42 protein-coding genes and 2 tRNA genes (1 of these 44 running past the window's edge) are annotated in these 57,671 nt (G+C 50.3%); 20 read left to right on the top strand and 24 right to left on the bottom strand.

Going from position 1 to position 57,671, the window contains the following annotated elements; translation table 11 throughout:
• From DZK30_RS00225 to DZK30_RS00215, 3 genes are all read left to right on the top strand, one after another.
• Positions 1 to 472, top strand: the 3' portion of a protein-coding gene (locus DZK30_RS00225; protein ID WP_118972083.1) for an NAD(P)-dependent oxidoreductase. Its footprint begins 485 nt before the window's first position; only the last 472 of its 957 coding nucleotides appear in the window; its start codon lies off the left edge, out of view; the stop codon is at positions 470 to 472.
• A 94-nt stretch (positions 473 to 566) separates the two neighbouring features.
• A complete protein-coding gene (gene greA, locus DZK30_RS00220) occupies positions 567 to 1,040 on the top strand; it encodes a transcription elongation factor GreA (RefSeq protein WP_118972082.1) in 474 nt (157 codons plus the stop codon).
• Positions 1,041 to 1,188: 148 nt separating this feature from the next.
• On the top strand, positions 1,189 to 1,581 hold the full coding sequence (locus tag DZK30_RS00215; RefSeq protein ID WP_118973346.1) for an HIT family protein: 393 nt from the start codon (positions 1,189 to 1,191) through the stop codon (positions 1,579 to 1,581).
• Here the strand turns inward: DZK30_RS00215 and pnuC are convergent.
• A complete protein-coding gene (gene pnuC, locus DZK30_RS00210; RefSeq protein WP_118972081.1) occupies positions 1,541 to 2,239 on the bottom strand; it encodes a nicotinamide riboside transporter PnuC in 699 nt (232 codons plus the stop codon). The genes DZK30_RS00215 and pnuC overlap by 41 nt on opposite strands.
• 114 nt (positions 2,240 to 2,353) lie before the next feature.
• Here pnuC and clpX point away from each other — a divergent pair, with 114 nt between their 5' ends.
• Both clpX and DZK30_RS00200 read left to right on the top strand, forming a co-directional pair.
• A complete protein-coding gene (clpX, locus tag DZK30_RS00205; RefSeq protein WP_118972080.1) occupies positions 2,354 to 3,598 on the top strand; it encodes an ATP-dependent Clp protease ATP-binding subunit ClpX in 1,245 nt (414 codons plus the stop codon).
• Positions 3,599 to 3,637: 39 nt separating this feature from the next.
• A complete protein-coding gene (locus tag DZK30_RS00200) occupies positions 3,638 to 3,880 on the top strand; it encodes a hypothetical protein (RefSeq protein WP_118972079.1) in 243 nt (80 codons plus the stop codon).
• Positions 3,881 to 3,995: 115 nt separating this feature from the next.
• On the opposite strand, the gene cls is transcribed toward DZK30_RS00200, so the two are convergent.
• The gene (cls, locus tag DZK30_RS00195) at positions 3,996 to 5,465 is read right to left on the bottom strand and encodes a cardiolipin synthase (protein WP_118972078.1); all 1,470 of its coding nucleotides are present in this window, start codon (positions 5,463 to 5,465) and stop codon (positions 3,996 to 3,998) included.
• A 109-nt stretch (positions 5,466 to 5,574) separates the two neighbouring features.
• Between cls and DZK30_RS00190 the strand changes: the two genes are divergently transcribed.
• Positions 5,575 to 6,936 carry a PQQ-dependent sugar dehydrogenase gene (locus DZK30_RS00190; protein WP_118972077.1) on the top strand — a complete coding sequence of 454 codons (1,362 nt, stop codon included), beginning with the start codon at positions 5,575 to 5,577 and terminating at the stop codon, positions 6,934 to 6,936.
• A 1-nt stretch (position 6,937) separates the two neighbouring features.
• Here the strand turns inward: DZK30_RS00190 and DZK30_RS00185 are convergent, their stop codons facing one another.
• The 5 genes from DZK30_RS00185 to DZK30_RS00165 form a co-directional block, all read right to left on the bottom strand.
• Positions 6,938 to 8,743, bottom strand: a complete 1,806-nt coding sequence (locus tag DZK30_RS00185; RefSeq protein ID WP_118972076.1) for an ABC transporter ATP-binding protein — start codon at positions 8,741 to 8,743, stop codon at positions 6,938 to 6,940.
• Between the two features lie 91 nt (positions 8,744 to 8,834).
• Positions 8,835 to 9,878, bottom strand: a complete 1,044-nt coding sequence (locus DZK30_RS00180) for an acyltransferase family protein (RefSeq protein WP_162902716.1) — start codon at positions 9,876 to 9,878, stop codon at positions 8,835 to 8,837.
• 258 nt (positions 9,879 to 10,136) lie between these two features.
• Complete coding sequence (locus DZK30_RS00175) at positions 10,137 to 10,922, bottom strand: C40 family peptidase (protein ID WP_118972074.1); 786 nt, start codon at positions 10,920 to 10,922, stop codon at positions 10,137 to 10,139.
• A 141-nt stretch (positions 10,923 to 11,063) separates the two neighbouring features.
• On the bottom strand, positions 11,064 to 11,861 hold the full coding sequence (locus tag DZK30_RS00170) for a uroporphyrinogen-III synthase (RefSeq protein ID WP_118972073.1): 798 nt from the start codon (positions 11,859 to 11,861) through the stop codon (positions 11,064 to 11,066).
• A 60-nt stretch (positions 11,862 to 11,921) separates the two neighbouring features.
• The gene (locus tag DZK30_RS00165) at positions 11,922 to 12,848 is read right to left on the bottom strand and encodes a DUF4271 domain-containing protein (protein ID WP_118972072.1); all 927 of its coding nucleotides are present in this window, start codon (positions 12,846 to 12,848) and stop codon (positions 11,922 to 11,924) included.
• A gap of 90 nt (positions 12,849 to 12,938) precedes the next feature.
• Here DZK30_RS00165 and alaS point away from each other — a divergent pair, with 90 nt between their 5' ends.
• Positions 12,939 to 15,581, top strand: coding sequence for an alanine--tRNA ligase (alaS, locus tag DZK30_RS00160; RefSeq protein ID WP_118972071.1), 2,643 nt, complete (start codon positions 12,939 to 12,941; stop codon positions 15,579 to 15,581).
• 269 nt (positions 15,582 to 15,850) lie between these two features.
• On the opposite strand, the gene DZK30_RS00155 is transcribed toward alaS, so the two are convergent.
• From DZK30_RS00155 to DZK30_RS00140, 4 genes are all read right to left on the bottom strand, one after another.
• A complete protein-coding gene (locus tag DZK30_RS00155; RefSeq protein ID WP_118972070.1) occupies positions 15,851 to 16,354 on the bottom strand; it encodes a SecDF P1 head subdomain-containing protein in 504 nt (167 codons plus the stop codon).
• A gap of 124 nt (positions 16,355 to 16,478) precedes the next feature.
• Entirely contained in the window at positions 16,479 to 17,480 is a 1,002-nt protein-coding gene (locus tag DZK30_RS00150; protein WP_118972069.1) for a BtrH N-terminal domain-containing protein, read from the bottom strand.
• A 37-nt stretch (positions 17,481 to 17,517) separates the two neighbouring features.
• The gene (locus tag DZK30_RS00145; RefSeq protein ID WP_118972068.1) at positions 17,518 to 17,922 is read right to left on the bottom strand and encodes a hypothetical protein; all 405 of its coding nucleotides are present in this window, start codon (positions 17,920 to 17,922) and stop codon (positions 17,518 to 17,520) included.
• A gap of 135 nt (positions 17,923 to 18,057) precedes the next feature.
• Positions 18,058 to 18,636, bottom strand: a complete 579-nt coding sequence (locus DZK30_RS00140) for a TraR/DksA family transcriptional regulator (protein ID WP_240432824.1) — start codon at positions 18,634 to 18,636, stop codon at positions 18,058 to 18,060.
• A 289-nt stretch (positions 18,637 to 18,925) separates the two neighbouring features.
• Between DZK30_RS00140 and DZK30_RS26195 the strand changes: the two genes are divergently transcribed.
• On the top strand, positions 18,926 to 19,240 hold the full coding sequence (locus tag DZK30_RS26195) for a hypothetical protein (RefSeq protein ID WP_205529334.1): 315 nt from the start codon (positions 18,926 to 18,928) through the stop codon (positions 19,238 to 19,240).
• On the opposite strand, the gene DZK30_RS00130 is transcribed toward DZK30_RS26195, so the two are convergent.
• From DZK30_RS00130 to DZK30_RS00120, 3 genes are all read right to left on the bottom strand, one after another.
• Positions 19,227 to 22,994, bottom strand: coding sequence for a class I tRNA ligase family protein (locus DZK30_RS00130; protein ID WP_118972067.1), 3,768 nt, complete (start codon positions 22,992 to 22,994; stop codon positions 19,227 to 19,229). The two genes, DZK30_RS26195 and DZK30_RS00130, sit on opposite strands and share 14 nt — an antisense overlap.
• A gap of 496 nt (positions 22,995 to 23,490) precedes the next feature.
• Positions 23,491 to 24,888 carry a histidine--tRNA ligase gene (gene hisS / locus DZK30_RS00125; protein WP_118972066.1) on the bottom strand — a complete coding sequence of 466 codons (1,398 nt, stop codon included), beginning with the start codon at positions 24,886 to 24,888 and terminating at the stop codon, positions 23,491 to 23,493.
• A gap of 8 nt (positions 24,889 to 24,896) precedes the next feature.
• The gene (locus tag DZK30_RS00120) at positions 24,897 to 25,379 is read right to left on the bottom strand and encodes a low molecular weight protein-tyrosine-phosphatase (RefSeq protein ID WP_240432823.1); all 483 of its coding nucleotides are present in this window, start codon (positions 25,377 to 25,379) and stop codon (positions 24,897 to 24,899) included.
• Positions 25,380 to 25,652: 273 nt separating this feature from the next.
• Here DZK30_RS00120 and DZK30_RS00115 point away from each other — a divergent pair, with 273 nt between their 5' ends.
• A complete protein-coding gene (locus tag DZK30_RS00115) occupies positions 25,653 to 27,593 on the top strand; it encodes a nucleoside-diphosphate sugar epimerase/dehydratase (protein WP_118972064.1) in 1,941 nt (646 codons plus the stop codon).
• Positions 27,594 to 28,011: 418 nt separating this feature from the next.
• Here the strand turns inward: DZK30_RS00115 and DZK30_RS00110 are convergent, their stop codons facing one another.
• Positions 28,012 to 28,443, bottom strand: coding sequence for a hypothetical protein (locus DZK30_RS00110; protein ID WP_162902714.1), 432 nt, complete (start codon positions 28,441 to 28,443; stop codon positions 28,012 to 28,014).
• Positions 28,444 to 28,711: 268 nt separating this feature from the next.
• Here DZK30_RS00110 and DZK30_RS00105 point away from each other — a divergent pair, with 268 nt between their 5' ends.
• From DZK30_RS00105 to DZK30_RS00095, 3 genes are all read left to right on the top strand, one after another.
• Entirely contained in the window at positions 28,712 to 31,072 is a 2,361-nt protein-coding gene (locus tag DZK30_RS00105) for a GAF domain-containing protein (RefSeq protein ID WP_118973344.1), read from the top strand.
• Positions 31,073 to 31,266: 194 nt separating this feature from the next.
• Positions 31,267 to 33,360, top strand: a complete 2,094-nt coding sequence (locus tag DZK30_RS00100; protein WP_118972062.1) for a T9SS type A sorting domain-containing protein — start codon at positions 31,267 to 31,269, stop codon at positions 33,358 to 33,360.
• A gap of 77 nt (positions 33,361 to 33,437) precedes the next feature.
• Positions 33,438 to 33,872, top strand: a complete 435-nt coding sequence (locus DZK30_RS00095) for a GNAT family N-acetyltransferase (protein WP_118972061.1) — start codon at positions 33,438 to 33,440, stop codon at positions 33,870 to 33,872.
• A 4-nt stretch (positions 33,873 to 33,876) separates the two neighbouring features.
• Here DZK30_RS00095 and DZK30_RS00090 read toward each other — a convergent pair whose 3' ends face one another.
• Positions 33,877 to 34,407: an AAA family ATPase gene (locus DZK30_RS00090; RefSeq protein WP_205529333.1), complete on the bottom strand. Its 531-nt coding sequence runs from the start codon at positions 34,405 to 34,407 to the stop codon at positions 33,877 to 33,879.
• Positions 34,408 to 34,640: 233 nt separating this feature from the next.
• On the opposite strand from DZK30_RS00090, the gene DZK30_RS00085 reads away from it, so the two are divergent.
• On the top strand, positions 34,641 to 36,326 hold the full coding sequence (locus DZK30_RS00085) for a S41 family peptidase (protein ID WP_118972060.1): 1,686 nt from the start codon (positions 34,641 to 34,643) through the stop codon (positions 36,324 to 36,326).
• A 52-nt stretch (positions 36,327 to 36,378) separates the two neighbouring features.
• A complete protein-coding gene (locus DZK30_RS00080) occupies positions 36,379 to 38,409 on the top strand; it encodes a gliding motility-associated C-terminal domain-containing protein (RefSeq protein ID WP_118972059.1) in 2,031 nt (676 codons plus the stop codon).
• Between the two features lie 73 nt (positions 38,410 to 38,482).
• Here the strand turns inward: DZK30_RS00080 and mdh are convergent, their stop codons facing one another.
• From mdh to DZK30_RS00060, 4 genes are all read right to left on the bottom strand, one after another.
• Positions 38,483 to 39,421, bottom strand: a complete 939-nt coding sequence (gene mdh / locus DZK30_RS00075; protein ID WP_118972058.1) for a malate dehydrogenase — start codon at positions 39,419 to 39,421, stop codon at positions 38,483 to 38,485.
• Positions 39,422 to 39,539: 118 nt separating this feature from the next.
• Complete coding sequence (locus DZK30_RS00070; protein ID WP_118972057.1) at positions 39,540 to 40,235, bottom strand: YdcF family protein; 696 nt, start codon at positions 40,233 to 40,235, stop codon at positions 39,540 to 39,542.
• Positions 40,236 to 40,267: 32 nt separating this feature from the next.
• The gene (locus tag DZK30_RS00065) at positions 40,268 to 41,611 is read right to left on the bottom strand and encodes an MFS transporter (RefSeq protein ID WP_118972056.1); all 1,344 of its coding nucleotides are present in this window, start codon (positions 41,609 to 41,611) and stop codon (positions 40,268 to 40,270) included.
• Positions 41,612 to 41,635: 24 nt separating this feature from the next.
• Positions 41,636 to 42,799: a sigma-54-dependent transcriptional regulator gene (locus tag DZK30_RS00060; protein WP_118973342.1), complete on the bottom strand. Its 1,164-nt coding sequence runs from the start codon at positions 42,797 to 42,799 to the stop codon at positions 41,636 to 41,638.
• A 154-nt stretch (positions 42,800 to 42,953) separates the two neighbouring features.
• Between DZK30_RS00060 and DZK30_RS00055 the strand changes: the two genes are divergently transcribed.
• Positions 42,954 to 45,185, top strand: a complete 2,232-nt coding sequence (locus DZK30_RS00055) for a hypothetical protein (RefSeq protein ID WP_118972055.1) — start codon at positions 42,954 to 42,956, stop codon at positions 45,183 to 45,185.
• Between the two features lie 20 nt (positions 45,186 to 45,205).
• Here DZK30_RS00055 and DZK30_RS00050 read toward each other — a convergent pair whose 3' ends face one another.
• Genes DZK30_RS00050 through DZK30_RS00040 form a run of 3 tightly spaced genes read right to left on the bottom strand, consistent with a single transcriptional unit; the run spans position 45,206 to position 50,311 of the window.
• Positions 45,206 to 45,730 (bottom strand): hypothetical protein, encoded by a 525-nt coding sequence (locus tag DZK30_RS00050; RefSeq protein ID WP_118972054.1) that lies wholly within the window; start codon positions 45,728 to 45,730, stop codon positions 45,206 to 45,208.
• 37 nt (positions 45,731 to 45,767) lie between these two features.
• Positions 45,768 to 46,907, bottom strand: coding sequence for a DNA polymerase III subunit (locus tag DZK30_RS00045; protein WP_118972053.1), 1,140 nt, complete (start codon positions 46,905 to 46,907; stop codon positions 45,768 to 45,770).
• A gap of 35 nt (positions 46,908 to 46,942) precedes the next feature.
• Positions 46,943 to 50,311, bottom strand: a complete 3,369-nt coding sequence (locus DZK30_RS00040) for a DUF7948 domain-containing protein (protein WP_118972052.1) — start codon at positions 50,309 to 50,311, stop codon at positions 46,943 to 46,945.
• 169 nt (positions 50,312 to 50,480) lie between these two features.
• Between DZK30_RS00040 and DZK30_RS00035 the strand changes: the two genes are divergently transcribed.
• Positions 50,481 to 50,567 (top strand) — tRNA-Leu (locus tag DZK30_RS00035).
• 566 nt (positions 50,568 to 51,133) lie between these two features.
• Here the strand turns inward: DZK30_RS00035 and DZK30_RS00030 are convergent.
• Positions 51,134 to 52,729, bottom strand: a complete 1,596-nt coding sequence (locus DZK30_RS00030) for an OmpA family protein (RefSeq protein ID WP_162902713.1) — start codon at positions 52,727 to 52,729, stop codon at positions 51,134 to 51,136.
• Positions 52,730 to 53,248: 519 nt separating this feature from the next.
• On the opposite strand from DZK30_RS00030, the gene DZK30_RS00025 reads away from it, so the two are divergent.
• The 4 genes from DZK30_RS00025 to DZK30_RS00010 all read left to right on the top strand — a co-directional run bounded on the left by DZK30_RS00025 (position 53,249) and on the right by DZK30_RS00010 (position 57,339).
• Entirely contained in the window at positions 53,249 to 54,211 is a 963-nt protein-coding gene (locus tag DZK30_RS00025; RefSeq protein WP_240432821.1) for a polyprenyl synthetase family protein, read from the top strand.
• Positions 54,212 to 54,310: 99 nt separating this feature from the next.
• Complete coding sequence (gene phbB / locus DZK30_RS00020) at positions 54,311 to 55,054, top strand: acetoacetyl-CoA reductase (protein WP_118973340.1); 744 nt, start codon at positions 54,311 to 54,313, stop codon at positions 55,052 to 55,054.
• Positions 55,055 to 55,208: 154 nt separating this feature from the next.
• Positions 55,209 to 57,188: a glycosyltransferase family 2 protein gene (locus DZK30_RS00015; protein WP_118972050.1), complete on the top strand. Its 1,980-nt coding sequence runs from the start codon at positions 55,209 to 55,211 to the stop codon at positions 57,186 to 57,188.
• 77 nt (positions 57,189 to 57,265) lie between these two features.
• A tRNA-Asn gene (locus DZK30_RS00010) sits at positions 57,266 to 57,339 on the top strand.
• Positions 57,340 to 57,671 lie beyond the last annotated feature (332 nt).

The raw sequence follows: 57,671 nt of genomic DNA, 5'->3' as shown, positions 1-57,671 counted from the left end.
TATGGATGTGCGCGTGCTGGCGCTGGATAAATACAAAAAGGGTTTTGCCGGACCAGGTATAGAAGAATGCAGGGATATCGACCGTATCGTAGAAGAAGCCGATATTCTTAGCTTTCACCTGCCGCTCAGCAGCGAAACCCGCCACTATTTCAACGATGTGCTCCTGGACCGTATGAAGAAGCCCTTTGTGCTCCTGAACCTGTCGCGGGGAACCATCGTATCGCAGCAGAGCCTGCACCGGGGTTTGAAAAACGGGAAAATAAAAGCAGCCGCCCTGGATGTATGGGAAAAAGAGCCGGTAAGCAAAATGACCGACTCCGAAAAAGTGATTTTTGACGAGCTCATCGCCATGCCCAACTTTATCGGAACGCCGCATATTGGCGGGTATACAGTGCAGGCACTGTACAAAATGAGCGCATTCCTGGCGCAAAAAATCGTCGAAGCGGTCGGCAATCCGGCTTTTGGAAATTAAAAGGGAATTGTTTACCTTTGAAATGCACATGCAACGCATCCCGTCCGGGTGCGTTGCATGTTTTCTTATACTATCCACTAAATTACTGTTTTATATGGCAGATGTAAATTATGTTACGAAGGAAACCCTGGAGCAAATGAGGGACGAGCTAACCCAGCTGAAGACAGCAGGGCGTGCTGAGATCGCCCGGGCTATCGCCGATGCAAGAGAAAAAGGAGATCTTAAGGAAAATGCAGAGTATGATGCCGCAAAGGAAGCGCAGGGCTACCACGAAGCAAAAATCGCCCAGCTGGAAACTGCCGTGATCAATTCCCGCGTCATTGATATAAAGGATATCGATACCAGCAAGGTGTCTATCCTAAGCAAAGTGAAGATCACCAATACAAAGACCAAAAAATCATTCGAATACCAGATCGTGTCCGAGACTGAAGCCGATCTGAAATCAGGTAAAATATCTGTAGGCTCTCCCATTGCCAAAGGGTTGTTGGGTAAAACGGTAGGCGAGACTGCTGAAGTAGACGCGCCCTCCGGCAAAATGAAATTCAAGATCGACGCCATTAGCATTTGATCACCGGTCAAACACATAGCTTGAAGAAAGGAGGCTGTGAGGCCTCTTTTCTTTTTGAATACTTCTTGTGTGACCTGTTAGCCGTACAATTGCTTAATTTGCGTCAGCTACCCGGCCCCGCCGGATGGTGCAGCACAAACGAACGGCTATGACCATTTTTTCCAAAATCATCGCAGGGGAGACCCCCTCTTACAAGATCGCCGAAAACGATCGCTTTTTTGCTTTCCTGGATATTTTTCCCCTCGCCAAGGGGCATACCCTCGTCGTACCTAAAGTGGAGATCGACAAGATATTCGATCTCGACGACGCGCTGCTGGCCGAAGGTATTCTCTTTGCCAAGAAAATCGGCAAAGCCATCGAGAAAGCCTTCGATTGCAACCGTTGCGGCATCAGCGTGATAGGCCTGGAAGTACCTCATGCCCATATCCACCTTATCCCTATCACGGGCGTAGGCGATATGAACTTTTCCCGTCCCAAGCTGCAGCTGAGCGAAGAAGAATTCAGGGCCGTTCAGCAGCAGCTGATCGCTGCCCTGGTTTAAGGCCTGTATTGGCCGGCAAAGACAGGGTCCGGAGCTCGTCTTCCCGCATAGCCTCTTCCTTCATGATCCGTTTCCAGCGGAAATAGCCCAGCACCGCTACCGTAAACAGAAAGGCGGTAAGCAGCGCCATCAACGGCAGGTGCTTGTAGAATAACAGGGGAATGGCCACTATATTGGATATATTGAGCAGGATCCAGTTTTCGACCTTGCGGCGGGCCAGCAGCCACATACCTGCCCATGCTGTGGCCGAAACAAAGGCATCCATATAAGGAACGCTGGAATCGGTAAACGTTTTCAGTGTAAAAAAGAGGAGTACGAACGAGACCACGCAGATGCCGGCAACAATACGCCAGTCGCCCGGTGTGCAGGCCGATATTGGCAGCTGCGCCGCTTTTTTGTTCCGTTGCACCCATTTGTACCAGCCGTAAAAGCTCATCACCAGGTAATACAGGCTCAGGATAGCTTCGGCGTATAGCCCCGCCCTACCCATAAGCCAGATAGATAAACTGCAGGCAATAATACCAGAAGGGTAGAGTAATACGTTATTCCTGTAGGACAGTAGTACTTCGGCAACGCTGAAAGCGACGGCGACGATCTCCAGGGTGGAAATGGCCTGCCATTCCTTTGCAATATATTGTGCGATCAAGCTCCAATCCATGCCGCAAAAATACCGGTTAAAATGCGAAAACCCTATGACAGCCCTATAGGTTACCCTGCCCGGCTATTGGGGTATATTTCGTACCTTTGTATTTAAACAGGAATCAAAAAATTCATGGCAAAACAAAATAATACGAGGAAATGTTCCTTCTGTGGCAAACCGGAGAGCCAAGCGGCCCTCCTGATTACCGGTATAGAAGGTAACATATGCGATGAGTGTGCCGAACAGGCGCACCTTATGGTTACAGACGCGAACGTGAAGCAGAAAAGCAGTTCCTCAAAGTATGACGTAAAGAAGCACAAGGTTTATAAACCCAAGGAAATTAAATCTTTCCTGGACCAGTACATCATCGGGCAGGACGATGCCAAGAAAGTGATGGCTGTGGCTATGTACAACCATTATAAGCGGTTGATGCACCCTGCTAGCGAAGACGTGGAGATCGAAAAGTCTAATATCATCATGGTAGGCGAAACCGGTACAGGCAAAACTTTATTGGCCAAAACCGTAGCCCGTATCCTGCAGGTGCCTTTCGCCATCGCCGATGCTACGGTATTCACCCAGGCGGGCTATGTGGGCGAAGATGTGGAGAGCATCCTCTCGCGCCTGCTACAGGCATGCGACTATGATGTGGCAGCTGCCGAAAAAGGAATCGTATACATCGATGAGATCGATAAGATCGGCCGTAAGAGCGACAATCCTTCCATTACCCGCGATGTAAGCGGCGAAGGGGTACAGCAGGCCCTGCTGAAGCTGCTGGAAGGTTCGGAAGTATTGGTGCCACCGCAAGGCGGCCGTAAGCACCCGGAGCAAAAGCTGATCAAGGTCAATACGCAAAATATTCTCTTCATCTGCGGCGGTGCTTTCGAAGGCATCGACAAAATGATCGCACGCCGTATGGAAGCCTCCACCATCGGCTTTAAAAATGTAGACCAGAAGGATAAGCTTGATCGCACTAACCTGCTCCAGTATGTCAACCCCCAGGATCTGCGCACCTTCGGGCTCATTCCCGAGCTGCTCGGCCGGCTGCCGGTAGTTACTTACCTCAATCCCCTTGATAAAGACACCTTGAAGCGGATCCTTACCGAGCCTAAAAATGCGCTCATCAGGCAATACAAACGCCTGTTCGAATATGAGGACATCAAGCTCGAGGTGGAAGAAGCGGCGCTGGACTATATGGTCGACAAAGCCTTTACCTATAAGCTCGGAGGTCGCGGTCTGCGTACCATCTGCGAGATGATCCTTACAGACGCGATGTTTGAGCTGCCCTCGGAAGAACATTCCGATGTATTCCATCTTACCCTCGACTATGCTATGCAAAAGCTGGAAAGGGCCAAGCTCGAATACATGAAAGCCGCCTGATTGAAATAAAAACATTTACCCCAAAATAACACGTTCTATATGCAGGAACTGATCAATGAACTGATTGAGAAAGCTAATCTCAGCCCCGAAGCTGCGGCCAAAGCCGTAGAGACAACCGTTAATTTCGTTAAATCCAAATTGCCTCCCTTTCTGTCCGACAAGGTGGAAGACCTGATCGGCGGCAAGTTCGACCTGGGATCCATGTTCGGCGGCTTTGGTGGCGGCGATGCCGGCGACAGCCCGCTCGATAAGCTGAACAACATGTTTGGCGATAAAAAATAATGCCGCCGTAGCGCCGTTGCATGCAACGGCTCTATAGGTCGTAATTCATTACCGGGACAGGATCATCGATCCTGTCCCGGTTTTTATTACTATAGCGCCGTTGCATGCAACGGCGCTATAGTATCGGCGACAGCAATCGTGCAATATCGTCGATCAATTCGCGCCACCAGGGACGTTGCGCCCATTGCACCGGCGACAATTCCACGCTGAATCCCGTATCGGTGTGGAAATTATCCACCAGTTGTTTGCATATCGTACGACTGTAGATCACCGCATTGATCTCAAAATTCAATTCAAAACTGCGCCCGTCCATGTTGGCGCTGCCTACCATAGCCAGGTTATCGTCAATGGCGATCGTCTTGGCATGGACAAAACCTTTTTGATAGAGAAATATCCGTACGCCGCAGGTCATCAGGTCGGCAAAGTATGAGCGGGCCGCCGCATTCACGATACGGGAATCAGATACTCCCGGTAGCAGCAGCCGCACGTCCTTACCGCTAAGCGCAGCCTTTTTCAGTGCATCATAAATGCTTTCGTTGGGGATAAAGTAAGGCGATGTAATATAGACGCTTTCCCGGGCTGATACAATGGCGGTAAAGAAGCTGAGCATAATGGCCGAGCTGGGATAGTCGGGACCTCCGGCGACGATCTGTACCAGGTCGTCCCGCCCTTCCTCATGCTCGAAGGGGATAGGGAAAAATTGCCGGTCCACTTCAAGCGTCTCCTCTGCGCAGAAATTCCAGTTAGCAATAAAATGGTACTGCAGGTTATTTACCGCAGGCCCTTCCAGCATCACGTGCGTATCGCGCCAGTAAAGCTTTTCGGGATTGCCATCGTTAATGTATTTGTCCGAAACATTAATGCCGCCCGTAAAGCCCAGCAAGCCGTCTACGATAATAATCTTACGATGGTCGCGGTAATTGAGGCGGTTGGCCAGCAAATAGAATTTCACCTCATAGAAGGGGAAGGCGAGGCCACCAGCCTCGCGCAAGGCCGCAATAGCATCATTGTTGATCCCATGACTGCCGAAGTCATCATAGATGAGCCGGATGGTAACACCTTCGCCTGCTTTGCGGGCCAGCAATCTTAGCAGCCGGTTGCCTATATCGTCGTCGTCGAAGATGTAGTACTCCAGGTGGATGAAATGAGTAGCCTTTTCTATCGCCGCAAACACCGCCTCGAACTTTTGCTCCCCATTGATCAGCAGCTTTACTTTATTGTAGGACAACGGCGCCCGGGAATCCTTAAGCAGGAGCCGTATCAGGTCTTCGCTGCCGGCAATATCGGGTGGCCGTTCTTCCAGTATCTTCAGCGAAGCTGCTTCCAGGCGATCCTGTATCTTGAGAAACAACGCCTCGTTGGCGATGATCTTCTTGGTAAACAGCTTCCGGCGACGGTAATTGACACCGAAGATGAAATAGATGGCCGCGCCACCTACGGGGAACAGGAATACCAGCAGGATATAGGCCATGGTTTTGGCCGAATTACCGGTGTCCATAATGATGCGTACGATCGTAAATACAGAAAGCAGCACCACGAACACCAGGGATACCGTCGGGTAATGTTTTAAGACTTGTTCCCACATATTTTGCAAAACAATACTTACCCCTTATTTGTTAAGATTGTATATAAAGATAAACATAGCCGGCAAAACAAGGTCTAATAGTTTGCCGGGGATCTAAAAACGACGAATCATGAAAAAGTCACTTTACTATATGCTGTTGGCGCTGCTGATGCCGGTGTTTAATGCCCAGGCGCAGGCAAATTTTACTGCAAGGGTGATTAAGGACAACTTATTCATTCCCTGGGAAATGGTTTATGGTCCCGATGACCATCTCTGGTTTACCCAAAAGAACGGGTACGTTTGCCGGCTCGACCCTGCCACGGGACAAACCGATACTTTGTACCTGGAAGGCCAGACGGTAATTAAGGGCGAAGGTGGCATGCTGGGGATGGCGCTGGATCCCGATTTTGCCAACGACCCCTATGTTTATATCGCTTACGAATACGAGGAGACCGGCGACTATAAGGAAAGAGTGGTTAAATATACTTATGCCAACAACACATTGGTAGCGCCGCAGGTGCTGCTGGACGGTATCAGGGGCGCTTCGATCCACAATGGTTGCCGGCTGCTGATCGTGGGCGATAAGTTGTTTATCTCCACAGGGGATGCCGCCAATACGGCGTTGGCGCAAAATACAGGCGCCCTTAATGGTAAAATACTGCGGATCAATCTGGACGGCAGCATTCCTGCTGACAATCCCATTCCAGGCAGTCCGGTATGGAGCTGGGGACACCGGAACCCACAGGGGCTGACCGGGCACAATGGCATCTTATATAGTTCCGAACACGGCCCGAATAACGATGACGAGGTGAATATCATCCTTAAGGGACGCAATTATGGCTGGCCCGATGTACAGGGTTTTTGCGATCAGCCCGGCGAAATGCAACGCTGCGCCGATTCGAACATTGTGGAGCCGCTATACGCCTGGACGCCAACATTGGCCGTTTCCGGGATGGCGTATTATAACCATCCGATGTTTCCTTCCTGGGCCAATTCCCTGCTCATGACCACGCTGAAAGACGGCCGGCTCTACCAACTGGCTTTGAATGCCACCAGTGATTCGATTGTCGCCGTCAATGCAATAGACAACGTCGATTATGGCCGGCTGCGGGCGATCGCGGTGGCGCCCGACGGCAGGGTATTTCTCTCTACCAGTAATTCTGATGCTTCCGGCGGCGGTGTGCCATCGGATAAAATTATCGAATTGTCGGATCCGGAAATGACGGGTATTTTCAGCCTGCATCCCGATAGCGATCTGATGATGGTCTATCCCAATCCTGCTACAGACATGATCAAGATCGCCTTCTACGACAATAAGCAGGCGCTGCAGCCCTGGCAATATGTGGTCACCAATATGCAGGGCCAGGTGTTCCAGGAAGACCGGCTCGAATACAATACGCTCCAGGTGGGCGCCCTGTATCCCGGCGTCTATTTTCTGAAAATGTGGAATGACAAGAACGAGATCGCTTATAAGCGCTTCGTGAAATGGTAGCTTATTTCAGCTGCTGTAGCGTAACCAGCTTTTTATACGTGCCGTCGATCGCCATCAGCTGCTGATGCGTGCCCCGCTCTACGATCTCACCCTGGTTGAGCACAACGATCTCATCGGCGTGCTGCACGGTAGACAGCCGGTGGGCTATCACGATACAGGTGCGGTTTTGCATCAACTGATTGATCGCATCCTGCACAATCCGCTCCGACTCGGTATCCAGCGAAGAGGTCGCCTCGTCTAGGATGAGAATGGGTGGGTTCTTAAGCACGGCGCGTGCGATGGTAACGCGCTGGCGTTCCCCACCGCTGAGCCGGGAGCCCCTGTCGCCGGCTACCGTCTGGTAGCCGTCTTTCTTTTTCCCGATAAAATCGTGGGCGTTGGCCACGCGTGCAGCTTCCTCGATCTGTTCCTGCGTAGCGCCGCCGGTACCCAGCGTAATGTTATTGGCGATCGTATCGTTGAAAAGGATCGGATCCTGCGATACCATACCGATCAGCCGGCGCAGGTCGTATATTTTGTATTCCCGCAGGTCCACCCCGTCGAGCAGGATGGCGCCTGAACTTACATCGTGAAAGCGGGGTATCAGGTCGGCAAAGGTACTTTTGCCTGCGCCGGAGGCGCCTACCAGGGCCACGGTCTTACCCTTCTCTATGGTCAGGTTAACGTTATGCAGTATCTGTTTGGTACCATAGGAAAAACCTACATTCCGGAATTCGATGCTGCTGTTAAAAGCTTTGACAGACCGAGCATCAGGCATTTCCGTAATGGTGTTCTCTACGCTCATCAGCTCCTGGATACGGTCTAACGCGGCAGCGCCTTTCTGCATATTATAGAAAGCGGTAGACAATGCCTTGAGCGGATTAATGATCTGGTAAAACAAGGTCAGGAAAAGAATAAAGAACGGCCCGGTAAGTGTTGTTTTACCTGAAAAGATCAGGTAGCCACCGTACCACAGAATAGCCGATACCACAATAATGCCCAGGGTTTCCGACATAGGCGATCCGGCATCGCGGCGGGCCGAGATCTTATTGCGGATGCGCAGCAGGGTATTGTTGATCTGCCGGAACCGGAGCTGCTGCTGCCTTTCGGCGTTGAAGGCTTTGATCACACGCATTCCCGAAAGCGTTTCATCCACATTGGCCAGCATCTCGCCCAGTTGCTCCTGTGCTTCATTTGAAGGTCTTTTCAACGACTTGCCTACTTTGCCGATCACGAAACCGGCCAGCGGCAGGAAAAGCAGCAGGGAAAGGGTGAGTACAGGGCTGATGACCACCATAGCTACGAGCGTGATCAGGATCGTGAGCGGTTCCCGGATAATGGTCTCGATCACGCTCATCACCGATACCTCAACCTCGTTCACATCATTGGTCATGCGCGATATCAGGTCGCCCTTACGTTCTTCGGTAAAGAAGCCGATAGGCAGGGCCAGCGTTTTGGCATAAAGATCGTCGCGTAGCTGTCGCATCACCGTATTGCGCAGCGGATTCAGGATCAGCTGGGAGCAATAGATAAAGAAGTTCTTGAGTATGGTGGTTACGATCAGCAGCAATACAGCGTATGTAAGCGCGGTAAGCTTGTCGTGTTCCCGGGCGATCTCGTTAATATAATAGGTGACCTTGCCTACCAGGCTGGTGCCGCTAACGCTGCTGCCCGGCTGCGTTCCGTTGAAGAGCACCTGCAGTACCGGCACCAGCATGCCAAAAGAAAACAGGGCAAATATTACGGAAAGCAGGCTGGTAAAAAAATATAAAAAGATCTTGCTCTTATAGGGATTGAGGTACCTGAGCAGTTTAGGAATGTTTTTCATGTTGGTTGTTCCGCTAAGAGAAGTGCCGATATCCGTCGGTACAATTCTTTATCGGAGAAATGCTTGTTTTATTATGACAAAGGTAGTACAATTACCGGCGAGCAGGAGCCTGGCGTTTCAGGAAGCGTTTTTCCACCAGGCGCCAGGATAGCAGCCCGGCCAGCCAACCCACAGGCAACGAGACCAATAGCAATACCTCCGGTTGCTGCGGCTGCAACCATACAATTAAAGCCTGCTGCAGCGGGTAGGCGTAAATATAAGTGCCGTAAGAAATATCGCCGGTAAACCGGCTGAATGCCAGTGCAGGCATTTGATACAATCCGAAGGTAATGACCATGACCGCAAAAGCAGGCAGGGCGATCATTTCCAATCCGTCCTGGCGAATGAGCAGGGTAAGCGCGAACAACAGGCTGCTGAACAGTAAAAGCCGCCCTTTGTGCCGCTGCAGGAACCCGGGAAATAAAGAAAGCAGGGCGCCGGCTGTAAAATAGCTGCCCAGGTTAGTTACATAGAACAGGAACTTAAACAGACCGGCGGGAAGGGGCACCAGGCGATAGTGCAGCAGGCCATAACCGCAAAATAGCACCAGAAAAACAACAGGAAGGATTTGCTTCTTTGCTGGTCGCGAGACGCCGAACAGCAGCGCAAGCAAGCCGTAGCAAAGGATCTCGTACCGCAAGGTCCACAAGGAGCCGTTGACGGCCGTTTCCACATTATGGCCGAAAACGCCGGGAAGGGTTTGGTGCCGGGGAATCAGTAAGCTGTTATTCAGTGCGTACAGCCAGGTATTCTTATCGCCAAAATAGGCCATGGGTGACAGGGTACTGACAAGCGGCCCCAGGATAAGTGTCGTAAAGAGTATTGCTGCCAGCAGACCGGGAAAGATGCGCAGCAGCCGCTTGCGGGCAAAAGATACCAGCGTAGTGCTGCGGTCCAGACTCTGGTGGATAAGGTATCCGCTGATAATGAAAAAGCCACAGACCCCGATCTCCGAAAGTACCCTGCCTGAAAGCGGATACAAGGGATCGCCTTCGATATGGCCGAGCAAGGCATAGGAATGCGTGAGCACAACGAAAGAGGCAAACAACAGGCGCAGGAAATCGAAGTTATTGTTATGGCTGGTGGTCGGTTGCAAAATATATCGATAAAAGATAAAGCCCGTGGCTCAGGCTAAAAAGAACCGCGGTGACGGTAAATATCCGAAATCAAAATTCAAGCGCCGGGTTTAATTTTCGGGAAAGGATCACCTACCTCCGTGCGGATCACCCGCTCTCTGGTTCTTGAATCTTGCTTCTTATCATCCTGGCTTCGGAATCCGGCCCCGGTTCTTAAATCTTGCCTCCTGATTCCTGACTCTTTACATCCTGGTTCTTGAATCCCATTCCTGGTTCCCTTAAAAAACACGCTTGATCAGGCGTAGCTTATGGGTACGCATCCGTAATTGCTTACTGATGATGCCGCCATTGTCGATGGGGTCAGTCACCACGCAGCCACTGGTCTCCGTCGCATGAATGATCGTATGATCGTTAAGCAATATGCCCACATGGTTGATGCGACCTTCTTCGTTATCGAAAAAGGCCAGGTCGCCGCAGCGGACCTCCTGGAGGAAATCGACGGTTTCGCCTATGAGTGCCTGTTGGGAAGCATCGCGGGGGATACGGGTGTTCAGCAACTTGTAAACGACCTGTGTGAACCCTGAACAATCGAGGCCCATCAGCGACCGGCCACCCCATTGGTAAGGGCTGCCTGCAAACAGCTTGCTGTAGGCCCTCAGCCCTTCGGCGGAGGCCTCTATTTGTTTGAGTGCTACCTTACGGCCTTTGAAGCTGTATTCTTTGGCGCCCCACTTGATGTCGCGCCGCTTCATCAGGAAAAGACTGCTGCCGGGGCTCAGGAGGAAGTGCCCGTGCTCCACCTGCACCAGATCGGTGATGCCGGTATTGTAGTAATGGAGCGGCTTGCGGTATTCCTTGTAGGTAATGATCGCCACCTGCCCCTTTTTTACCCAGCCTTCATAATCGTCCCATTCGCAGCGCACCTGCAGCCAACCGTTCTTTTCTTCGGCCAGCACTTCCATTCTTTCTCCAAAAAGTAGTTGCGATACCTGCTCGGCCCGATGACTGGGCTCTGCCCGCAGGGGCATCACAGAAACGGAGCAAACGGCATAAGCAAGTGTCATGAATCAGGTTGGAAACGGTACCGGGCTTTGGCCTGCAAGATACCGATTCACGGGCATTGGTATCTCTAAAAAAACAAAAATAAAGGGCTGTAATATTTCATTACGGCCCTTTGTATCACGATCATAGCTGCGCCTATGATTTTATTTAGCTTTGTTGGTCTCACCCAGGAATTGCTCCAGCGCTGCCACCATCGACGGTGTGTTGGGCGCCGGCGCTTTAATGGTAAGCTTGAGCCCGGCATCTTCTACTGCTTTGGAAGTGGTATTGCCAAAGGCGCCGATAAGCGTACCATTCTGCTTGTATTTGGGATCACTCTGAAATAAAGTATCCACGCTGAATGGGCTGAAGAACACGATCACATCATAGCCTTTTTTCAGCACAGTGTCCACTTCATTGCTCACGGTGCGGTACAGCACGGCTTCGGCAAAGTTGAATGCTTTATTGATCAACAGGGGAGAGAGGTCGTTCTTGGTGTTTTCCGATACCGGCAGCATGAAACGTTCACGGTCCTTATACTTGCTCAGTACGTCCATAAGACCTTCGGATGTGCCATCGGGAGAAAAGAAAACTTTTCTTTTGCGGTACAGGATGAACTTTTGCAGGTAAAGCGCTACGGCTTCCGTTACACAAAAGTACTTCATGTCCTGGGAGACTTTAAATTTCATTTCTTCGCAGATACGGAAGAAATGGTCCACGGCATTACGGCTTACGAGGATTACAGCTGTAAAATCGGCAAGATCCAATTTCTGCTTCCTGAATTCCTTGGCATTCAATCCCTCTACGCGAATGAAAGGGAAAAATTCCAATTGCACATTGTACTTTTTGGCCAGATCAAAATAGGGGGATTTGTCGCTTTCCGGTTTGGGCTGGGTAATCAGAATATGCTCAATCCTCTTCCTTTCTATGATCTGCGACGATGATTTTGCTGCTTTAGCCATTGTTTTTGCAAAGGAAATATTCAAAAAAATATTGTCAAGCTCCTCTGCCCGGAACAGTGCCTACGAAATCAGCCATTGGTTCACTAATTTCATGAGCACCGCGAGAGGCAATAATTCGGAGGCGCAAAGGTACATAAAAAAATGGAATTTGCTAAATTTTATAAAATATCCGAATACGACGCCGGATCGCAAATAACGGTTGAGGAACAGTATTGCGATCACCAGAAATGAGAGGAAGAGGCTGGCCTGGACCCATTGCCCCTGTCCGAATGCCAATATAATAGTAAACGGGATCAGCGCCAGGCCTAGTATCTTATTGATCAAAAAAACATTGAACGTATAATTGTCTGTGATCTCCGAAATATTGAACACCCAGCCGGTGAATTTGAGGAAGAGGAACCGGACCACATAGATAACTACGAATAAAAGAATGAAACCCAGCAAGATGACGATTACCGGGTATTCCAGAATGATGTTTTTGTTATGAATGTGGTTGAGCGTAAAATAAAGGTACAGACCCATAGAAACACAAAAAATAAGGTCCATGGTAAGACTGGCGGCGCTGTCTTGTCGCAATTGCTCTTTAAGCTGCCGTGTGCTGAGGGTAGGATTGCGGAAGGCCCGGAACAAGTTGCGCAAATAGGAAGGGTTGGCCAGTCTGAAGATGCCGATGAACGCAATGAGCGTCAGTATCATCAGGAAGTCGGACGAACGGTCCCGGAACGGACGGAGCTTGATGCGGGCATCAATCCTTTCCTTGGGCTTCAGCAGCGGATGCCGTGCCATGTCCTGCTTCACCCGTTCGATGGTACGGCTCTCCAGCGCCTGTTCCGGAATGTTATAGCCATACAGCATACGGGCGCCGGCCTGTGGTGCAGGCACACAAAAGCACAACAACAATAAAAGGCAATAGAAATACCGCATGTACCCCGTAGTGATCACGCTGCAAATGTAAGGGCTAAATCTGCAAAAAAAATCTGTCACCATATTCCCGCTTTGTGAATATTGGTAAGGAATATGGATATTTGCACTCTTTTCATAATAAAGGGTCTTCGTGCCCGCTCAATACGAATTACAATGACTGCTTCTGATATCCGTCAGCAATTTTTGAATTTTTTCCGTTCTAAAGGACATACAATCGTCGCTTCGGCGCCCATCGTGGTGAAGAACGACCCTACCCTGCTGTTCACCAATGCCGGCATGAACCAGTTCAAGGATTATTTCCTGGGGAATAAAACACCCGAATCCAAACGGGTAGCGGATACACAAAAATGTCTGCGGGTAAGCGGCAAACATAACGACCTGGAAGAAGTGGGTGTGGATACCTACCACCATACCATGTTTGAAATGCTGGGTAACTGGAGCTTCGGCGATTATTTCAAGAAAGAAGCGATCGCCTGGAGCTGGGAATTGCTCGCCGATGTGTTTGGTATGGATAAAAGCCGTCTGTATGTTACCGTATTTGAAGGCGATACCAAAGAGAACCTGCCTTTTGACCAGGAAGCCTACGACGAATGGAAAAAGTGGATCCCCGAAGAGCGTATCCTGAAAGGCAATAAGAAAGACAACTTCTGGGAAATGGGCGATACCGGTCCCTGCGGTCCCTGCAGCGAGATCCACGTGGACTGTCGCAGTGACGAAGAAAGGGCCGCCGTTGCCGGCGCCGGCCTGGTAAATGCCGATCATCCGCAGGTGATCGAAATATGGAACAATGTATTCATGCAGTTCAATCGCCTGAAAGATGGCAGCCTGCAGCCGCTACCTGCTACTCACGTGGATACCGGCATGGGCTTTGAGCGCCTGGTGCGGGTGCTGCAGGGTAAAAATTCCAATTACGATACCGATGTTTTCTCCAGTACGATCAAGCTTACAGAGCAGATCACCGGTAAGCAATACGATTACAGCGATAGCAGACAGGCTATAGCCTTCAGGGTGCTGGCCGATCATATCAGGGCCATTGCTTTTACTATTGCCGATGGTCAGCTGCCGTCCAATACAGGCGCCGGCTATGTGATCCGCCGCATCCTGCGTCGCGCCGTGCGTTACTATTATTCTTACCTCGAGTACAAAACACCGCTGCTACACCAATTGCTGCCACTGATCGCCGAACAGTTTGAGCAGGTGTTCCCCGAGCTGCATCTGCAGAAAGACTTTGTGGTCCGCGTGATCAGGGAAGAAGAAGAGTCGTTCCTGCGTACCCTGGATAAAGGGTTGAAGCGTATAGACGAGGCTATCGCCAATGCGCAAAATGGGACGATCGATGGAGAAGAGGCCTTTAAGCTGTATGATACTTATGGCTTCCCCATCGACCTTACCCGCCTGATCGCTTCAGAGAAAGGGCTGCAGGTAGATGAGCCGGGTTTTGAAAAATTCATGAAGGTGCAGAAGGATACTTCTACCGCCGCCACTGTTATCGATGCCGGTGATTGGGTAACGGTGAACGATACGCCCAAATCTACCTTCGTAGGCTACGATGACCTCAACGTGGAAACCCGCCTGGCGCGCTACCGTAAAGTAAAGGCAAAAGGTAAAGAGCAATACCAGCTGGTATTGGAAACGACTCCCTTCTATGCTGAAAGCGGCGGCCAGGTAGGCGATACCGGCGTATTGCTGTTTGGCGAAGAAGAGATCTACGTGACCGACACGAAGAAAGAGAATAACCTTATCATCCACTTTACCGATAAGCTGCCTGCTCAGCCGGAGCAGCCCGTTTGGGCCAAGGTGGATTGGGAAACCCGTATGCTTACCAGCTACAACCATACCGCCACGCACCTGATGCATGCCGCGCTGCGGGAGGTATTGGGCAGCCATGTGGCACAGAAAGGATCGCTGGTATCGGGCGAAGTATTGCGTTTCGACTTTTCACATTTTTCCAAAATGACAGAGGAAGAGATTCGCAGGGTGGAAGAGATCGTGAACGCTAAGATCAGGGCCAATATACCAGTGGTGATTAAGGAAATGCCGAAGGAAGAGGCGATCGCCATGGGCGCTATGGCCTTGTTTGGCGAGAAATACGGCGATGTGGTGCGTACGGTGATCATCGATCCGGAGTACAGCATCGAGCTCTGCGGCGGTACGCATGTAGGCCATACCGGTATGATAGGCGTGTTCTCCATCACGGCCGAGAGCGCCGTAGCTGCCGGTGTACGCCGTATAGAAGCGCTTACCGGGCCGGCGGCCATACGTTACTTTGCCGATAAGGTTGCACAGAGCAAGCAGATCACAGAGCTGTTGAAAGCAAAAGATCCGCTCAAGGCAATAGAAAAGCTGATCGATGATAAGGCTGCGCTGGAAAAGCGTATCGAAAGCCTGGAGGCCCGCCAGCTGGTCGGCATCCGTAACGAGCTGATGCAAAAAGATGAGATGATTACCATCCGTACGGAAGCCGGGCAGGAGTTTGCAATTAACTTCATTGGCGATATTGTTGAGGTGAGTAATGCCGATGCCCTGAAAAAGCTTTGCTTCGATTTTAAAAACCATCTCCGCGATCACGTGGTCGTACTGTGCGCCAATATCGGCGGTAAGCCACAAGTAGCGGTCGGTATCAGCGAAACGGTAACGAACGCGACCACATTGGACGCCGACAAGATCATAAAAGGTACTATAGCACCCCTGATCAAAGGCGGCGGCGGCGGACAGAAGACCCTGGCAACAGCGGGCGGACAGGATGCCGGCCAGCTACGTGAAGTGATCGCACAGGTGAAAGCTTTGCTGCAATAATCCAATTTCTATATCAACAGTTCAGCGGCTCGTGTTTACATGAGCCGCTTTTTTTGTCTGCCTTTTTGAGTTTGATATTGCCCGCGGCTTTACGCCGATGGTCGTTGAACTCGCTGATGGAGCATCATACACGATCACAGATGTTTCGCTTGCTATGCAGCATTCTGCATGACCATGTTATGTTTATGGCCATTGCTTGTTTCGACTGCCTGCACAATGATTGTTAAGTGCTCATACATTTCATGCAATCGTCGAAAACCCTGCAAGCATTATTTTACATTATCCCTTAGCTTTATGAGCAGGCGCTCGCAGGCATTATCATTACATCTTGTAATCTGCAATTGACCACTGGTAATGGCTTCTCGTATCTTGTGCTGGGTCAGCGCTTCCCCATCCACCACCAAAGCCACCTTTTGCATAACGTGCTTTGCGGTGAAGGCTTTTAATAGTTGGGAGGCTTCCGGCGTCAACGACAGCAGCAATTTCTTTTTATGTTCGGTCTGCTGTTCGGCTGTGGGCGCGTGTTCCAGTATTAAGGGAACAAATTCACTGGTGTCGATAATGATCCTGTTATATTCGTCACCATTGTAATCTTCAAACAACTTACTAAAAAATATGGCTGTGCTATGCGGCGGTAATGGCGTTAGTAGAGTGGGCACTGTATCGATAGTGATGATGTGGTACAGGCCATCTTTGATCCATCGTTGCTGCTGTGCCGAAACTATGTTGCACAGGCCAAAGAACAAAATAATGGTGAGCAGGGCTTTTTTCATATCGATACAGTAATGGTTACTTTTTTGAGCAGTTTTCGGGACAACCTTGCTACGATAGGAGGGATTGTCGTAATCCGCTGATCGTGCAGACCGATTATCGCTGTTCCGACCGATCAGCGACTATCTACCACTTAACCGCTTTCAGGTCTTTAAAGAATTGCTTCTCCTTATCGCCGATGTCGTGCAGCAGCTTGCTGAGCTCCGTATAAGATACCAGGTCGCTGTTGCGGGCCTTGCATAGGCGCGCGGCGCTATAGGCAAAGTGGCGCCACTGGTCGCCGATGGCGGTATAACGTTCGGAAAGGCGGCCAAGCTCATTGTTGCCGGTATATTGTGCCGCCTCCTGCAGGAAGGCTGCATAGAGAAAGCGGAATCCGCCGCCGCCGGTGCCGATCTCTTCCTGCATGCGGATAATATTGCCCAGGTACAGGGTACATTGCCGTGGCGTCAGCTTTTGCGGGTACTGCTCGATCTTCTTTGCCAGCAGGTGTATGGCATTGACACCAAACCAGGGTACCGGCGGTGAGGACATGAAAAAGCAGGTTTGCTTGATACCATCCTTTATGCCCTTGGTGAGGTCGATATGACCGGGCACTTCTTTAATATAATACATCTTGCCTTTGGGTTCCGGCACACCCTTGGCAAACCGGGCTTTTACCAAGGCTTCGGGACCAATGGTAGCAGGCATTTCCAGCACAGGGTCGCTCACCAGGTAACGGCCGTCTTCTTTGCCATAGACTACAAGGTTATGGGCATTGAAGTGAAAGCGGAAGGCCTCTGGCAGGTAATCCAGGTAGTATACCCCGGTGATCATGCCCACAGGTATATTGCGGGCCAGGGCATCGTCGAGCGCCGCCATGGCCTTGGCCTCACTGCCAAATTTCTCGGTATGGATATTAATCCCCAGCCGCTGTGTGACCCGCTTGAAGATATAGCCCGGCCATATGCGGAAGGTGGTGCCGGGTATCCCGCTTACTTTAATAAAAGGAAGATGGCCGAAGAAAATACCCGCACCGATACCGAAAGTCATGGGTTCGGAGATATGAATGCCATTGTGCTGCAGCAAATTGGCGGTCACACCGCTTTCGCAGTGCGCATGCTGATGATGTTGGAACGAGGTGGTCAATTGGGGGCAGTAAATTAAGATTCTGTGCAGTGCCGGCTCATTGGCCAAAGCCCTGCAGCTCTGATAGGGTGATACCAAATACGCGGCAGTATTTGGCCAGGGTATTGTTGTCCAGCTTACGGAATACTTCGGGTTTAAAATGTCTTTTGACCTGCCATTTCCATTTGCCCATATAGCGTGCCAGCACCGGCAGCTCCATTAAGCTCTTTTGCATGAAATAGGCTACAGGGCTCAACGCGCCACGCCGCACCTGCGCCTCGGTTTCCTTCAGATCTTCGAGCACTGCTTCCCAGGCCTGGGTAGTGGCCAGGTTCTCGGCCTCCCAGCCTTCGGAATTAACGGAGGTATAGCTGCCATCGTCGGAAGTCGCGTACAGCAGCTTATGAACATTGCTTTTCCCTTTAAATGCTTCCTTATCCTGCGGGACTTCGTTCAGTTTCATAGAACCAGCTTTTTGTATCGCCAACGAATATTCAAAAATAGCATTTCTCTGCCAAATGACAGGAGACGCTATTCCAGTAAAAAGCGCTTCATCCGGGTTAAGGATGAAGCGCTTCCGGTATTGTTCGGGATAACATTATTTGTTCATTACCTTTTTGGCCTCGATGCTCAGCGTTGCATGCGGTACAGCACGCAGACGGGCTTTATCGATCAGTTTACCGGTAACGCGGCAGATACCATAGGTCTTATTCTCGATGCGGATCATGGCCTTTTCCAGGTGATTAATAAACTGGATCTGGCGACCGGCCAGCTGGGACAGCTGCTCGCGCTCCATGGCGCCGCTGCCGTCTTCCATATGGTTGAAGCGGTTGTCGGTATCGTCGGTACCGGCTTCGTCTTTACGGGTGATCAATCCCTGCAGGTAGGCAAGCTCTTTACGGGCATTGTCCAGTCTTTTGGAGATCAGCTCTTTAAATTCATTCAGCTCTTCATCACTATAGCGATAAACAGGCCCGGAGCTCTGTTCCGGCTCGTCCAATAAGGATCGTACAGAAGGATTGTATTCTTTCATAGTTAGTCCTGGTTCTTCCTGGGTTACTTTTTTTTCAATTTTACGATGAGCAATCACGACACCCGGTTTTAAGGGCGTTTTTCTGGGCAGCTGGCGTACGGCATCGATGATCTCGGAGCGGGCCGACGGTACTGCGGGAACCATAGATTTATTGGAAATAATTCTCTTCGCCTCTCCTGGCTTGCTTCCCGATGCCGGTTTTTGCCTGGCAGGCGGGGCGCTTTGGGCCAATGGCTTAGACGTTGCTTTTGCGGAAGCAACGGGCTTGGGTGCTGGTGCGACCTTAGCAACAGTTTTTGGCGCAGAAGGTTTAGCAGAAGCCTTGGCCGGAGCCTGATTTTTTTTCGGGACCGCTTTTACCGGAGCCGGGGCGGCCTTTTTAGCTACCGGTTTAGCGGGCGTCGCTTTGGTTACCGGCTTTACGATTTTCTTTATGGCTGTTTTAGCCGGCGCTGTTTTTTTAGGCGCCGCTTTTACTGCCGCCTTTTGGGGCGCAGGAGCCGCTTTTTTGGCCGGAACGGCCTTTTTAACCGGCTTTATGGCTGCTTTTGCTTTTGCCGGTGCACTTTTCTTGGCTGGTGCGGTCTTCCTGGCGACAGTTTTGGGCGCTGCTTTCTTTGCAGGAGCCGGCGCTGCTTTTTTCGTAGCCACAGTCTTCTTGGCAGGCGCAACCTTTTTAGCGGGTGCAGCTTTCTTTGCTGTTTTTGAAGCTGTTGATTTTTTTGTGGCCATGATTATGAGTTTTTAGTAATTAATACTTTTAGCGTTACCTCGTTCACTTCAATGGCGATGCCGTTGCCATTTATGGCAGGCACCAGCTCAATCGTATCGGCCAAAATCTCCGCACGAATATAATCATTAAAGTTTACGATAGCCGGTTTGAGGCTTTCAAATTCTTCTATGCTTACTGCTATCCTATCTGTAAGTTCCAGGCCGCTGTCCTTACGTATCTTTTGTATTCTGTTGATCAATTCTCTGGCGTTGCCTTCGTCCTGCAAGCCGGGCGTTACGGTAATATCCAGGGCTACCGTAAGGTTGTCCTTATTGGCCACCGACCAGCCGGGAATGTCTTCTGCAATGATCTCAACGTCATCGATATGGATGGCGATCTTCTGTCCGTCCAGGTCGAGCTCAAATTGCTTGTCCTGCTCCAGCTGTGCAATGCTGTGCTGGTCCAGGACGCTGATCGCAGCCGCTGCAGCCTTCATTTGTCCACCCAGGCGCTTGCCCAGGGCTTTGAAATCGGGCTTGATCTTCTTTTTGATAAAACCTTCGGTATCCACCAGGTACTCGATCGATTTCACATTCACCTCCGAAAGGATAATATCTTCTACTTTTTCGATCTGGTGCCGGATATGCTCATTAAGCACCGGTACCAGTATTTTCTGCAAAGGCTGACGCACTTTGATATTTACTTTTTTGCGTACGGACAGCACCAGAGACGAAATATCCTGTGCCAGCTGCATGCGTTCTTCCAGGTCACGGTCGATCGCAGTAGCATCGCTCACCGGGAAATCGGCATGGTGTACCGACATCGCTGCTACCCTGCCAGTTACGGTGTTCAGATTGTTGAACAGCCAATCGGCGAAGTAGGGCGAAATGGGCGCCATGAGCAACGACAGCTTTTCCAGGCATTCGAACAAGGTCTGGTAGGCGCTGATCTTATCCTGCTCATACTCTCCTTTCCAGAAACGGCGGCGGCAGAGGCGCACATACCAATTGCTCAGGTGTTCGTCAAGGAAAGTCTCGATGGCCCTGCCGGCCTGGGTAGGCTCGTAATCGTCAAATGATTTCGTTACCGTGTCTACCAGGGTGTTGAGCGACGATAATATCCAGCGATCGATCTCGGGACGCTGTGCCAGCGGTATATAATCCTGCTCAAAGGCAAAGCCGTCGACGTTGGCATATAGGGCAAAGAACTGGTATGTATTATATAAGGTGCCGAAAAACTTGCGCTGTACTTCCCTTATGCCTTCCACATCGAAGCGAAGGCTGTCCCAGGGCGAAGCATTGGTAATGAGGTACCAGCGGGTAGCATCGGCACTGTATTGCTCGATGGTAGCGAAAGGATCTACTACATTACCCTTGCTCTTACTCATCTTATTGCCATCCTTATCAAGCACCAATCCATTGGACACTACTGCTTTATAGGCTACACCAGGATATTGTTCCCCGCTAACCGGCAATCCTGCCTTTTTCAGCTCTTCATGTACCGATTCCTTGAGCAGGGAGCCGAGCGCATGCAGGGTATAGAACCAACCACGGGTCTGGTCCACGCCTTCAGCGATGAAATCGGCCGGGTAGTTCTGGGCAAAAACCTCTTTGTTTTCAAAGGGAAAATGCCATTGGGCATAAGGCATGGCGCCGCTGTCGAACCATACGTCGATCAGGTCGGGTTCGCGGAATAAGCAATAGGGTTGATCTGGATTAACAAAAACTACATTGTCTATATACGGTTTATGCAAATCCATTTCTGCCAGAAATTCCTTAGATATCGGAGTTAAATAAGGCAAAAGAAGCTCTGCATCAAATGTACTAAATGCCAGATCAAGCGGATATACTTCAGTAGAACCGTCAAATTTGGCTTTCAGTTTGCCTATATTGATCAGCCAATCTTCATAATGGGGTATATTACTATATCTATCCTCCCATGCTTTATTTTTCTCTTTTATTTTTTGAACCAGTATGCTCTGATCATCCTGAATATCAGTAATAAATTGCTCTTTATGTTTAAAATAGAAACCTTTATAACCACCTTCGCTGGCTAAGAGATCTTCTTTCTTTCCTGCGCAATAAACAGAAGACTTGTGTAATGAGTTAATCCTCCCTTGATCGTCAACTTTATTTTTTGATTGTTCCAGGAAATTTAGAATTGGAGAATCCCATACCGGCAAGGGCGTACCCCAGAAGCGGCTGCGGCTCAGGTTCCAGTCCACCATATTTTCCAGCCAGTTGCCAAAACGGCCCTCGCCGGTAGCCCTGGGCTTCCAGTTGATAGTCTTATTGAGCTCAACCATCCTGTCTTTCAAGGCAGTAGTACGTATAAACCAGGCGTCAAGCGGATAATACAATACGGGTTTGTCGGTACGCCAGCAATGGGGGTAGCTGTGCTCGTACTTTTCTACTTTAAAGGCGCGACCTTCCAGCTTCAACCGTACGGCGATGTCCACATCCACATCGGCGTAGCTCGGATCGTCCTTATAATTCTTTACATAACGGCCAGAGAGCTCGCCGCTGTCCTCTACAAACTTACCTTGCTTGTCTACCAACGTAAACATGCCGATATTGTTCTTCATGCCTACCTTATAGTCATCGGCGCCAAATGCCGGTGCGGTATGTACGATACCGGTGCCATCTTCAGTAGTTACAAAGTCGCCGAGGATCACCCTGAAGGGATCGCCGCCGCTCAATCCGGGCTTATTGCTTTCAAAAGGCAGTAACTGCTCGTAGCGGATACCTTCCAGGTCCTTTCCTTTATATTCTGCAACCACCTTGTAAGGCAATTGCTTTTTCTTAACCAGGTGGTCAAATGCCGTTTTCAGCTCTGGGTTGCCTTCGATCAGGCTTTCATCGCTGCCGCGCTCCTGCCAGTTGGTAATGGCATCGAACAACCCGTTGTTCCCGCCTTCTGTCCACTCGTCCAGGTGCTCGGGAAAATATTTGTGCATCAACGCTTTAGCCAATATCACAGCACAAGGGCGGCCGGTATAAGGGTTAAAGGTCCTGACCAGTATATAATCGATATTGGGACCTACGGTAAGCCCTGCATTGGAAGGCAGGGTCCAGGGGGTAGTGGTCCAGGCCATAAAGAATACCTCTTCAGTGCCTTCCAGCTTTACCACCTCGTTGGGGACCATTTTAAACATGGCCACGGCGGTAGTATCCTTTACATCTTTATAGGTACCCGGCTGATTAAGCTCGTGCGAGCTTAAGCCGGTACCGGCAGCAGGCGAATAGGGCTGTATGCTCACACTTTTATAGAGCAGGTCTTTTTTATACAGCTCTTTCAAAGCCCACCAGAGGCTTTCGATATAATCGGTTTTAAAGGTGATATAAGGATCACTTAAATCGACCCAATACCCCATTTTTTCCGTCAGCTCGTCCCAGCGGTCTTTGTATTTCATTACCTCGCGACGGCAGGCGGCGTTGTATTCCTCAACAGATATTTTTTTTCCAATATCTTCTTTAGTGATACCCAACAGTTTTTCGACACCCAGCTCTACAGGCAGGCCATGGGTATCCCAGCCGGCCTTCCTTTTTACCTGGAAGCCCTTCATGGTCTTATAACGACAAACCAGGTCTTTAAGGGTACGGGAAATGACGTGATGAATACCGGGCATACCATTAGCACTGGGCGGTCCTTCGTAGAACACGAACGGGGTTTTGCCTTCCCTGATCTCGATGCTCTTTTCGAAAAACTGCCCTTCTTTCCACTTTTTAAGCCATTCCTGCTCGATTGCAGGCATATTTAACTGCTTAGATTCCAGATATTTCGCTGCCATGTATAGTACTCCCTAAACTAAAAATTAGGCGCAAAGGTATGAAGAATTATCTTATAAATAAAATGCTAAAACGCCCGGGAGGCGACGGGAAGCCCCGAAAAGCTGAAAGAAAATGTTAATTCCTGGGCTATTGGATGGCGACGCCGTCTGCATTAAAAACATATCTTACAGGATTGCAGGCAGTTGTACGACGCATTTTTATCATTTTCAAAATGAAAGGGGCTATAAACGTTTATTATATTGCTGTTATGTTTGGATGGGGGTATTGGGTATTGAGTATTGAGTATTGGGTACTAGGTATTAGGTATTAGGTATTAGGTACCAGGGAGTCAACGGAAAGCATTGATTTTAGTCGCAAAACATACAATTATTTACATCCTGTATCTTGTCTCTCAACTCCTGTTTCCTGATTCTTGTCTCCAAATCCTGAATCAAAAAAAGGTCCGGGACTTACCCGGACCGTAGTTATATTATAAATCGTATGGAAAATATTGACTCAGGGCGTTGCCAGCGTTGCGATCAGGTCGCCAATGGCCAGCTTCCGCTGTTCGCCGCTCGCCATATCTTTTAAATTGATCATACCTTCTTCCAGTTCGGAGGCGCCCACAATGCCCACAAAGGGTATATTGCGTTTATCGGCATATTTCATTTGCTTGTCAAATTTGGCGCTGTCGGCATACAGCTCGGCCGCGATACCGGCTGCCCTCAACTCGTTCAGATACCCAAAGAGGATCGGCGTCGCCCTTGGTTCGATATTGACAAATATGATGCGGGTACCCGAAGCCAACTGGGCCGGGAACAGACCCAGCTCTTCCAGCACGTCGTAAATACGGTCTACACCAAAGGATATTCCCACGCCAGACAGCCCCTTAAGGCCGAAAAGGCCCGTGAGGTCGTCGTAGCGGCCGCCGCCACCAATACTGCCCATCTTCACGGCCGAGGTGGCGACTTCTACAATAAGGCCGGTATAATAATTGAGGCCGCGGGCCAGCGTAAAGTCAACCATAATATCGCTGGTCCAGGAGGCATTGCTCAGCTGATCGTGGTAGGCCAGGGTTTGCCGCAGTTCGGCGATACCCAGCTGCGCCGTTTCACTCCCGGCCAGCAGTTGCGCCATGGCATCGAGGCGACCTTCGTGGGCCCTTGCTTCATGTTCAGATTGTATAGAGAGGAACCGGGTGATGTAGCCGATCTTTTCTTCGTCCAAACCTCGCTGTACCAGCTCTTTCTGTACGCCGTCCAGGCCTATCTTATCCAGCTTGTCGATAGCAACCGTGATGTCGGTGAGCGACCCGGCGGCGCCACAGCATTCGGCAAGGCCGGCCAATACCTTGCGGCTGTTGATCTTAACCTGGATACCCGGCACCTGCAGCCGATGGAAGGCTTCGCGGTAAATACCCAGCAGTTCGGCTTCATTGACGAGGGAGTTGCTGCCGACCACATCGGCATCGCATTGCCAGAATTCGCGATAGCGTCCCTTTTGCGGCCGGTCGGCGCGCCATACCGGCTGCATCTGGTATCTCCTGAAAGGGAAAGCCAGCTCGTTCTGGTGCATCACCACATAGCGGGCAAAGGGTATGGTAAGGTCGTAACGCAGGGCCCGCTCGGTCAGGTTCGGATCATTTTTTCCGTCCAGTACGCGTTCGAAAGCCGTTCTGGCCTTTTCCGTATTTTTAGGATCGTTGAGCCCGTTGTTCAGGATCTTGAAAATGAGGCGATCGCCTTCATCGCCATACTTTCCCATCAAAGTGCTCAGGTTTTCCATGGAAGGCGTTTCAAGCGGTTGATAGCCGTAGAGCTCAAATACGTTGCGTATCGTTTGCAAAATATATTGCCGGCGCCTTACGTCGGCCGGAGAAAAGTCTCTTGTTCCCTGGGGAATGGAAGGTTTCATGTCTAATTTTAATTATAAAGGTCTGTAACGGCAGCTGCCCTGTATTTTTCCAGGATCACCGAACAGGTATCGTGGATCATGTCGTAAACTTCACTATAGCCTTCTTCTGTGCCATACCAGGGATCGGGTACCGAGCGACCGCTGCCGGGATGACTTTCTTCCAGGAAGAGGATCACTTTACGGGCATCGAAGGCCGAGCCGGCGATGTGCTTTACCGATTCCATCACATCGCGCGCCATGACGTAAATGAGGTCAAAATCTTTTAAATCGGCGGCAACAAATTTCCGGGCCTTTTGTTGAGAAATGTCTACCCCATTTTTCTGGCATATTTTTTGCGAGTAGGTATGCGGCGGCTCACCGATATGGTAGCTCTCGGTACCTGCGGAATCTATCACCCAATCCAGGTTGTCCCTGGTAACCAGGGCACGCATTACACCTTCGGCTATAGGCGACCGGCATATATTGCCCAGGCATACCATGAGAATACGCATAGAAAAATTATTTTTTAACAAAAATTCTTAATTGAAGTACCAAAGCAATTCTTTTTTTTTGCGTCTACAATCTGCAAGCGCCGTCGCCTGTAATCCAAGCCGGCTTGCAAAGCTAGTGCAAGAGGACAAATTTTCTAGAAGCAAATAAAAATTTTATTAGAGGTGTTAAGGAAGTATAAATCAAAAATTTAAATTATCATAATTTATTTGGTATTTAATCGGATTTTATTTATACTTTTGCGTAGCCTCTATAAACCCCCGGACAGATTCCTTATGGCCACTCAAAGAATACGTCTCGCGCCCAGATGGATTATATTTCTTTTGGATTTATGCTGCTGCATTGTCGCCATGTCCATGGCCTTCCTGTTGCGGATGAATTTCAATCTAAATGAAATAGATCATTACCCGCTTTTAAAGATACTGAGCATTACCGTAGCGGTCAATGCCTGTTTGCTAGTGGCATTCAAGACTTATGCCGGGATCGTGCGTTATACTTCGGTGGAAGATACCGGCCGTATTCTGTCGGTTAACACTATTGTCTGCCTTATTTTCCTTCTGATCGAGAATATTTACCCCAAGGCAGAGAGCATGCCGGAAGCCGCCTTGTTTCCCACATCGGTATTGTTCATTTACTACCTCAGCATCAACTTCTTACTTATCATTTACAGGCTTTTTGTCAAGCGGATATTCCATTATCTCTTTTCTGTAAGAAAGAAGACGATCAAGGCGGCCCTCTACAACGCCGGCTATGAAGGTTTGCTGGCCAAAAAGATGATCTCCGACAACCAGCGTTCAGAGATCAAGATCATGGCCTTCCTGGAAGATAATGAGCGTCTTATAGGTAAGATCATTGAGACTACCTCGGTAGTAAGAGCCAATAAAGCCAGCCTGGAACGCCTGAAGCGGGAAGGCCTGGAATTGCTCATTATCGCCGATCCTTATATCCGTAAGCAACGGCTGAACGACCTGGTGGATATTTGCCTGGAGCTGAACCTGAGGATACAGCAGGTACCCTCGAGTGAAAAATGGATCAACAACACCCTCCAGGCCGATCAGCTAAAGGATGTGAATATCGAGCAATTGCTGGAAAGGGATGTGATCAAGATCAAGAACGAGCAGGTAGGTACCGAAATCCGCAATAAGAAGGTGCTGGTAACGGGTGCTGCCGGCTCTATCGGCAGCGAGATCGTACGGCAGTTGTTGCAATACAATCCGGCGATCATTATTGCCTGCGATATGGCCGAAACGCCCCTCCACGAGCTGCGCCTGTCGCTGCCTGAGGACGCCCGCGTCAAGACCTTTATCGGTGACATCTGCGATCGTATACGTATGGAGCAGATCTTCGAGATCTATGCCCCGGATATTGTATATCACGCGGCTGCCTACAAGCATGTACCGCTGATGGAAGAACATCCATCGGCAGCCATTCTTAATAATGTGCTGGGTACCAAAATACTGGCAGAGTTGTCGGTAAGCTATGCCGTAGAGAAATTTGTAATGGTCTCTACCGACAAAGCCGTGAATCCGACCAATGTTATGGGCGCTTCCAAGCGTATTTCCGAAATATTTGCCCAATCCTATTATAAATACATTTCCCGTTCGGGCAAGTCTTCGCTCAATTCCGGCAATGGCAGCATGCCCTTGCGTACGACCAAGTTTATTACCACGCGGTTTGGTAATGTGCTGGGATCCAATGGATCCGTTATTCCCCGGTTTAAGAAACAGTTGGAAGAGGGCGGACCCATTACGGTTACCCATCCCGATATCACCCGTTATTTCATGACCATACCCGAGGCCTGCCAGCTGGTGCTGGAAGCCGGCGCCATGGGCAAGGGCGGCGAGATATTCGTATTTGACATGGGTAGCCCCGTTAAGATCGTAGACCTGGCCCGGAAAATGATACGGCTGGCGGGTAAAGAGCCCGACCGCGATATCCACATAACCTATAGCGGTTTGCGACCGGGCGAGAAGCTGTATGAAGAGTTGCTGAACAATGCTGAAAATACCATGCCTACCTATCATGAGAAGATCATGATCGCCACGGTAAGGGAATACGATTTTGCTTCGGTATACACGCAGGTGGATGACCTGATCGATCTGGCGCAGAAACATTTCCTGATGGAAACCGTGGGCAAAATGAAAGAGATCGTCCCCGAGTTCATCAGCAACAATTCGATCTATCAAAAGCTTGACGCCAACGGAAGCAAGCCTTAAAGGCTCCTCCTCTATCTATAATTGAAGGCTGTCCCCCACGGGCAGCCTTTGTTTTTGCGGATGACCGAGAATAGGTACCGCTGTCTAATATGCTGATACCAATAGACGGAGACTGCTGCCGCTTCACCCCATGGACAGAAACTATCCATCTTGCGAAAAAGAACAGGAATTTCTGAGGGTTGGTAAAAGCGGTTCGCGTTTCGGTAAGCGGAAGTTAAGACTACACTGGCTGGCTGCCGGTTGAAACGGTGGCTGAAAGATGGAAAAACAGTAATCCAAATAAATGGAAACGTTTCCATTCCTATTTTTCCGCTTGATCGGGGCAATGGTATTGCCGTCTTAGGGGAAGAAACAACGGCATAAAAGCAAAGCCACCGGTAGACACCGGTGGCCGTAGTATAGAACCAATAAAACAATACTAATTAAAGATCAACCGTGCCGGACCGCCTACACCCGGAGCAGGAATCCAGGTAGGGGTAAGGTTGCCGCAAGGTGCACAGTTGTTGGTAAAAGAGGCATAGGGAGGGTTTGTAAGCAGCATGCCGGTGCAGGGTTCTCCTACACGGCCAACTGCAAAACCGCTACAGGCCGCAGATTTATTATTGATCCCGGCGCCTACGATAAAAGGTGTGCTTAAACCTGCCGCTGCGGGATTGGGATAATTGATGGTTGTAGCCGGGGGAATAGACAGAACAGCACCAAAGGCTGCAATGCCGCAATTGGGACCGCCCATTACAAAATAGTGCGCCCAGCAGGTGGTTGAATTGTTCCTTACCTGTAAGGATCCGGCCTGTGCCATGGCACCATAGCTGAGACAGCCCAGCATTAAGAGAGATAATAAACGCTTCATTTTTAGGTGTTTGGTTTTTGGTTAACAATCAGTTTCAAAAGTAGGCTGTGCCCGGGAAAAAGAAAAAGGAGAAAAGCAGTAAAAGTTTCAGTGTATTACCTGTAGTTTTAACAAGAGGCAAGCAGGCGGCTATGGCGTTTCTTCGCAGTCTTTTACTGTGGGATTCAGGGCGCAGACCGTTTTATGCATTCCTTTAACCGAAGCGGATGGCGCATATTATGATTATCTGCCTATATTTGGGCCGAACCAAGTAACGATCCGCAAGTATATGAAGAACCAGCTGATGGACCTCTCCGGTGGCAGGGCCAAGGCGCTGAAGATGGACGCCGTAGTCTCCTTTATGCCTTTTATCCGCTTCCTGGAGCAACGCATCCGGGAAGAACGTACGCTGAAAACCTCCTTTTACCAGACTATTCTCGACTATTTCCACGACAAAAATATACCCCTGGGCGATATACCGTTGGCAGACACGCATCTTTACAGCGACTTTTGTGAATACATCTACGCCAGCCTTTCCCCGGCCTTGTTTTCGGAGCAAAACCTCGCCTGGGGCCTGAGCGCTCCTCTGAAGCCGGAAATCTTTTACGGTACTGACCTTTTATACGCTATTCTGGGCCGCAAGCCATCGGAAGAAGAGACCCGCATGCCGCATAAAGCGCCTGGCCAATACCACAAAGAGCGTATGCACGTGATCTACGCGCTTATTCTTCAGCGCTTGTACAATTTCCAGATACCGGTAAAGATTGAGCAGTACCATGCCTGGACGCATCCCGATACCGGCCTGCTTCGTTACAACCAGGTGCATATTAATGTTGACTTTATAGAAGTGCGAGCTAAGGATGCGCTACCTGCCCTTAGCTTTCGTGAGGTGTATACCTATTTTAGCGAGAGCGAAGGCTATGAGCAGCTGGAAAAAATATTGCCCCTGTCGCTCTTCGAGTTGCGTGGCTTTGCGGTGGTAACGGTAGCTGATGTTACCGCACAGATGGCCGTCGAAAATATAAAGCAGATCCGGTTCCAACGTACCGATGGCCATACGGCCAACAATTACCAGGACGTGATCCGCTCACTGAAAACGCTGGTACAGAATAATAAGATAGAGTTTGACCTGTTCCCTTTCGTAAGGGTAAACAACCAGGCGGTATATGGCTATGAGAAGGCCGGCAACGGTATCCTGTTTTCCGTATGGGGTGAGCATACGCTGTCGCCCGAAGCCTTTCGCAAGCAGGCTGAAGGATATGCCGCTAACCCGATATCTTTCTTTTCGCCCGATATCCATGGCGAAAGCGAAATGCAGATCGGCTTCCTGGATGCTTTCCGCCGGGCTGGCGTTCGCTCGCTAGTACTGGTCCCCTTGTTTTATAACAAAACACCCGTGGGCGTTTTGGGGATGCACACCTGGCTGGAGGAGCAGTTTGACGAGAAGATGCTGGCCATGCTGGACCCCGCATTAAGCCCGCTGGCGCAGCTGCTGCAGATCTATATCGATGAGTTCAATGCCGAGCTGGACCAGATCATCAAGGAAAAATTCACATCGATACAGCCTGCCGTGCAATGGAAGTTTAACGAAGCGGCCTGGCATTATCTTCACCAGAAGAAAAAGCATCTGCCGGCGTCCATGGAGAATATCCACTTCAACGAGGTCTATCCCTTGTACGGCGCCATCGATATCCGTAATTCAACGCTGGAGCGGAACGCCGCCATCAGGGCCGACCTGGACCATCACCTTAACCTGCTGAGCAATACACTTGCGGCCCTTCAGCCTTTCGACAGGAGCTCGTTGATGGAAGAGATCAGCTATCATTGCCGTAAATGGCGGGAGACCTTGCAAAGCGGTGCGTTGAACAGCAATGACGAAAATAACCTGAGCTATTTTCTGAACGGGCAGGCCCACGATTACCTGATGCACCTTTTTCGCCAAAAGCCCGAAACCGGCAGCCTCATCGGCGATTACCTGAATGCGATGGATCCCGAGCAGGGCGAGGTGCACCGGCACCGGCAGGCGCTGGAACGTTCGATGCAACAGATCAATCATGCGATCAACAATTATTTTGAAACCAGTAAGGAGCAATTGCAGCAATCTTATCCCTGCTATTTCGAAAAGTTCAGGACCGATGGTATCGAATACGACATCTACATAGGGCAGTCGATTGCGCCCGGAAAACCGTTTGATCATTTTCACCTGAAAAACCTGCGTTTGTGGCAGCTTTCCTCTATGGCCGACATTGCCCGTCTCAGCCACAGCCTACTGCAGGAAATAGCAAAGCCGTTACAGACCACGCAGCTGATCTTTGTGCACAACCAACCCATTGATATCAGCTTCAGGGCCGATGAACGTAAGTTTGACGTGGAAGGTGCTTACAACATCCGCTACCAGATGATCAAAAAGCGTATCGACAAGGTGCATATACGGAATAGCCAGGAGCGGCTTACCCAGCCCGGCACTATTGCGCTCATCTATTTTCACGACAGGGATGTGGCCGACTACAGGCCTTATATCAGCTATCTGCAGGAAACCGGGATGCTGGCACCACAGCTGGATGAGCTGGAGCTGGAAGATCTCCAGGGGCTCAGCGGTCTCAAAGCATTGCGCGTGAATGTAACCTATCCCGGTACTGTGGCAGGGTAGGAACAATTTCCTTTTAGGCTGCCTCAATAGAGGCAGCAGGCATTTTCATAAAAACAGCAGGGCCGTCCGGAATGCTCCGGACGGCCCTGCTGTTTTGCCCGCAGATTTAATCGTTTCATAATGCTGTCTTCATGGTCTCATAACAGGGCTGTTCTTTTTTGTGGATATAAAGTCACCAAAACAAAACCAACTTTATGCTCCAACACTACAAAGGACTACTCGCAGTCCTGGCCTTGAGCGGCATTACGCCGTTGGCCGCCCAAACAAACCCTTCGGCCGTAAGCCTCCCTTTCAACCTGAGCAGCCAAAGCAGCGCCACGCTTCCCGCCGGCGTAGCCGTACACCGCTTCAACACGATCCCTTCTTCAAGGACTACCCTGCCCGCTGTAGGCGACCTGGCTACTGCAGGCAACAATCCCGCAGGTACTACCGGTGGCTGGTATTACCTGGGCAATGATGGTATTGGTATCCTGTCTACCGGAACCATATCGGCAGGTGCGTTGGTGGTAGCGGTCAACACCACCGGGCTTAATCATGTCAATGTTTCCTGGCTCTGCAAGACCATCAACAACCAGGCGTCACGCAGCAACAGTATTGCGCTTCAGTACCGGATAGGCACTACCGGCAACTTTACCAACCTGGGCACCACCACTACCTATACCAGCAATGGCAAGGTAAACGGTGATGTTTCTCCCACATTAACGGAGACATTACCTGTCGGCGCCGAGAACCAACCTGTAGTGCAGTTGCGCTGGATCTACTGGGAATCCAGCAGCCTGAGTGGCAACAGGGATAATATCTCTATCGATGACATCTCGGTTACCAGCACGGTAAATACCTGCGCCAAACCCGTAGTAAGCGCCAGTGGCATCAACGATACTTCGGCTGTATTCAGCTGGGGGACTGTAGATTCGGCCTCAGGCTATGACTATGTGATCAATGACAATCCAGGCAATCCTGCCGGCGGAAGCGCCATTACCGGCACTAGCTATACGGCCAACGGTCTGATGCCCGGAACGACTTATTATTTCCACCTGCGCAGCGACTGTGGCAGCGGCAATATTTCCAACTGGGTTACCGATACCATTACCACTACCGGTAGCAGCCCCGAATTCACGGTAATGACCTATAACCTGCTCAATTATCCCGGAAGCACGGCTGCCCTGCGCGAGCCAGCTTACAGGACCATTGTACAGGCGGCACAACCGGATATTCTTGTGGTGCAGGAACTGTCTAACGGTTCCGGCGTGAGCAGCTTCCTTAGTAATGTACTCAACTTCTCGGGCAGCAGCTATAGTGCCGGCGCCTTTATCGACGGCCCCGACAGCGATAACGGGATCTTCTACAAAACATCCCGTTTCCAGTTTATCAGCAACACACCGATCCATACCTCCCTGCGGGATATCAACCAGTTTACGCTAAAGCACCTCGCATCAGGCGACACCCTCATTATTTACTCTGCCCACCTGAAAGCAAGCAACACTGCTGCGGATGCGGCCCAGCGTGATGCCGAGACACAAACACTGCGTTCGGTAACCAATGCGATGTCGCCAGGCAAATATTTCCTGGTTTGCGGTGACTTTAATATCTATGCTTCTTCGGAAGCCGCTTACCAGAACCTCGTGCAGGATGGTAGCAACACCAATGGTAAGTTCAACGATGTGCTGAGCAGCATGACCGGCACCTGGAACAATGCCGTATATGCTCCTTATCACACCCAATCGCCCCGCACTACCGCTTTCGGTGGCGGCGCCACAGGTGGTATGGACGACAGGTTTGACATGCTGTTGTTCTCCAATGCCATTTCGCAGCCCGGCGGCTTCGATATCGTAAGCAACTCTTATAAGGCTTTCGGTAATGACGGTTTGCATTTTAACCAGGCCTTGAATACACCGCCTTATGCTATGTATGATTCCGTACTGGTATCTGCCCTGCACGACGCTTCCGATCATATTCCTGTGGTCGTAAAGCTGCACAACAGCGGGTCGGGTCTGAAGCCGGGCGCCGTAACCGGCATTACCCAGGCGCCGGCCGAGAGCATCAGCAGCCTGCTTACTGTATATCCCAATCCCACACACAATACACTCGTCATCCGGCTGAACAAGGATTTCAATCTGCCCGCCAGCCTTCAGCTATACCAGGTAAATGGCAGCTTGCTGCGCGAGTTCCCCCTGCAAAGCGGAAAGGCCGGCGCCACGATCGAGACCGATCTGTCGCAGATGCCTGCGGGTATCTATTACCTCAGGTCATCAATGGCCGGCGGTGTGTTTAAGATCGTCAAGTACTAAGGCATACAAGGTTTCCAATAAAATAACCACCGGAATACGCGGTGGTTATTTTATTTTGCACCCGCAATCATTTGCCTATGCACTCTGTTTATATCATTACTACCGAGCATTCTTTGTACAACCAGGTGATCGACCTGAGGCAAAGAGTGCTGCGCGCGCCGCTGGGCCTCGATATCCGCAACGATGATCTGGCCGCCGAGCAGGAGCAGATCATCTTTGTATATGAAGAAGATCATGAAGTAAAGGGCTGTGTGCTGCTGCAGCAATACGATGCAGAGACTTTCAAGCTACGGCAAATGGCGGTCGATGCCACGCTTCAGGGAAAAGGTGTAGGTACGCAGCTGATCAATGCTGCCGATCTGTATGCCGTGCAGGTGGGTAAGCATCGCATACTGCTCCATGCCAGGGAAACCGCTGTGCCTTTTTACCAAAGGCTGGGTTACGAGGTAACCGGCGATCCCTTTACAGAGATAGGCCTGCCGCATCGTACAATGGAAAAGCTGCTGGTGTAGCGGGCTACAGCATGTTTACGATGTTAGTGGCACGCTGCAGGCGTTGGGTCACATTGCCGCTGATAATGGCAAATGGTGTGCCGGAGCGTTGTACCAGGTCGAGATAGATATTGAAAAAATATTGCCGCATTTCGGGCGTTCCGTGCTCCCTCAACGGATCGTCTTCCCAGGTCATATCGATATCGGTAAGGAGATAAAGATCGTAGCGGCGACGGGCGATCTGCTCCAGCACCGAAGGATCGCATACACCATATTTGTTTTCGCTCCACACTTTGATCACATACAGATCGGTATCCAGAAAAGTCATTCCGTTGCCGGCGGTGGCGATCGCCTGCTCTTCCAGGGCCAGTTGGCCTGCTGCGATCAGGGGCAGATCGGCCTGTACATAAGGCCGGTCCAGGGATTCCAGGTACGACCGGGCATATTCATCGGCAAAAGAAGTGTGATAGCTGGCAGCAAGCTGCCGGGTAAGCGTGCTCTTCCCGGTAGATTCGGGGCCGATGATCACGATCTTTTTAACGGTATTTTCCTGCAAATGACAAATGAATTAGAGTGCAAAAATCGGCAATCTGACCGCTATTCGCGCCTCGATTTATTTAAAACACTTTTTTTACCAGGTTTTCCCCTTCGATTTGCCAGGAAAGGGTGTCTGATATAGTATGTTCCTGTATACGGTTTGTCTATTGTTAAGACCAGCTTATCAGATCATGGCGGCAAAAGGGAATTGGTTAAAAATCGCTAATTTGCTAGTTTATCAAGCAAAATCAGATGAAATACGTTAAAAGATATTCAGGCAGGATCGGCAGCGCTATGGCCACAGCTTTGTGCTTGCTCCAGCTGAATGCTGCTGCACAGGATAATGAGACCGATAAATACTTTGAAATATCCAAAAACCTGGAGATCTACTCCAATGTATTCAAGGAGCTGAACCAATATTATGTAGATCCGATAGAACCCGGAAAAATGGTAAAAACCGGTGTAGACGCCATGTTGAATGACCTGGACCCCTATACCAACCTCATTACCGAGGCCGAAGCGGAAGATTATGAGCTGCAGACAACCGGCAAGTATAGCGGTGTGGGTGTGGCTACCCGCGTGATCGATGGCAATATCGTGATCGCCGAGCTGTATGAGAACGGGCCGGTAGCCCGGGCCGGCATCAAGGCAGGCGATATCATCGTATCGATCGACGGTCAGAAGGTGAAAGGCAAGGATTCGGACGATATAGGCTTGCTGATGCGGGGCGCACCCGGCAGCAAGCTCACCATGGTGGTTCGCAACCCCATTACCCAGAAAGAGGATAGTAAATCCATTATGCGGGAGGAGATCAAAATCTCCAGCGTACCCTATTCGTGCCTTCTGGGTAGTGGTAACAATATTGCCTACGTTTGCCTGTCTCAATTTACGCCCAACTGTGCCCGCGATGTACGTAATGCGCTGGATAGTCTTAAAAAGGCACAGCCTGAGCTTAAAGGCGTCGTGCTTGACCTGAGAGGGAACCCCGGCGGCCTGCTGGATGAAGCAGTTAATGTGTGCAACCTGTTTATCGACAAGGGACAACTGGTGGTGAGCACCAAGGGTAAGAATAAAGAATGGGACAAGCAGTTCAAGACCAACGGCATGCCCTGGGACCTCAATATTCCGCTCACCGTGCTGATGAACCACGGATCGGCTTCGGCTTCGGAGATTGTAGCCGGCACCACCCAGGACCTGGACCGCGGTGTTATTGTGGGTACCCGCTCTTTTGGCAAAGGCCTGGTGCAAAATGTACGTTCCCTTGGCTACAATACCCGTCTGAAAGTGACGACGGCCAAATATTATACCCCCTCGGGACGATGCATACAAGCGCTGGATTACTCCCATCGCAACGATGACGGAAGCGTGTCTTCTGTACCGGATTCGCTGAAGAAAATGTTCAAGACCAAAATGGGACGGGTTGTGTACGACGGCGGCGGTATAGAGCCTGATGTCAAGATCGAAGATGAAAACCTGAGCCCACTTGCCATTACGCTGCTCACCAAGAACTATATATTCGAGTATGCTACCAAATACTATTATAACCATCCCACTATTGCTCCCGCCGCCGATTTTGCCCTTAGCGAAAGCGATTTCAACGATTTCGAAAAATGGCTGAGTGATAAAGATTACTCCTACAAGACGGAGAGCGAGCAATTGCTGGCCGGCCTCAAGGAGACTGCTGAAAAAGAAAAGTATTTTGACAATGTAAAGGGCGAGTATAATGCCCTGGCGGCAAAGCTGTTTCATGATAAGAAACAAGACCTGATCAAGAACCGGCAGGAAGTGATGCAATTATTGGCCAACGAGATCGTAAGCCGTTATTATTATCAACGCGGCCGGGTGATCAACAAGTTGAAAAGAGATGATGAGGATCTGAAAAAAGCCTTGTTGCTGCTGTCCAATAGCAAAGACTACCAATCTGTGCTTAAAGTATAAATGTTTTCCTGCGCTTCTGTAAATTGTTTGAAATTTAGATGATATTCCTTTGATGAAAGCGATTTTCCTTTTCCTGGTACCCCTGCTGTTGTTGGGTTCTTTTCATGAAGCCTCGGCCAATCACCTGTTGGGCGGGGAGCTTCGCTATAGCCTGGTTTCGACCAATGGTAGCGCCGAGACCTATAAAGTGACGCTGGTGCTCATCGGGGACTGTTCTTCCAATACCGGCGCTAATGTCGCCTTCAGCGCTTTACCAGGCGCCAATCCGTTGGTGAAGCTATTCAGAGGGAGTACCCAAACCGGACAGCTGAGGCTAAGCTATAATACTGCCGAAAGCAATATCGAGATTACTCCGGTTTGCCCCGACGAGGCTGGCAATACGGCCTGCAGCAATATCAACAACCCGCTTCCCGGGATCAAAAAGTTTGTATACGACGGCAATTTTACGTTGGGCAATCCTGCGGCCGACTGGCGTTTTGTGTTCGACGGATCCATTACCGACGGCTCTTTTCAAACCTCTGCGGGGCGAAGCTTTATTATCCAGAATGCTGTGATCGTGGATCCCAACACCTCCGGCGCCTCCATTATGTACCTGGAAGCCACGCTGAATAATACAACAGGGCCTAACAATTCTACCATCTTTACTTCGCTCCCTACGCCATTTTTCTGCCTGAATAAGGCGTCGACCTATAGCCTGGGAGCAGCCGATGGCGACAACGATCTGCTGCAGTTCAGCCTTATCCCGGCCAAGACATCGGAGTTTACCGTTATTGATTATATTGCTCCGTTCACGGCGATCAGGCCGCTGCCCACCTTGCCCAATGCGTTTAATTTCAATACGACCAACGGACAGATGAACTTTACGCCGAATGAAGTTAAGAATTGCCTTGTCACCAACCTGGTTGAGGAATACAGGAACGGTGTTATGGTCGGCAGCACCATGAGGGAGATGACTTTTATCATCCTGGACAATTGCAATAACGATGCTACTTTAACGCCGGTATCGGGCATCGAAAATGCCAACATTACCGTTAACGATGCTGAAAATCTGCAGCTCAGTGTTTGTGAAGGACAGACCGCCAATATTGCCTTCGATATCCGTGCGACAGATCCCAACGGGGACAATACAACCGTTACCTACAGCAATTTACCGGCAGGGGCTTCGATGGCAATATCCGGCAATGGAACACCCAACCCGACAGTGCATTTCACCTGGAATGTGAACGACGCGGCGCCGGGCAATTATATTTTCTATGCAACCTATACCGATGACGGATGCCCGCTCGTGACGACAAAGACGGTAGCCTATACCATAAAAATTATACCCCATATCAATAAGTTTGCCGGAGGCGCTGATTCGGCTTGCAACAACGGCAGCAACGGCAAAGCCTGGGCTGTTCCACAGTCCAATGTGGTGTTGGATTATAACTACCGCTGGGTCGACAGCGAGGGCAATACCGTTCGCACAATCAACAGCACTAACGGCGATACGCTTAAGAGCATTAAGCCCGGCACATATAAGGTCTATATCCGCAATGCCGAAGGTTGCGGTACCAATGTTATCGTACATGTAGGCTCGGTGCCCCTGCCTGAAGTAACATTACGCGGCGATACCACTTTGTGCGTAGGGATGCCGCTGATGCTGGAAACCACGCTGCAGGACAATGTACAATACCTCTGGAGCACGGGCGATACCACTTGCTGCATTAAAGTAACCCAACCCGGCCGGTACAGCCTTACAGCGATCAACAAATGTGGCAGCACAGAAGCAGGCGTGCAGATCAGCTATGTCAAATGCAATTACTGTTTCTTTATACCCAATGCCTTTTCCCCCAATGGCGATGGCAAAAACGATCAGTTCAATATCAAACAAACCTGTCCGGCAGATAAGTATAAGCTGCAGATCTTTAACCGCTGGGGAGAGCTCGTGTTTACGACCTTATCGGTAGCCAACAGCTGGGACGGCTTTTATAATGGCAGCCCGGCCGAAAGCGGTGCTTACTTCTATGTATTGCAGGCCTGGCCCTCCGATCCTGCCCAGGGTGAGATCAGGCTGAAAGGAGACCTTACCCTTATCCGGTAGCAGGCATATCTTATAAAAAAACCGGGACTTCATCTGAAGTCCCGGTTTTTCTTATCACAATAATGTCGTTGCCTTAAGCACCGGCAGGAGCGTTCAGCACATCGTTCATGCTGCGTACTGCTTCAGCAGATTTGTTGAACAGCGCCTGCTCTTCTTCGTTAAGCTTGTAGTCTACGATCTTTTCCCATCCGTTGCGGCCGATCACTACAGGAACACCCAGGCAGATATCGGACTGGCCATATTCACCTTCGAGGTACACGCAGGAGGGGATCAGCTTTTTCTGATCGCGTACGATCGCTTCTACTACGGCAGCTCCGGCAACTCCGGGTGCATACCAGGCAGAGGTGCCCAACAGTTTGGTAAGCGTAGCGCCACCAACCATTGTATCGGCAACGATCTGCTTTTGCTCTTCTTCGTTCAGGAAGTGCGTTACCGGAACACTGTTCCAGGTAGCGTATTGGATCAGGGGGATCATGGTAGTATCACCGTGACCGCCGATCACTACGGCATTCAGATCGGAAGGACTCGCTCCCAAACGCTGGCTCAGCTGATACTTAAAGCGTGCGCTGTCGAGGGCGCCGCCCATACCGATAATACGGTTTTTGGGCAGGCCGCTGCTCTTCAGGGCCAGGTAAGTCATGGTGTCCATGGGATTGGAGATCACGACGATAATGGCATTGGGCGAATGCTGGAGTATATTTTTAGTTACATCTTCAACAATACGGGCATTGGTTCCTATCAGCTCCTCACGGGTCATGCCCGGCTTACGGGGAAGACCGGAAGTGATCACCACGACATCGGAACCGGCAGTTTTGCTGTAATCGGCAGTAGTGCCGGAGATCTTGGTATCAAACCCCAGCAGCGCAGCAGTCTGCATCATGTCCTGGGCTTTGCCTTCAGCAAATCCTTCTTTAATATCCAGCAATACCAGCTCTTCAGCCAGTTCCCTGCGTGCGATATTGTCGGCACAGGTAGCGCCCACGGCACCGGCGCCTACTACAGTTACTTTCATTGTTTCATCAGGTATTTTAAGTGAATAAATCTGAAATTGTAGGGCGAAGTTACTATGTAATACGCAAAAATGAACAGCCGGACCCGTATAGCGCCGTTTCTCCTACACTGGTAAAGGGTCAAAGCGGCGGAAACCGGCGGGGTTTATGTTTGGGGATGGGCACTTTGCTCCCTGCAGTTCCTCCCAGTCGTTGCCCAAAGCTTTCCCTGTCGGGGAGCGACCGGAAGCCCGGTTTACGGGCTGGTGCCGGGTCAATGACGGGTTCCGGCATCTTTTCGCCGTCAAGCATGGCCTCGTAAACAGGGAATATCTTGATCCTTGTGCCAAACCGGTGACACATAAAACGTTTCAGCAGGATCGCCTGATCATATTCCGTACCCAGCGCAATCGACTTGAATCCCAGCTTACGGGCGAGCTCATAGGAATAGTAAACGTTCTCTGTGCTATGCTCGGCCAGCGTATCGTAGTAAATATGCGCTGCCGGTATACCCAATTGTTGCGCATACAATCCCATGATCTTTGCCTCGTAATAGGGAGAATAAACAGCGCTCCCCGAATAGATAATATTCTTCACGCGGCCATTACGGTACAAAAGCCAGCTCCACAGCACACGGGCCCGCATGGTATTGCTCCAGGTCACACTATCGAAAGGTACGCCCGGCACGATGAGGGCATCGTATACCTCTTGCCGGGCTATAGCCTTATGGTAAGCCTTCCGCGGGCTCTCCAGTGTGGCGCAACGCCATTGGCCCAGCAGCAGCAAGCTTGCCGCCAGGCTAAATAAGACCCTGTAGTTCCGTCCTTTTTGCCTCATGCTTCTATTTGTTAGCAGTGAACGCTCCAATGCTATATACGCTTTAAGGCTGCCGATTGTTTGTTGGTAATGCCGGCGCGCAGCAAAAAGATGAAGCCCAACACAAAGAATACGGTGAGGGCAAAGATCGAATTGCGCATATTGCCCGTGATGTGTTCGATGAAACCAAAGGAGAACATCCCGATAACGATCGCGATCTTCTCGGTTACATCGTAGAAGCTGAAAAAAGAAGCGGTGTCCTGCGTTTCGGGCATCAGCTTGGAATAAGTAGAGCGGCTGAGCGATTGTATACCACCCATTACCAACCCTACCAGGACTGCCAGCAGGTAAAACTGCATAGCTGTCCGCGTGTAGTAAGCGATGATGCAGATCGCGATCCAGAGCAGCACGGTAAGCATCAGCACTTTTATATTCCCGATCATTTTGCTCAGCCGGGCCATCAGCATCGCACCGCCGATAGCGACCAGCTGGATCAGCAGTATGGTTACGATAAGATCGCTGGTTGCCATGGGCACTTTTACCCCATTCTCCATTTTATAGATCTCTTTTTTGCCAAACTCTGCTGCTGCCAGCATCACCGTCTGTACGCCCATGCTATAAAAGAAAAAAGCGGCGAGGAATGTTTTGAGCAATGGCATGGTTTTGATCTGCTGCCATACTTTTCCCAGCTCATGAAAGCCGTTGGATAGCAGGCTGCGGCCGGGCCGCTTGTCGGCGCCCTTCCTTACCGGCAGCGTACGGAAAGTGATTTGGGAAAAACCGACCCACCAGAGACCAACAAGGAGAAATGAGATACGGGCCGACAAGCCGCCATCCGACAGGGTAAATACAAAAACCAGGCAGATGATCTGCAGCAATACACTGCCGATATAGCCATACGAAAAGCCCTGGGCGCTTACCCGGTCCTGGTCTTCCGGTGCAGCGATCTCGGGCAGGTAAGCATTGTAAAAGACCAGGCTGCCGCAATAGCCGACGGCTGCCAGTATAGATAAAATGATACCCAGCTCTATATTGTTTTTTTCGAAAAAGAAGAGGCCGCAGCAAGCCGCAGAACCGAGGTAGCAGAAGAGCTGCATGAACTTCTTTTTATTGCCTTTGTAGTCGGCTATGGAAGACAGCACTGGCGAAAGAAAAGCAATGATAAGATAGGCCAGGGCCAGGGCGTAATTCAGCAATGAGCTGTTGATCACGCGCCAGCCGAAAAAAGAAACATAGTCCTGCTCTTTGCCTTCAGTAGTAGTAATGGCAATATAATAGGCAGGGAATATCGTGGAAGTGATCACGAGGTTGTAAGCCGAGTTGGCCCAGTCGTACATACTCCAGGCCCGGTGCAGCTTTTTGGCAGAGGGCTGCTGCTCTGTTGGAGAAGGAGACATGGTGATATGCAGAGATTAGTTTCGTTATTTAGGGAAAATGTACATGTCCACTTCTTTTTCCGTGATCGTTTTATCGGAAAGTATGATCAGCCTTTCGATCACATTGCGCAGCTCGCGTATATTACCGGTCCAATGATGGCCCTGCAGCTTCCTGATGGCCGCTTCATCGATCGTCTTCTCAATCATGCCATATTCGCTGCATATCTGCTTCAGGAAATGCAGGGACAAGGTTTGTATGTCTTCTATCCTGTCGTTCAGGGAGGGCACATGGATCAGGATCACACTGAGCCTGTGGTAAAGGTCCTCCCGGAAACGGCCGGCTTCTATCTCTTTCTTCAGGTCTTTGTTGGTAGCGGCCAATACCCTTACGTTAACGCTGATCTCCTTGTCGCCGCCTACTCTGGCGATCTTTCCCTCCTGTAGGGCACGCAACACCTTTGCCTGCGCCGAAAGGCTCATATCGCCAATCTCATCGAGGAACAAGGTGCCACCATCGGCTTGTTCAAACTTGCCGATGCGTTGTTTGATGGCGGAAGTAAAGGAGCCTTTCTCATGTCCGAACAGCTCGCTCTCGATGAGCTCAGATGGGATCGCGGCACAATTGAGCTCTACCAGGGGCGACCGGTTGCGGTGGCTGTGATCGTGGATACGGCGGGCGACCAGCTCTTTACCCGAGCCATTACCGCCGGTAATCAGCACACGGGCATCGGTAGGCGCTACTTTGTCGATCATGTCCAGGATACCTTTCAGGGCCGGCGCTTCACCAATGATCTCATAGCCCTTGGATATTCTCTTCTTAAGGGTACGGGTCTCCGCGACCAGGGTTTTCTTTTCCATGGCATTACGGATCGTGATCAGCAGCCGGTTCAGATCGGGCGGCTTGGAAATATAATCGAAGGCGCCCTTCTTTACGGCCTCCACAGCAGTGTCGATATTGCCATGACCCGATATGACAATGAACGGTGTATCGGGCGCCAGGGTCTTTGCTTTTTCCAGTACTTCGATACCATCTGCCTTGGGCATTTTGATATCGCAAAGGATGCAGTCGTAGGTGCCTTCCTCTATTTTTTTAATTGCGTCTTGTCCGTCTATAGCCTCTGTGGTCTTATATCCTTCAAATCCCAATATCTCCGAAAGTGTGCTGCGGATGCTGCGTTCATCATCTATAATGAGGATGTGTCCTGCCATGGTCATGCTTCTTACTTTAAGCGCAAAGATAATAGTATGAAAATTATTTATGGTATTCTCTTCGTTAACGTCACTTTATGTTGCCGGATACATTATTTCACCCGGGTTCGCATTATTATCCTTACCTTAAGGGTACAAAAGCTAATGGCCAGCTATGCGGGAGCGTCTGCAACCTTTTTTTCGATTCCTGCCGGTGCAGTTGTTCCTGCTGCATTTCAGAAAGTACCAGATGATCCTTATTTTCTGGTGTCTCCTGTTTGCGGTGATCAGCGCAAGAGCCGCTACCCATTTCGGCGCTGTCGCCCTGTTCCTGTCGCCTGAGTACCTGGGTAAGATCAGCGTGCTCAGCTTTTCCCTGCTCGGCGGCGCTACGGCCATTTTCGCCATGAGCTGGCATATCACCACCTTTATTATCCATAGCAAGAGGGTTCCCTTTCTCGGCGCCACGCGACACTCCTTTCTGAAGTATTGTATCAACAACTCGATCATTCCGCTATCGTACCTGATCACCTACGGTATATTGGCCGCACGTTACCTGATGATCGATGAAGGAGCCGGCACCTGGACGATCATTTTCATGCTATGCGGATTTTACCTCGGCTACATCTTTGTATTGTTACTGTCGTTCCTTTATTTTTTCAGGGCCGATCGCAATATTCTTAAAGTAGTATTGGGCACCATTGCCAATCCTTCCGTTATCCGGGAGCTGATCCCTTACGATACGCTGGACACTGAATTTGAGCTGGTAAAAGCAGACAGCTACCTGACCCATATTTTTAAGATAGAAAAGATCAAGACCCCTTACGAATACAATACCCGCTTTCTGAATACCGTGCTCCGGCGGCACCATCGCAATGCTATCTTTGCGATCTTTTTTGCTGCAGTCCTGCTGCTGATCCTCGGCATCTTTATGGATGAGCCCGTGCTAAGGATCCCGGCCGCCGCCGGCTTTCTTATCCTGTTCAGTATTTTGCTGGCCGCTGTAGGCGCTTTTAAATATTTCCTCCGCAGCTGGGAGATCATCGGTTGGCTATTCATCTTCTCCCTGACCGGATTTATGGCCCGGCACAGGGTCTTTGATCTGCGCAGCATCGCCTATGGTATGAAGTACGACCATGCGACCGCACCTGTATACGACTATGAGAACCTGAAGCAAGTATTTAACGACTCAGTATACCGGCAGGATAAACGAACAGAAGAGGCCCGGCTGGACCGGTGGAAGCAACGCGTCACCAGGGGCGCCGTACCAGAAGGGAAACCACCTTTGGTGATCATCACTGCCAGCGGCGGCGGCTCCCGTGCGAGCTATTGGACCTTTCGCTGCCTGCAGTACGCCGACAGCCTTACCGGTGGTAAGCTGTTCCAGCACAATGTGATGATCTGCGGTGCTTCGGGCGGGATGATCGGTGCGGCCTACTGGCGTTCGGTACAGACGCAATACCGCCTGGGCAAGCTCCGGACGCCTTATGGCGCCTATTACCAGGACCTGGTGGGCAAAGACCTGTTGAACGCGGTTATCTTCTCGCTTGCTTGTGTAGACCTGGTCTCTCCATTCAATAAGATCACGGTGGCGGGACGGCGCTACAGCAAAGACCGTGGCTATGCTTTCGATAAAGAGCTCGCTGCTAACTCTGACGGCTTGCTGCATTACCGGCTGAAAGACTACCAGGCTTACGAAGCGCAGGCGCTCGCACCTATGCTTCTCATCAACGGCACGATTATCAACGATGGCCGCCGCCTCCTCATCTCACCGCAGCCCATCGGCTATCTTACCCGGTCGGAAAGCAGCCTGGATAAAACCAATCCTATTATCGATGCGATCGACTATGCCCGCTTCTTTGCCCGCCAGGATCCGCTGAACTTGCAGATCATGTCGGCCTTACGGATGAGCGCTACTTTCCCTATCGTGCTACCGGTAGTGAAGATGCCTTCCATGCCAGAGATGGACATTATGGACGCCGGGCTCAGGGATAATTTCGGCATGGAAAGCAGCATGCGTTACCTGAGCACTTTCCGCGACTGGATCAACGAGAACACGAGTGAGATCATCTTCCTCCAGATCAGGGATACGAGAGAGTATGAGCCTTCTCTCGGCGATCCGGAAAATTCGATGTCCGGCATGCTGTTCGATCCCATGTTTGCGATCCAGAAGAAATGGGGCGCCTTTCAAACCTATCACCAGTCCTATCTCGAAGACTATGTAATTGAAGACTTCCCGCCGGGTAAATTTAAAAAGATCACGCTGCAGTATATACCCGCCAATAAAGACAAGACGGCCGCGCTCAACTTTCACCTCACGGCCAGGGAAAAGAACGACCTGATCCTTTCGGTCTACAATGCCGATAACCAGGAAGGATTTAAGACGCTGACGAAACTACTGAAATAGTGATTATACCGGGTTAACACTCATTGCCCCTTGCCGTGAAGCAAGTGGTAAAGCCGCTCATAGTCATTAGGACTGCCGAAGCTTTCGGTGCTGGTCTGCGTGCCATTGAAGTTGTAGTCACCGCATTCAAAGCAGATCTTGGCGATACCGGTAACTTTATTATGTTTTCTGAAAATCAATACATCACGATAAATGCGGATGCAGCTCGTTACAGAGGCGTCTGAAGCATCCTTTTCCGAAAAGAGGGCATCTATTTCAGGGAATGCCGATTGCTTTAAGGGCCTTGGTGAGTAACCCATCTCCTTTAGCCGGGCAATGAAAGCAGTGTCAGTAATATCGCGAGGGATGCCGCCTTCAATGACGCCCGATCTAAGTGTATCTAATCCGGACTTACCGTTGTCGGGTGAGCTGATAGGTTCCGATCCGTCGCCGGGATGGTAATAGTGGATCACTTCATCGTAGTCGAAGAATTTTCTGTGCTGTTGACAGCCTGCAGCGACCAGGCAAAATGAAAACAGCAATAGAATATATTTTAATAGTATCATTCTTCAATTGGTGGATGGTATCTGCCTTAAGCAAAGATCAAACAAACACCTTCAGCTCCTGTCCCTGGATCAGGTATTGCATCTGTATGGAAAGATACAGCAGTTGGGTTTTGGAATGGGCGTTGCGTTCGATATGGTGGATGGTTTGGTTGATCGCGGTATCCATCTTTTGGTATACTTCCGGCGCAAACTTCCGCTGGGCCAGCTTTCCGGCAAAGCCGGCTTCGTCTTCAGGCAGGGGAGGCGCATAGCCCGGTATCAGCATCATCCGCAGGGCATGTCCCAGCAGTTGCTGTGTAAACAGGAGAAAGTTTTTCTGCTGCTCCCGACCGGTCTTGCCCATATCTTCTACCCATTTATTGAGCGTGATCCCATTGTTGGTAAAAATACCATTGAACCATTCCCGCAGGGGTAGCAGCAGATCGCTACCCGTATAGTGCAGCAATTGCAACGCGTTGTTGTAGCTGCCTTCAGCAAGTTGAGCTGCCTGCCCGGCGCGGCGTGGTTCCACCTGGTTACGGGAGATGAGCGCATCGGTGATCTCGGTAATGGTCAGCGGCAGCAGGTTTACCTGCTGGGTGCGCGAAAGGATCGTGTTCAGCACATCCTCGGTGTCCTCAGCGATCATGAGGATCAGGGTTTGCTTCGGCGGCTCTTCAATCAGCTTCAGCAGGATATTGCCCTCTTTGCCCAGATATTCGGGACGCCAGATCAGCTGTACCTTATAGCCGCCTTCAAAAGCGGTCATGTTCAGCGTTTCGATAATATCACGGCATTCCTCTGCTGTAATATTGCCTTGCTTATTCTCGGCATTGATGAACTGCAGCCAGTCGAAGGTCGAGCCGTAGGGCGATTGCCGGACAAAATCCCTGAACTCGTTCATATAGATCTTGCTCGAAGCTTTGGTACCCGGCTTGGGTGGTATGGAAGGAAAGCTGAGGTGCAGGTCGGGATGTGCGAGCTTTTTCACCTTGACACAGCCAGCACAGCGGCCACAGGAATCATGCTCCTGCTTTTGCTCGCAGAAGATATACTGAGCCAATGCCAGTGCCAGCGGTAGGCCGCCCGTTCCTTCTTTGCCCGTGATCATCAGGGCATGGGGCAACTTGCCCGAATGCCAGAGATTGAGCAATCCCTTTTTAGCCAGTGACTGGCCCGTTACCTCACTGAAATGCATGGGGCAAAGATAAGCGCCTTCGCCGGAAAAGAAAATTACCGGATCAGCGTCACATCGCCTTTGAGCTTGTAGGTGCGTGCGCCAATGATATAGTGTACTTGGTAAAAATAGGTGCCCAGGTCGGCCGGCTTGCCATTGAACGAACCGTCCCAGCCCTCGGTTACATCCCGGGTAAAAAATACCCTTTGCCCGAAACGGTTGTAGACGCTGAAATCTTTGAGCCTGACCCGTTCATCCTGTGGTACCAGCCTGAAAATATCATTATTACCGTCACCGTTGGGACTAAATGCATTAGGCAATAGTGCATTGGTCACATGTATGGTAACGGAGTCTACTGCCCTGCAACCCTCGGGAGATATGCTCCTGAGGTAATAGGTCGTCGTCTTTTCCGGCGCTACCGGCGCGTTGAGCATATTGTCGGGCGATACGCTGCCTGCAGGCGTCCAGATAAAGGCCCCTGAGGCGCGGCCATCGAGTTGGGTCGATTCACCCCGCTTGATGTCCTGGTCCAGGCCGGCGTCGACGAGCGCGGGCGGCAGCATCTTGATCATAACCGTGCGATCGATGGCACAGCCCGAATCGTTAAGGATATGTACCTTATAATCGATCTTATGGGAGGGCCATATCCAGGCTTGCGATGCATCGGTCCGGTCGATGGTCTCATCAGGTGTCCATTCGTAGCTGGAACCGCCATAAGCGCGCATCATCAACGTATCGCCGGGGCATATCGTCGTGTCCAGCGGCAAGGCATACATATGGCTGTAGTCAAACAGCGCTATATGGATATTGCCGGTGGCGCTGTCGACACATGTTGCCGTCGAACTGTTGCCCACATGTACCGTAAAGCTGGTGCTCCGGGACGGATCTACGGTAACTCTTTGCTGGTCGGCGCCGGAAGTAACCGCACTGGCCGGCTCCCAGTGAAAGTGCATATTACTGCTGAGGTTGCTCACCGGAGCAAAAAGCGTGACCGGGTGCGGATCGCACAGGAAGGTGTCGTTAAGTACAAGCAATGGCTTATCTGTAGGCTTGACCACGATCTGATGCATGGCGGTATCGTGCAGGTTGCAGCCGGTAGCCCGTGAAGCAACGAGCGACACGGTATAGGTACCTGCAGAAAAGGTATGGGTGGGAGCGGTAGCCGTGCTGGTAAGACCATCGCCAAAATCCCAGAGGTAGTTGCTGGCGCCGGTAGAAAGGTTGTCAAACGTTACCTCGTAATCGGCGCAGCCCGTATCTTTCGCATGATTGGCGAGCACGAAATCGGCTACAACTGCGCCCACCTCCATGTTGAACTTATAGCTGGCAATGTCATAGTTGATCGCAGAATTCAGTTTGACAGGGAACACCACACCTGCCGTTGTGGGGAAGCCACTGTTATTGGTACAGGCAGAGTGATAGATGATGCCTTGCGGATCGAAACGGCTGGTGCCGCCGTCGACATGGGTACCCAGCGGGCCGAAATAAGTACCGTACAGCAGGTTGGTAAAATCCGGGCTTAGTGCGCCCAGCCAGAAACTACCCTGTATGGTTTGGTAGGCACCGGTCGAAAGGGGCTGATTGCTATTAGCGCCGAAGCCGCTGAGATAGGTATTGCCGCAGATATCATGCATGAACGCTGTGGGCACAAAGCGGGAGAAGTTGACGGTGTTGCCCATGCGGGTCGACAGCAGGATACTCGACAAGGTAGGATTAAGCTTGGTGATGAAGATGTCGCCATCGGTCACCGAAAACACGCCCGTTGTGGTAGGATAAGCGCCATTGGTCTGCCCCATCACATAAATATTGTCGGAAGCATCGTTCTGTATCTTGAAGGCATGGTCATACACATTGGTGCCAAGGAAAGAAGAGCGCACCAGGCCGGTACTGGTATTGATGATGCTCACAAAACCGTCGGTATTGCCCTGGTAGGCCGTGTGCAGCGTGCCTGCGGTGGTGGGAAAATTGGCGCTCTGTGTACCGCCGCAGATCGCGATATCGTTATTGCTGTTCAGCACCAGCGAAAAGGCGGCATCGTCATTGTTGCCACCGATAAAGGTACTGTACTGCAGTACAGAAAGACTTGAATCGAGCCGGCAAACCACGCCATCCTGACCGCCGCCCAATGTGGGCTGCAGCGCGCCTGCAGTGATGGGGAAATTAGCCGAACTGGTGCTGCCGGCGATATAGATGCGACCATCGGGGGCCGTAAGCACCTCGCCTCTGTTCTCGTCGCCGTAGTTGGGACTTAAGCCGAAGCTGTTGAGGCCATCGTTGTCGCTACCCCCCAGGTAAGTTGCTGCCTTCAGTATGGTACCGTCCTGGCTGAACCGGGCGATATAGATGTCCGTATTGCCATTATAGGTATTGTCGTAGCAGCCAATGCTCGTCGCCAGATCGTTGGAAGAAGTGCTGCCGCAGATCACCAGTTCCTGGCCCGCGGTGGCCATCATATTGTTGGGAAGGTCGCGTCCGCTGCCGCCATAATAAGTAGAATAAAGCAAAGTAGTGCCATTGCTGCTGTATTTGTTGATACCTGCGTCGACAGAGCCGGCAAAGGCAGCCTGGGTTGCGCCGGGGTTGGCCGGCCAGCCTACGTCGAAGCATTCGCCGCCGGCGTATAAGTTTCCACCCAAGTCGTAAGTCGCGCTGAAGCCGTAAGTGTTGGCTGTGCTGCCGCTAAAAGTACTGAAGACCAATACCGGATCGATCACGAGGGGCAGGTTTTTATCGTAGCCTGCAGGCAAGGCAAAGCTCACCCGGTTGCCGGGGAGCAGGCGATAATGGCAGGGTACCGCCTTTTCTTCACCATCGATCAGCTGGTAGGCGTAGGGCGCCTGTTCCAGTAAAGTATTAACCGTAGTGCTGATCTTAAGACTGCCGTCCTTCATCAGCTTAGGTTTCACGCCGTCGAAGGTTAGTATTACCTGCGAAGGGTCGGCGCCGGGCTGCACATAAAAATCATACTTCAGGGACTTTTCTTTGCTGTAGACTATCGCATCAATACCAGGATACAGGTTCTGCCAGGTTATTTTTTTATACAGCGGCACTTTACCGGCCCAATGTTGCGGGTCGTTGCCAATGAAATAATTATGGTAATAAGGCTGCAGGTCTTCCTCTTTAATGATGGCCTGGGTATTGGCATTGCTGAACGTAACCTTGTAGGCATGAAAGTGTACTTGTTCCCCACTGATGTTCTTACCCTGGTGCCGCAGTTCATGAAGACGCTGCAAGTCGTCCTGCCTGTAGTAGTTGTAAGTGAAGCCGTCTGCCGTGAGAAAAACTGCGCCGCCGGGCAGGAAGGCCTTATAGCGGACCGGCGCCGGGAACTGGTTGTTGTTTTTGATAAAATCTATATTCCCATCTTTGGCGTTCAGACCAGTGGCAAGAAGACCAAAGAGGCATAAGTATACCAATCTTTTCATAGCGGACAGGCGGTGTGTTTGGGCCGGTTAGGGACAGGTTGTATGTTGTACAGACATGCAATTTTGGTAATGAGTTGGAAAACAATAAATTTTTAAAAAATTTCCCTCGTTTTGCACTTTATGTCAAAAGTTCCCTTACCTTTGCAACCTCAAAATTCCTGAACGGATTGCCCAGGTGGCGAAATTGGTAGACGCACTGTGTTCAGGTCGCAGCGTTCGCAAGGATGTGCTGGTTCGAATCCAGTCCTGGGCACCACGAGACAAATCCCCGCTTCAAGCTGGGATTTTTGTTTTTGAGACATTTTCGATCCCGCGGCCAGGGGTGGAATCGCTCGTTGGGATAAGCCTTCCGGTAAAGTCAGCCCGATCATTCTTTTAAAACGGGGCTTAGTCTTGCAATGCTGCTATATTTTACGCCCGTAAAACAAGCAATTTTTTGCCAATCCCCCAGAAATCCCCTTGATCCTTCCTCAACTATATCCTCCTTTAAAACGGGCAATAAGGACGGCAAAAACACGCCCTCAGTATCCTCAACTTCTTTAGCACCAGAAGCACCAATGCTTCTGCAGAGTCCTTACCAGGATCAAGTCCTTCTGTCTTCGCCAAAGGGTGTAAAGGATGTGCCTTTCCTCCTGCTCAGGACCCGCCAATAGCTATACCTGATTTTACTTCCCCACAGCAATCCGTTTGATCCCGAAAGATTGCCTGATCCCGGGTCTGGAATCACTCCATCACTCCTTCTGTCGTAGGTATAATATACAAAAAAAAGAGAAGCCCCGGAGATCCAGGGCTTCTCATTATAATCATTGCCGAAGCAACATCTTATTTCTTTGTTCCGAGCTGCGGATGGGGAGGAGGCAGGTTAGAAGGGCCTTCTTCACCAGGCATTGCAGAGCGATACATTACACAGTTTACATCACCAGTACCACCTTGATATTGGAAGATGAACTGATCGCGGCTGATCTGCTGAGTTTCGCTCAGGTATTCGATCACAGCGTTTACGCGATCCCATGAACGTTGCTGCTGAACTTTGCTGTTACCAGCGTTACCCATTACAACAACTTTACAAGTAGGAGCAGCTTTCATTTGAGCAGCCAGGTTAGCCAGTTGGTTCTGTGCTTCAGAGCTCAGCTTAGCAGAGTTGGCTTTGAAGCAGATAGAACCAGCACCCAGGTTACAACCTACTGTTCCTGTCATGTTTTTGCAGCACTCAGGATCAGGGCATTTACCTACACCGTCAGCGTCAACAGGTTGACATTCAGTCGGAGTGATCAGTTGCTTGTCTTTGTAGTCAGGCACGCCATCACCATCAGTATCCAGAGGACAACCGTGAGCATCAACAGCTACACCAGCAGGAGTATCGGGACATTTGTCAAATTGATCAGTTACACCGTCACCATCAGCATCAGGCAGTACGGGATCGGGCAGCTTCATGTGACGAGGATCGGCCAGTTCGTTGTAGATGTGATCCATCGGGTTAACCCACCACAGAGGCAGTACACTGCGCTTCTTGTTGCCGATATTGAAAGAGAAACCTACGGAAGCATAGTTGATGAAGTCTTTGTCAGAAGACAGACCGCCACCAGGAGTAGGATCCATAGACACACCGTCCAGGTTATCCAGACCAGCATAAGTGATCTTATCTTCGAAGTTCAGAGAAACACGGTTACCCAGTTTGAACTGGATGCCCAGACCACCTACCAGTACAGGAGATACGGTATTGTCGCCGATGGACATACCAGCCTGACCAGAACCAGTGTAATCAGATTTGGTTACCAGAGAGTTGTAGTTGTCTGCGTCTTTCAGCCATTGCTTGTACAGATCGTTCTTAGCTTTAGCAGTTGTCTGCCTGTCCAGAGTAGCGAAGTCGTAAGGTTGGCCAGATGCATTCTTGGTAGATATTTTAGTCTGCCAGATCAATGCACCACCACCGATGAAGCCGTACAGGCTTACTACGTTCTTGGCTTTGTGGAATTTGATGTTGTTGATAGCACCTACCAACTGCAGTGTAGCTTCGTGACCGGTAAATTTGTAGTTGCTATACACGTTTCCACTGGTATAACCACTACCTACTGATGCCCATGGAACTTCGTTGCCGAAGGCGCGGCCGCGGTAGTCAAAACCGGAGGCAGACATGTAGTTATACTGCAAACGGATCGAGGTAGCATAACCCAGCGCTTTCCGGATAGTAGCTCCAAAGCCTATGGTGTTCAGAAATTTAGGAGCATTCCAGGGACCTTTGCTGGGAACATCACCGATGATGTTTACCAGACCGGCATTAACACCGAGCTCCCACATGTTACGGGGCTTGGCAGGGAATGCATATTGGTGGTTCAGGTATTGGCGCTGCTGCTCCATTCTTGAAGCGGGGATGTAGGCAGTGTCCAAAGCATCGTAGCTCTGACCGCGGTAAGTCATATCTCTACCGCTCCAGGAGGCCTGGGTTGATTCTTGTGCGAATGCAGGCTGCACAGCTAATGCTGAACACACGCCGGCAAGCAAGATGTACTTTTTGTTGACCATAACGAGAGTTGTTTATTTAAAAAGTTTTACGCGTTTACTTGCTAAAGTTCGGGGCAAAGGTAAAACACGCTTTTCAAAAAAAAAAAAAAATGTATTATAGGCAATCTTTAAATTCTTGTCAAAATAATCTAAACAATATACAAATACAATGCATTAATAAAAATTATGGGTGTTTTCTTTCAATAATAATTAATGCTAATTGCAAAGTAACTTTTGCCTGTTGGAATACGATTAAATCATTTAGCAATAATCATGCCAAAGAATATCTTCCGGCGAATTATTTCCAGGGGCCGATTCAATTTCCTTGTCTATTTTAGCTGCCCGAATGTAAAGACGAGAAAAGCGCAAAAAACCGGGGTAAAATAAAAATAATTTTAAAAATAGTATCATTCGCTGCACTAATAATATATCTGTGTGAAAAATGTAAAAAAACCAATAGCCGAAGAGCTGGAATTGTTTGAAAAGAAATTTGCCGAAAGCGTACGCAGCCGCAATGCGATGCTCGACCGGATCATGCGCTTCATTATCCGCCGCAAGGGAAAGCAGATGCGCCCGATGTTCATATTCCTCGCGGCAAAGATCAGCGGCGGCGTTACCGAAGCCACCTACCGGGCTTCGTCCCTGATCGAGCTGCTGCATACCGCTACCCTGGTACACGATGATGTGGTCGACGACGCCAACCTGCGCCGGAATTTCTTTTCCGTCAATGCGCTGTGGAAGAATAAAGTGGCCGTGCTGGTAGGCGATTACCTGCTTTCAAAGGGGCTGTTGCTCTCATTGGACAACGATGATTTTCGCATTCTGAAGATCGTTTCCACAGCCGTAAAAGAAATGAGCGAAGGAGAGCTGCTGCAAATGGAGAAGACAAGAAAACTGGATATCAAGGAAGAGATATATTTTGAGATTATCCGTAGCAAAACGGCATCCCTGCTGGCATCGGCCTGCGCAGCCGGCGCCTGGTCGGCTGGCGGCGACGAGGAGAAGACCCGGCTGTTCCATAGCTTCGGTGAAAAAATAGGGATCAGCTTCCAGATCAAGGACGATCTTTTTGACTATGGACACGACAATATAGGAAAGCCCACCGGTATCGACATCAAAGAAAAAAAGATGACCCTACCGCTTATCTATACACTACAACAGGCAGATGATTCCACAAAACGTAGAATAATTTACATAGTAAAAAACCAGAATAAGGATAAGCAAAAAGTAAATGAAGTGATCGAGCTGGTCAAAAAGAGCGGCGGTATAGAATACGCCCGCGAGAAAATGCTGTCGTATCAGCGCGAAGCCATGGCGCTGCTGCACCAGTTTCCCGAGTCGGAGGCCCGTACCGCGATGGAAGAGCTCGTTCACTACGTTACCGAACGTCGCTACTGATCCATTGACACCCAGGGACTATATTAAGTTATCCTCATCTTTTCAGATATTTTTTTGATCTGGTGTTTTTTCTCTAATTTGATCAAAAAAATATACGCTATGGAGAAGCAGAAATATGTTGCCCTGGTAACCGGCGCCACAGGCGGGCTCGGAACCCATATTTGCAAAAGGCTTTCTAACGATGGTTATATTGTATGCGCCAATTATCGTACCCGGGAAAAGGCCGACGCATGGGAAGCGCAGATGAAAGCAGATGGCTACGATTTCCATCTCTACCAGGCCGACGTTTCGGACTATGATGCTGTAGGTGCTATGATGGAGGCGATCCATAACGATCTTGGCGCTGTGGATGTGCTGGTCAACAATGCCGGTATCACACGCGACGGCGCCTTCAAAAAGATGAGCCGCGACAACTGGGATGCTGTTATCGGCGCCAACCTTACCAGCGTATTTAATTGTTGCCGCCACGTGATCAATCCCATGCTCGAACGGTCTTATGGCCGGATCATCAACATCTCTTCCGTAAACGGGCAGCGGGCGCAATTCGGACAGGTCAACTATGCTGCTGCCAAAGCCGGCATGCACGGTATTACCAAGACCCTTGCCATAGAAACGGCATCCAAAGGCATCACCGTCAATACGATATCTCCGGGCTATGTGGCCACCGATATGGTTATGGCTGTGGCACCAGAGGTAAGGAACAAGATCATCGAAGGCATTCCTGTGGGCCGTATGGGCGGCACCGAGGAGATCGCACATCTCGTGTCGTTCCTGGCCTCTCCGCATTCTGCATTCATTACCGGCGCCAACTATGCGATCAATGGCGGCCAGCACATGTATTAGCGGCTGCTTGTGGCTAAATTATTAATATTCAAAGTTTGCACTTCCTCTCAAGAAAATTTATTTTTGTAGCACGGAGGTGCTTTTTTTGTTCCCGTTACTTTTGAGTTGATCAAAGATTTCAGGGCTGTACAATTCCCGGGCCCCGGAATATGCTATGTTACAAAAGAAGATTTCGGTTATTATTGTCAGCTATAATGTACAATACTTCCTCGAATTGTGCCTGCATTCAGTGCTTCGTGCTACAGCACCGGTAGATGCGGAGATCATCGTGGTCGACAATATGTCATCGGATGACAGCTGCAGTATGGTGACCGAAAAATTTCCGGGCGTAATGCTCCTGGCCAACAAAGAAAATGCAGGCTTTTCCAAGGCTAACAACCAGGGGCTTGCTATGGCTGGAGGGACCTACATACACTTTCTGAATCCCGACACCGTCGTCCCCGAAGATTTTTATACCCGTACCCTGGCCTACTTTGACCAGCATCCTCAGACCGGCGGCCTGGGCCCTCGGCTCATCGACGGCAGGGGTATTTTTGCACCCGATTCAAAAAAATCTTTCCCTACATTCTGGACCTCTGTATATAAGTTGACCGGTCTGTCCAAGCTATTTCCCCGTTCTGCAGTCTTCAACCGTTATTATGCGGCGCAGGTAAGCAGTCAGGAAACGGCATCTGTAGATATCCTCTCGGGCTGTTGTCTGCTTATACGACGCAGCGCTATGGAGCAGGCAGGCGGCGGCTTCGATGAAAGCTACTTTATGTATTGCGAAGATGTGGACCTGTGTCACCGTATCAGGCTCGCCGGCTTCGACAATATTTATTTTCACGAAGTGACCGTGATCCATTACAAGGGAGAAAGCACCCGTAAGCTCAGCGCCCGGTATATGAAGGTCTTTTATGAGGCACATGCTTTATTTGTAAAAAAATATTACCCCAAAAGACTTGGCGCGATCTACATTGCCGGACTGAAAATGGTGCTGAGCCTCAGGAACCTGCTGAAATGGGGCGAGCATTTGTTCTCTTTATTTAAGATGTTCCTTCTTGACGCTATTTTGCTCACGCTCGTAACATTGGTGATTAAGAATTTTTGGTTCGATACCATATTGCAGATATCTCCGGCAAGCACACAGGCACATATCATGCAGCGGACCACTCCCCTGTTCATTCTTCTCTGGCTAGTGAGCCTCTTTCTGAACGGCGCCTACGACAAACCGTTCAGCCTGTTCAAGGCCGGAAGAGGCATGGTGCTGGGCACTATATTGGTATTGGCAGGCTACGGGCTGCTACCGCTTGAATACCGCTACTCAAGGGGGATTGTACTCTTCAGCGGCATGACGGGCACCGTGGTGCTATTACTGGCCCGTTGGCTGCTGTCGCTCATCCATTGGATCAAACTGGTGCCTAGGGGTAAGGTTGATTATAAAACAGCTATTGCAGGCGATCCGGATGATTATGCAGAGACGCTGTACCTGATGGAGCATAGCCAATACAACCTGGAAGTGATCGGCCGGGTAACACCCGCCGGAGAACAGGCGCAACAGGTGCTGGGGCCTATGAGCGAACTCGCAGGCATCCAACGCCTGTATCGCATTAATGAGATCATCTTCAACAGTAGCTCCATTGCTTACAAAGAGATCATGGAACAAATGGAACATTGCGCTCCTTATGCGTTTTATAAGATACACGTACCAGGCAGCGAAATGCTACTGGGCAGCAATAGCTCCCGTCATCATGCCGAAGAATTTTCGCTCGACAAAAAGTACCATATTGCAGCGGTAGCAGCACGCCGCAACAAGCGTATCACCGACATTTTATGCTCGCTGGTATTCCTGGCAGGATTTCCTTTGTGGCTGCTTAAGATCAGGAATGGAAAGGTTTTCTTCGGGCAGATAATGCAGGTGCTCCAGGGTAGTAAGACCTGGGTAGGCTATTCGCCCGAAGTGGCCGCATCCGGCAAGCTGCCCGCGCTCAAGCCCCCTGTGCTGCCCCCCTATACGCTCAGGGGAATTAAGCCGCCGGACGCGTTCAATGAAGAGCAGCTGGCTGAGCTATATGCCGTAAATTATGCTGCATTGGACGACCTGCGTATCCTGTGGCTAAACCTGCCTTTTCTGGGCAAAAAACATGAGTTTTAGCCAAAAAAATTTTCCTTTTTTTTGGCTATTTAAAATTAATGTTTACCTTTGCACTCCCTTCACGAAGGGGCACACATTCTTCCTTAGCTCAGTTGGTTAGAGCATCTGACTGTTAATCAGAGGGTCGCTGGTTCAAGTCCAGCAGGGAGAGCAAAAAAATGGGTTTCAGGTGTATACTTGAAACCCATTTTTTATTCCGGCAAACACCCCACGAAGCTGGGTAGCCAGACAACAATTTTTGGTAAAGACCGCCGGTCGGAACCGCTGGCTACAAGTTGCGAAAGGAGCTGCAATCGTGCCTCAAGAACACTATCCCAGGTATAACTGAGCGCACAGCGATCTGAACGGACCGGGATGATCTTGGATCAAGCGGAAAAGTTGGGGGGCGTATAAATTAGGCGTATATATTAGCGAGCCTGAATAGGAAGAAGGGGATATCCCTTACTCCTCTGGAAGAAGACCGGAAAGATTTTAATTTGGCAT

This window comes from Taibaiella koreensis (assembly GCF_003545715.1).
Classification (GTDB): Bacteria; Bacteroidota; Bacteroidia; order Chitinophagales; family Chitinophagaceae; genus Taibaiella; species Taibaiella koreensis.
This window is presented reverse-complemented; position numbering and strand designations above follow the sequence as displayed.

Excerpts from the sequence above, each read along its gene's own strand:
- DZK30_RS00175 (WP_118972074.1), bottom strand. The coding sequence starts at position 10,922 with ATGACACTTGCTTATGCCGTTTGCTCCGTTTCTGTGATGCCCCTGCGG.
- DZK30_RS00070 (WP_118972057.1), bottom strand. The coding sequence starts at position 40,235 with ATGAGGCAAAAAGGACGGAACTACAGGGTCTTATTTAGCCTGGCGGCA.
- DZK30_RS00015 (WP_118972050.1), top strand. The coding sequence starts at position 55,209 with ATGTTACAAAAGAAGATTTCGGTTATTATTGTCAGCTATAATGTACAA.
- DZK30_RS00030 (WP_162902713.1), bottom strand. The coding sequence starts at position 52,729 with ATGACTTACCGCGGTCAGAGCTACGATGCTTTGGACACTGCCTACATC.
- DZK30_RS00155 (WP_118972070.1), bottom strand. The coding sequence starts at position 16,354 with ATGAAAAAAGCCCTGCTCACCATTATTTTGTTCTTTGGCCTGTGCAAC.
- DZK30_RS00130 (WP_118972067.1), bottom strand. The coding sequence starts at position 22,994 with ATGGCAGCGAAATATCTGGAATCTAAGCAGTTAAATATGCCTGCAATC.
- DZK30_RS00190 (WP_118972077.1), top strand. The coding sequence starts at position 5,575 with ATGAAAAAGTCACTTTACTATATGCTGTTGGCGCTGCTGATGCCGGTG.
- DZK30_RS00140 (WP_240432824.1), bottom strand. The coding sequence starts at position 18,636 with ATGGTTCCCGCAGTACCGTCGGCCCGCTCCGAGATCATCGATGCCGTA.
- DZK30_RS00040 (WP_118972052.1), bottom strand. The coding sequence starts at position 50,311 with ATGAAAAGATTGGTATACTTATGCCTCTTTGGTCTTCTTGCCACTGGT.
- pnuC (WP_118972081.1), bottom strand. The coding sequence starts at position 2,239 with ATGGATTGGAGCTTGATCGCACAATATATTGCAAAGGAATGGCAGGCC.
- DZK30_RS00105 (WP_118973344.1), top strand. The coding sequence starts at position 28,712 with ATGAAGAACCAGCTGATGGACCTCTCCGGTGGCAGGGCCAAGGCGCTG.
- DZK30_RS00095 (WP_118972061.1), top strand. The coding sequence starts at position 33,438 with ATGCACTCTGTTTATATCATTACTACCGAGCATTCTTTGTACAACCAG.
- DZK30_RS00085 (WP_118972060.1), top strand. The coding sequence starts at position 34,641 with ATGAAATACGTTAAAAGATATTCAGGCAGGATCGGCAGCGCTATGGCC.
- DZK30_RS00080 (WP_118972059.1), top strand. The coding sequence starts at position 36,379 with ATGAAAGCGATTTTCCTTTTCCTGGTACCCCTGCTGTTGTTGGGTTCT.
- mdh (WP_118972058.1), bottom strand. The coding sequence starts at position 39,421 with ATGAAAGTAACTGTAGTAGGCGCCGGTGCCGTGGGCGCTACCTGTGCC.
- DZK30_RS00215 (WP_118973346.1), top strand. The coding sequence starts at position 1,189 with ATGACCATTTTTTCCAAAATCATCGCAGGGGAGACCCCCTCTTACAAG.
- DZK30_RS00045 (WP_118972053.1), bottom strand. The coding sequence starts at position 46,907 with ATGCATTTCAGTGAGGTAACGGGCCAGTCACTGGCTAAAAAGGGATTG.
- DZK30_RS00110 (WP_162902714.1), bottom strand. The coding sequence starts at position 28,443 with ATGAAGCGTTTATTATCTCTCTTAATGCTGGGCTGTCTCAGCTATGGT.
- DZK30_RS00115 (WP_118972064.1), top strand. The coding sequence starts at position 25,653 with ATGGCCACTCAAAGAATACGTCTCGCGCCCAGATGGATTATATTTCTT.
- DZK30_RS00170 (WP_118972073.1), bottom strand. The coding sequence starts at position 11,861 with ATGGCTAAAGCAGCAAAATCATCGTCGCAGATCATAGAAAGGAAGAGG.
- DZK30_RS00145 (WP_118972068.1), bottom strand. The coding sequence starts at position 17,922 with ATGAAACTGAACGAAGTCCCGCAGGATAAGGAAGCATTTAAAGGGAAA.
- greA (WP_118972082.1), top strand. The coding sequence starts at position 567 with ATGGCAGATGTAAATTATGTTACGAAGGAAACCCTGGAGCAAATGAGG.
- DZK30_RS00060 (WP_118973342.1), bottom strand. The coding sequence starts at position 42,799 with ATGGCAGGACACATCCTCATTATAGATGATGAACGCAGCATCCGCAGC.
- DZK30_RS00065 (WP_118972056.1), bottom strand. The coding sequence starts at position 41,611 with ATGTCTCCTTCTCCAACAGAGCAGCAGCCCTCTGCCAAAAAGCTGCAC.
- hisS (WP_118972066.1), bottom strand. The coding sequence starts at position 24,888 with ATGAAACCTTCCATTCCCCAGGGAACAAGAGACTTTTCTCCGGCCGAC.
- DZK30_RS00185 (WP_118972076.1), bottom strand. The coding sequence starts at position 8,743 with ATGAAAAACATTCCTAAACTGCTCAGGTACCTCAATCCCTATAAGAGC.
- clpX (WP_118972080.1), top strand. The coding sequence starts at position 2,354 with ATGGCAAAACAAAATAATACGAGGAAATGTTCCTTCTGTGGCAAACCG.
- DZK30_RS00100 (WP_118972062.1), top strand. The coding sequence starts at position 31,267 with ATGCTCCAACACTACAAAGGACTACTCGCAGTCCTGGCCTTGAGCGGC.
- DZK30_RS26195 (WP_205529334.1), top strand. The coding sequence starts at position 18,926 with ATGGCTGTTTTAGCCGGCGCTGTTTTTTTAGGCGCCGCTTTTACTGCC.
- alaS (WP_118972071.1), top strand. The coding sequence starts at position 12,939 with ATGACTGCTTCTGATATCCGTCAGCAATTTTTGAATTTTTTCCGTTCT.
- DZK30_RS00050 (WP_118972054.1), bottom strand. The coding sequence starts at position 45,730 with ATGATACTATTAAAATATATTCTATTGCTGTTTTCATTTTGCCTGGTC.
- phbB (WP_118973340.1), top strand. The coding sequence starts at position 54,311 with ATGGAGAAGCAGAAATATGTTGCCCTGGTAACCGGCGCCACAGGCGGG.
- DZK30_RS00120 (WP_240432823.1), bottom strand. The coding sequence starts at position 25,379 with ATGCGTATTCTCATGGTATGCCTGGGCAATATATGCCGGTCGCCTATA.
- DZK30_RS00055 (WP_118972055.1), top strand. The coding sequence starts at position 42,954 with ATGCGGGAGCGTCTGCAACCTTTTTTTCGATTCCTGCCGGTGCAGTTG.
- DZK30_RS00165 (WP_118972072.1), bottom strand. The coding sequence starts at position 12,848 with ATGGTGACAGATTTTTTTTGCAGATTTAGCCCTTACATTTGCAGCGTG.
- cls (WP_118972078.1), bottom strand. The coding sequence starts at position 5,465 with ATGTGGGAACAAGTCTTAAAACATTACCCGACGGTATCCCTGGTGTTC.
- DZK30_RS00200 (WP_118972079.1), top strand. The coding sequence starts at position 3,638 with ATGCAGGAACTGATCAATGAACTGATTGAGAAAGCTAATCTCAGCCCC.